The organism is Coleofasciculus sp. A1-SPW-01, assembly GCF_040217205.1.
GTDB lineage: Bacteria > Cyanobacteriota > Cyanobacteriia > Cyanobacteriales > Coleofasciculaceae > Coleofasciculus > Coleofasciculus chthonoplastes_A.
Genome location: NZ_JAVJNP010000012.1, coordinates 1 through 57,671, shown reverse-complemented (window position 1 = coordinate 57,671; position 57,671 = coordinate 1). Strand labels below are relative to the sequence as shown.

Annotated in this window: 46 protein-coding genes and 1 tRNA gene (1 of these 47 running past the window's edge); 22 read left to right on the top strand and 25 right to left on the bottom strand. The window is 46.2% G+C overall.

Features of this window, described 5'->3' with window-relative positions:
* The 4 genes from RH949_RS02330 to RH949_RS02315 all read left to right on the top strand — a co-directional run.
* Positions 1–1,756 carry the 3' portion of a DEAD/DEAH box helicase gene (locus RH949_RS02330; RefSeq protein ID WP_446351793.1) on the top strand. It extends 899 nt beyond the left edge of the window, so the window shows 1,756 of its 2,655 coding nt (coding positions 900–2,655); its start codon lies off the left edge, out of view; the stop codon is at positions 1,754–1,756.
* Between the two features lie 56 nt (positions 1,757–1,812).
* Positions 1,813–4,467 (top strand): glycoside hydrolase family 10 protein, encoded by a 2,655-nt coding sequence (locus RH949_RS02325; protein ID WP_446351792.1) that lies wholly within the window; start codon positions 1,813–1,815, stop codon positions 4,465–4,467.
* 314 nt (positions 4,468–4,781) lie between these two features.
* Positions 4,782–7,457, top strand: coding sequence for a ShlB/FhaC/HecB family hemolysin secretion/activation protein (locus tag RH949_RS02320; protein ID WP_446351791.1), 2,676 nt, complete (start codon positions 4,782–4,784; stop codon positions 7,455–7,457).
* Positions 7,458–7,631: 174 nt separating this feature from the next.
* A complete protein-coding gene (locus tag RH949_RS02315) occupies positions 7,632–7,775 on the top strand; it encodes a hypothetical protein (protein WP_006101924.1) in 144 nt (47 codons plus the stop codon).
* 151 nt (positions 7,776–7,926) lie between these two features.
* Here RH949_RS02315 and RH949_RS02310 read toward each other — a convergent pair whose 3' ends face one another.
* The 9 genes from RH949_RS02310 to RH949_RS02270 form a co-directional block, all read right to left on the bottom strand.
* Positions 7,927–9,498 (bottom strand): NAD(P)H-quinone oxidoreductase subunit N, encoded by a 1,572-nt coding sequence (locus RH949_RS02310; protein ID WP_446351790.1) that lies wholly within the window; start codon positions 9,496–9,498, stop codon positions 7,927–7,929.
* Between the two features lie 144 nt (positions 9,499–9,642).
* The gene (locus tag RH949_RS02305) at positions 9,643–9,816 is read right to left on the bottom strand and encodes a PEP-CTERM sorting domain-containing protein (RefSeq protein WP_446351789.1); all 174 of its coding nucleotides are present in this window, start codon (positions 9,814–9,816) and stop codon (positions 9,643–9,645) included.
* Positions 9,817–9,975: 159 nt separating this feature from the next.
* Positions 9,976–10,413 carry a DUF29 domain-containing protein gene (locus tag RH949_RS02300; protein WP_446351788.1) on the bottom strand — a complete coding sequence of 146 codons (438 nt, stop codon included), beginning with the start codon at positions 10,411–10,413 and terminating at the stop codon, positions 9,976–9,978.
* A gap of 388 nt (positions 10,414–10,801) precedes the next feature.
* Positions 10,802–11,641 (bottom strand): carbohydrate ABC transporter permease, encoded by an 840-nt coding sequence (locus tag RH949_RS02295; protein ID WP_446351787.1) that lies wholly within the window; start codon positions 11,639–11,641, stop codon positions 10,802–10,804.
* Positions 11,642–11,697: 56 nt separating this feature from the next.
* Positions 11,698–12,261: a 5-formyltetrahydrofolate cyclo-ligase gene (locus RH949_RS02290; RefSeq protein WP_446351797.1), complete on the bottom strand. Its 564-nt coding sequence runs from the start codon at positions 12,259–12,261 to the stop codon at positions 11,698–11,700.
* Between the two features lie 24 nt (positions 12,262–12,285).
* The gene (locus tag RH949_RS02285; protein WP_446351786.1) at positions 12,286–13,659 is read right to left on the bottom strand and encodes an AtzE family amidohydrolase; all 1,374 of its coding nucleotides are present in this window, start codon (positions 13,657–13,659) and stop codon (positions 12,286–12,288) included.
* The gene (locus RH949_RS02280) at positions 13,656–13,844 is read right to left on the bottom strand and encodes a DUF4089 domain-containing protein (protein ID WP_446351785.1); all 189 of its coding nucleotides are present in this window, start codon (positions 13,842–13,844) and stop codon (positions 13,656–13,658) included. Before RH949_RS02280 ends, RH949_RS02285 begins: the two co-directional genes overlap by 4 nt.
* A gap of 63 nt (positions 13,845–13,907) precedes the next feature.
* On the bottom strand, positions 13,908–15,485 hold the full coding sequence (locus tag RH949_RS02275) for a metallophosphoesterase family protein (RefSeq protein ID WP_446351784.1): 1,578 nt from the start codon (positions 15,483–15,485) through the stop codon (positions 13,908–13,910).
* A gap of 94 nt (positions 15,486–15,579) precedes the next feature.
* A complete protein-coding gene (locus tag RH949_RS02270) occupies positions 15,580–15,843 on the bottom strand; it encodes a hypothetical protein (RefSeq protein WP_006101951.1) in 264 nt (87 codons plus the stop codon).
* A 235-nt stretch (positions 15,844–16,078) separates the two neighbouring features.
* On the opposite strand from RH949_RS02270, the gene RH949_RS02265 reads away from it, so the two are divergent.
* The 6 genes from RH949_RS02265 (at position 16,079) to iscB (ending at position 20,425) form a co-directional block, all read left to right on the top strand.
* Complete coding sequence (locus RH949_RS02265; protein ID WP_446351783.1) at positions 16,079–16,840, top strand: choice-of-anchor W domain-containing protein; 762 nt, start codon at positions 16,079–16,081, stop codon at positions 16,838–16,840.
* Between the two features lie 270 nt (positions 16,841–17,110).
* A complete protein-coding gene (locus RH949_RS02260; RefSeq protein WP_446351782.1) occupies positions 17,111–18,052 on the top strand; it encodes a TIGR04168 family protein in 942 nt (313 codons plus the stop codon).
* A gap of 30 nt (positions 18,053–18,082) precedes the next feature.
* A tRNA-Ser gene (locus RH949_RS02255) sits at positions 18,083–18,166 on the top strand.
* Entirely contained in the window at positions 18,142–18,321 is a 180-nt protein-coding gene (locus tag RH949_RS02250; RefSeq protein WP_446351781.1) for a hypothetical protein, read from the top strand. Before RH949_RS02255 ends, RH949_RS02250 begins: the two co-directional genes overlap by 25 nt.
* Positions 18,322–18,432: 111 nt before the next feature.
* Entirely contained in the window at positions 18,433–18,912 is a 480-nt protein-coding gene (locus tag RH949_RS02245; protein ID WP_446351780.1) for a DUF3531 family protein, read from the top strand.
* A 229-nt stretch (positions 18,913–19,141) separates the two neighbouring features.
* Positions 19,142–20,425, top strand: coding sequence for an RNA-guided endonuclease IscB (gene iscB / locus RH949_RS02240; protein WP_446351796.1), 1,284 nt, complete (start codon positions 19,142–19,144; stop codon positions 20,423–20,425).
* A 259-nt stretch (positions 20,426–20,684) separates the two neighbouring features.
* Here the strand turns inward: iscB and RH949_RS02235 are convergent, their stop codons facing one another.
* Positions 20,685–21,677, bottom strand: coding sequence for a ribose-phosphate pyrophosphokinase (locus RH949_RS02235; RefSeq protein WP_446351779.1), 993 nt, complete (start codon positions 21,675–21,677; stop codon positions 20,685–20,687).
* 569 nt (positions 21,678–22,246) lie between these two features.
* Between RH949_RS02235 and RH949_RS02230 the strand changes: the two genes are divergently transcribed.
* The 3 genes from RH949_RS02230 to RH949_RS02220 all read left to right on the top strand — a co-directional run bounded on the left by RH949_RS02230 (position 22,247) and on the right by RH949_RS02220 (position 29,196).
* Positions 22,247–24,211 carry a protein kinase domain-containing protein gene (locus RH949_RS02230; protein ID WP_446351778.1) on the top strand — a complete coding sequence of 655 codons (1,965 nt, stop codon included), beginning with the start codon at positions 22,247–22,249 and terminating at the stop codon, positions 24,209–24,211.
* 22 nt (positions 24,212–24,233) lie between these two features.
* On the top strand, positions 24,234–24,911 hold the full coding sequence (bioD, locus tag RH949_RS02225; protein ID WP_446351777.1) for a dethiobiotin synthase: 678 nt from the start codon (positions 24,234–24,236) through the stop codon (positions 24,909–24,911).
* Between the two features lie 274 nt (positions 24,912–25,185).
* Complete coding sequence (locus RH949_RS02220; protein WP_446351776.1) at positions 25,186–29,196, top strand: PAS domain S-box protein; 4,011 nt, start codon at positions 25,186–25,188, stop codon at positions 29,194–29,196.
* Positions 29,197–29,203: 7 nt separating this feature from the next.
* On the opposite strand, the gene RH949_RS02215 is transcribed toward RH949_RS02220, so the two are convergent.
* Complete coding sequence (locus RH949_RS02215; RefSeq protein WP_006102069.1) at positions 29,204–30,121, bottom strand: excalibur calcium-binding domain-containing protein; 918 nt, start codon at positions 30,119–30,121, stop codon at positions 29,204–29,206.
* A 208-nt stretch (positions 30,122–30,329) separates the two neighbouring features.
* Here RH949_RS02215 and RH949_RS02210 point away from each other — a divergent pair, with 208 nt between their 5' ends.
* From RH949_RS02210 to RH949_RS02200, 3 genes are all read left to right on the top strand, one after another.
* A complete protein-coding gene (locus tag RH949_RS02210) occupies positions 30,330–31,541 on the top strand; it encodes a M20 family metallopeptidase (RefSeq protein WP_446351775.1) in 1,212 nt (403 codons plus the stop codon).
* Between the two features lie 225 nt (positions 31,542–31,766).
* Positions 31,767–37,883 carry a CHAT domain-containing protein gene (locus tag RH949_RS02205; protein WP_446351774.1) on the top strand — a complete coding sequence of 2,039 codons (6,117 nt, stop codon included), beginning with the start codon at positions 31,767–31,769 and terminating at the stop codon, positions 37,881–37,883.
* Between the two features lie 89 nt (positions 37,884–37,972).
* Positions 37,973–38,257 (top strand): DUF427 domain-containing protein, encoded by a 285-nt coding sequence (locus tag RH949_RS02200; protein WP_006101873.1) that lies wholly within the window; start codon positions 37,973–37,975, stop codon positions 38,255–38,257.
* 326 nt (positions 38,258–38,583) lie between these two features.
* On the opposite strand, the gene RH949_RS02195 is transcribed toward RH949_RS02200, so the two are convergent.
* Both RH949_RS02195 and RH949_RS02190 read right to left on the bottom strand, forming a co-directional pair.
* A complete protein-coding gene (locus RH949_RS02195) occupies positions 38,584–39,360 on the bottom strand; it encodes a hypothetical protein (RefSeq protein WP_446351773.1) in 777 nt (258 codons plus the stop codon).
* Positions 39,361–39,582: 222 nt separating this feature from the next.
* Positions 39,583–40,278: an RNA polymerase sigma factor gene (locus tag RH949_RS02190; protein WP_006102089.1), complete on the bottom strand. Its 696-nt coding sequence runs from the start codon at positions 40,276–40,278 to the stop codon at positions 39,583–39,585.
* Positions 40,279–41,013: 735 nt separating this feature from the next.
* Between RH949_RS02190 and RH949_RS02185 the strand changes: the two genes are divergently transcribed.
* The gene (locus RH949_RS02185; protein WP_446351772.1) at positions 41,014–41,286 is read left to right on the top strand and encodes a hypothetical protein; all 273 of its coding nucleotides are present in this window, start codon (positions 41,014–41,016) and stop codon (positions 41,284–41,286) included.
* Here RH949_RS02185 and RH949_RS02180 read toward each other — a convergent pair.
* From RH949_RS02180 to lepB, 3 genes are all read right to left on the bottom strand, one after another.
* On the bottom strand, positions 41,270–42,271 hold the full coding sequence (locus RH949_RS02180; protein ID WP_446351771.1) for an aldo/keto reductase: 1,002 nt from the start codon (positions 42,269–42,271) through the stop codon (positions 41,270–41,272). The genes RH949_RS02185 and RH949_RS02180 overlap by 17 nt on opposite strands.
* Positions 42,272–42,401: 130 nt before the next feature.
* On the bottom strand, positions 42,402–44,726 hold the full coding sequence (locus tag RH949_RS02175; RefSeq protein ID WP_446351770.1) for a GAF domain-containing protein: 2,325 nt from the start codon (positions 44,724–44,726) through the stop codon (positions 42,402–42,404).
* A 179-nt stretch (positions 44,727–44,905) separates the two neighbouring features.
* The gene (gene lepB, locus RH949_RS02170; protein ID WP_446351769.1) at positions 44,906–45,949 is read right to left on the bottom strand and encodes a signal peptidase I; all 1,044 of its coding nucleotides are present in this window, start codon (positions 45,947–45,949) and stop codon (positions 44,906–44,908) included.
* A 229-nt stretch (positions 45,950–46,178) separates the two neighbouring features.
* On the opposite strand from lepB, the gene RH949_RS02165 reads away from it, so the two are divergent.
* A complete protein-coding gene (locus RH949_RS02165; RefSeq protein WP_006101918.1) occupies positions 46,179–46,862 on the top strand; it encodes a hypothetical protein in 684 nt (227 codons plus the stop codon).
* Between the two features lie 140 nt (positions 46,863–47,002).
* On the opposite strand, the gene RH949_RS02160 is transcribed toward RH949_RS02165, so the two are convergent.
* The 3 genes from RH949_RS02160 to RH949_RS02150 form a co-directional block, all read right to left on the bottom strand.
* Complete coding sequence (locus tag RH949_RS02160) at positions 47,003–47,200, bottom strand: hypothetical protein (RefSeq protein WP_006102086.1); 198 nt, start codon at positions 47,198–47,200, stop codon at positions 47,003–47,005.
* Between the two features lie 147 nt (positions 47,201–47,347).
* Positions 47,348–47,551: a hypothetical protein gene (locus RH949_RS02155; RefSeq protein ID WP_006101891.1), complete on the bottom strand. Its 204-nt coding sequence runs from the start codon at positions 47,549–47,551 to the stop codon at positions 47,348–47,350.
* Between the two features lie 127 nt (positions 47,552–47,678).
* On the bottom strand, positions 47,679–47,774 hold the full coding sequence (locus RH949_RS02150) for a transposase (RefSeq protein WP_232231727.1): 96 nt from the start codon (positions 47,772–47,774) through the stop codon (positions 47,679–47,681).
* Positions 47,775–48,271: 497 nt separating this feature from the next.
* On the opposite strand from RH949_RS02150, the gene RH949_RS02145 reads away from it, so the two are divergent.
* Entirely contained in the window at positions 48,272–48,886 is a 615-nt protein-coding gene (locus tag RH949_RS02145; RefSeq protein ID WP_446351768.1) for a hypothetical protein, read from the top strand.
* Here the strand turns inward: RH949_RS02145 and RH949_RS02140 are convergent.
* Entirely contained in the window at positions 48,877–49,518 is a 642-nt protein-coding gene (locus RH949_RS02140) for a DUF938 domain-containing protein (protein WP_006101920.1), read from the bottom strand. The genes RH949_RS02145 and RH949_RS02140 overlap by 10 nt on opposite strands.
* A gap of 757 nt (positions 49,519–50,275) precedes the next feature.
* On the opposite strand from RH949_RS02140, the gene RH949_RS02135 reads away from it, so the two are divergent.
* Entirely contained in the window at positions 50,276–50,719 is a 444-nt protein-coding gene (locus RH949_RS02135; RefSeq protein ID WP_446351767.1) for a hypothetical protein, read from the top strand.
* 131 nt (positions 50,720–50,850) lie between these two features.
* Here RH949_RS02135 and RH949_RS02130 read toward each other — a convergent pair whose 3' ends face one another.
* Positions 50,851–52,731 carry a glycoside hydrolase family 10 protein gene (locus tag RH949_RS02130; protein WP_446351766.1) on the bottom strand — a complete coding sequence of 627 codons (1,881 nt, stop codon included), beginning with the start codon at positions 52,729–52,731 and terminating at the stop codon, positions 50,851–50,853.
* Positions 52,732–52,813: 82 nt separating this feature from the next.
* Between RH949_RS02130 and RH949_RS02125 the strand changes: the two genes are divergently transcribed.
* Positions 52,814–52,975 carry a hypothetical protein gene (locus tag RH949_RS02125; RefSeq protein WP_157453209.1) on the top strand — a complete coding sequence of 54 codons (162 nt, stop codon included), beginning with the start codon at positions 52,814–52,816 and terminating at the stop codon, positions 52,973–52,975.
* A 575-nt stretch (positions 52,976–53,550) separates the two neighbouring features.
* Complete coding sequence (locus RH949_RS02120) at positions 53,551–54,063, top strand: hypothetical protein (protein ID WP_446351765.1); 513 nt, start codon at positions 53,551–53,553, stop codon at positions 54,061–54,063.
* Between the two features lie 63 nt (positions 54,064–54,126).
* Here RH949_RS02120 and RH949_RS02115 read toward each other — a convergent pair whose 3' ends face one another.
* The 4 genes from RH949_RS02115 to RH949_RS02100 form a co-directional block, all read right to left on the bottom strand.
* Positions 54,127–54,504, bottom strand: coding sequence for a DUF423 domain-containing protein (locus RH949_RS02115; protein ID WP_044207876.1), 378 nt, complete (start codon positions 54,502–54,504; stop codon positions 54,127–54,129).
* Positions 54,505–55,028: 524 nt separating this feature from the next.
* Complete coding sequence (gene cysC / locus RH949_RS02110; RefSeq protein ID WP_006101892.1) at positions 55,029–55,583, bottom strand: adenylyl-sulfate kinase; 555 nt, start codon at positions 55,581–55,583, stop codon at positions 55,029–55,031.
* Between the two features lie 226 nt (positions 55,584–55,809).
* Positions 55,810–56,850 carry a glucokinase gene (locus tag RH949_RS02105; RefSeq protein WP_446351764.1) on the bottom strand — a complete coding sequence of 347 codons (1,041 nt, stop codon included), beginning with the start codon at positions 56,848–56,850 and terminating at the stop codon, positions 55,810–55,812.
* Between the two features lie 13 nt (positions 56,851–56,863).
* Positions 56,864–57,502, bottom strand: coding sequence for a histidine phosphatase family protein (locus RH949_RS02100; RefSeq protein WP_006101863.1), 639 nt, complete (start codon positions 57,500–57,502; stop codon positions 56,864–56,866).
* Between the last annotated feature and the right edge of the window lie 169 nt (positions 57,503–57,671).

The window sequence follows — 57,671 nt, the reverse complement described above, 5'->3', positions numbered from 1 at the left end:
ACGTCGGAATCCAGAAGCGGGTCGGGCGGGGCAAGTAGCCCCCCTGTATCGCGGCATTGCTGCCCATCATGCGGGGATTTTACCGGCTTGGAAGGGGTTTGTGGAAGAGTTGTTCCAATTAGGGCTGGTTAAGGTGGTGTTTGCCACTGAAACTCTAGCGGCGGGAATTAATATGCCCGCTCGCACCACCGTAATTTCTACCCTCTCAAAACGAACCGATCGCGGACACCGACTGCTGACAGCATCGGAATTTCTGCAAATGGCAGGTCGAGCCGGACGCCGGGGGATGGATGCCACGGGTTATGTGGTCACAGTACAGACGCCGTTTGAAGGAGCAAAGGAAGCGGCGTATCTCGCCACCAGTCAGGCTGACCCCTTAGTCAGCCAGTTTACGCCCAACTACGGGATGGTGCTGAACTTACTCCAAACCCACACCCTTCCGGAAGCCAAGGAGTTGGTGGAACGCAGTTTTGCACAATACCTGGCGACACTGTACCTCCAACCCCAGCAACAAGCGATTACGGAGTTAACCACAGAACTGGCAAAATTAGATATTCAACTAGCACCCGTTGACTTAAACGCCCTAGGGCGATACGAAAAACTCAAGGAACGGCTCAAAGAAGAACGGCGATTACTCAAAACCCTACAACGGCAAGCCCAAGCCGCACAAGTGGCGGAAATTGCCCAAATTATCCCCGAAGCGCCCTTGGGTACGCTACTTTCACTCAAGGGCAAGTATATTCCAGTTCCGGAACCGATTCCGGCGATATTAGTCGCGAAGGAAAAAGGGCGGGGACAATCCCCCTATTTAGTCTGCTTAAGTGCCGATAATCGCTGGTATATAGCCACAACCGCCGATTTGGTTGGGGTGCATGGGTGGTTAGAGATGATTGATTTAACGGTGCTGAACCCACCCGCTGAACTCACACTCAAGCCCGGTCAAACTAGACGGGGTACACCAGACACGGAAGCGATCGCAGCTCAAATTCCCACCGATATAGAACCCATGGTCGCACCTGAAGTTGAGGCGCAGCAGCATCGAATGGATGCGGTAAAAGCCCAACTCGAAGATCATCTGGTGCGACAATGGGGGAATCCGTCTCAATTAATCAAGCGCCATAAACGCCGTTTAGCCCTACAAGAGGAAATCAACAATCGTCAAACCCTTTACCGGGAAAACCAAGCGATGCACTGGCAAGAATTTCTCAACCTGATCGAAATTTTAAGGACATTTGGTTGTCTGGAAGATGTCAAGCCGACATCATTGGGGCAAGCAGCCGCAGCGATTCGCGGGGATAACGAACTGTGGTTGGGGTTAGCGTTGATGTCTAGTGCGTTTGATCAGTTAGATCCGCACCACTTAGCCGCCTGCGCCTGCGCTTTGGTTACGGAAACCCCGCGTCCGGATAGCTGGACAAATTATCCCCCCTCAGAACCTGTACTGGAAGCATTAGATAGTTTAAGACAAAATCGCCGTCAGTTGTTTCAAGTCCAACGTCGTTATCAGGTGGCTCTGCCGATTTGGTTAGAACGGGATTTAATTGGGTTAGTTGAGCAATGGGCATTGGGTGTGGAATGGACACAGCTTTGTGAGGATACCAGTTTAGATGAAGGGGATATTGTGCGATTGTTGCGCCGCACGGTCGATTTTCTATCTCAAATTCCTCATGTACCATTCCTATCGGATGGCTTAAAACGGAATGCTATTCGAGCGATTCAATTATTGGATCGCTTCCCGGTTAATGAATTGGGTTAGTAGGGGTTTGGTTCCCAAACCCCTTCAAGGTTCCCAAACCCCTTCCAAGATAGCTTATGAAAAAATGGGTGATTGGCATTGCGATCGCGACAACAATCAATACCCTGCTAGGATTACCCAGGGCGTTAGCTCAAACGGTCAACTTAGGGGTGGTAAAAAGTCCGGATAATCAAGCCGATTGGTCAGATATTACCGATCGCTTGCAGTCAACGGGTGTGGATTACTGCGTGGTTGACTTGAGCCAGGTTAATCAACGTTCTGATCTAGGCAATACCCAACTCCTATTTTTACCGAATATTGAACGCCTAGAACCCGAACACCTGGCGACTCTACAAGAGTGGATGCGTCAAGGCGGACGGGTCATTGTCAGTGGTTCTGTGGGTATTGCATCCCAACCTGAGGTGCGGAATCGTTTGCGATCGCTCTTAGGTGCCTACTGGGGATTTGGTCTGAGTCAGCCGTCTCGATTGAAACGATTATCGATTTCTTCCCCAAGCTGGATACCCAATGCGGGATTAGTGGGAGAGGTGCAAGGGGGTGTGGTGATTCCCGCCAGTTTGGAGGCTCAAACGGCGGCTGTATGGAATCAACCGGAAAGTCCCCCGGCTGTGGTAACGACAGATCAATCGATTTTTTTCGGCTGGCGCTGGGGAGTGGATGGGGAAGACGCCGCCCAGATGGATGTGGTTTGGCTGCGAGCGGCGCTGAGTCGTTATAATGTTACGCTAACGCCGGGAAGGATGCCGAATTCATCCCCACCCAATTGTGCGGCGACTCCGGTATCCCCAATCAGCCGGGATCAACAACGCCAAGCTAACCTCAGCCCACCTCATCCAACTCCTGTTCCCAGCGAAGGCGATCGCTTGGTGCTTCCTGCTCAAACTCCAGCTAATACTTGGGGGACTCTTACGCCTAATCAGGTGACGGCGATGAGTCGGGAGTTGGAAAACTTAATTGGTCGGGTGGAAAGTACATTATTAAGGGCTGATGCTCATAACAGTGAGGTTGGTTTGCTCACTCAGGAGAGCGTTGAGTCCTTCGCGGGGATGAGTGCCAAGGAATCGGAACATGGAAATCAACGGCATTCCCATCCAAATCGAACCACGGTTTCGGCGTTGGCGCAAGCGAGAATTGGCTTAGAAAATTTTCTGGGTGCGGTTGAGCAACAGGACTATACGGCAGCGCGACAACAGTGGATTAATGCCCGACGGCTACTCTGGGATAATTATCCGATGGAGCGTCAACTTGCCCAACCAGAAATTCGGGCAATTTGGTTAGATCGGGGAACAATTGTCAAGGCAAAGCGTAAACAGGACTTAGTTAAACTCTTCGATAATCTGGCAAAGGCGGGATTTAATACCGTGTTCTTTGAAACCGTGAATGCCAGTTATCCAATTTACCCGAGTCAGGTGGCTCCTGAACAAAACCCTCTGGTTCGCGGCTGGGACCCTTTAGAAGCCGCCGTGGAGTTGGCGCATGAACGGGGGATGGAGTTACATGCTTGGGTGTGGATTTTTGCGGCGGCGAATCAGCGTCACAATGCGCTGTTAAATCAGCCCCTTGATTATCCGGGTCCGGTTTTAGCGGCGCATCCCGATTGGGCGATTTTTGATAAGCAAGGACGCTTGTTTGCTCCGAATACCAGAAAGGCATTTTTTGATCCCGCGAACCCGGAAGTGCGGGAGTATTTAATGGCGCTGCTGGAGGAGATTGCCACCCGCTATGACGTGGATGGGATTCAACTGGATTATATTCGCTATCCGTTTCAAGATCCGCGAGTGAATCAAACCTATGGGTATGGGGTGGCGGCGCGTCAGCAATTTAAGGAACGAACCGGGGTTGATCCGATTGAGGTGTATCCTCGCGATCGCACATTATGGCAGCAATGGACAGAGTTTCGTATCCGCCAAGTGGACAGCTTTGTCGCCTCGGTATCAGCGCGTCTGTTGTCGCAACGTCCTGATTTGATTCTATCCGCTGCCGTATTTCCCCTTCCCCCAGCGGAACGTCAGCAACGGTTGCAGCAAAACTGGGAAGAATGGGCAAAGCAGGGATATATTGATCTGGTTGTACCAATGACTTATGCGTTGGATACCGAAGGGTTGCACAGTCTCACTCAACCGTTACTCACGGAATCGACACTCAACCAAGCGTTGCTGATTCCAGGGATTCGTTTGTTGAATTTACCCGATGTTGTGGCAGTTGACCAAATCCAACTGCTGCGGGATTTACCTGCCAACGGGTATGCTGTGTTTGCGGTTGAGAATCTTAACGAGAATTTACATCGTATTTTCCAACAGACTCAAGGTCAACCGGAATCTACCTCAACCGAGCCAATTCCTTACCGTAAGCCATTCCAAGTCGCCATGGATCGATTTGTGGCGCTGCAACGGGAATGGAACTTTTTGGTCACGAATGAGCAACTCACCATTGATCAAGACGCCTTTACTGAATGGGTGGCTCAAACAGAAAAGCTAAATCAGGTGCTCAAGCAACTGGCTATGGAACCCTCACCACAGCTTATTCAAACCGCCCAAGCCGCCCTCGCCGCGTTCCGATCTCAATTCCCCCAATGGATGCAACAGCAAGGGATGCGCCACCCTTATCAAGTTCAGGTGTGGGAGAATCGGCTGGCAACCATTGAACGGCTATTGAACTATGGTGAACGAACCACTTTACCGGAAAATTCGCCAGATGCGATTAAACGTTAATAACTGAAACTAATTGCCGACATTTGACTTGAGAGCATGGTAGTTTGTGTAAGGTAAACTATTTTGGGCAGCTAAGGCGCTCCCCATGGGTCTAGCAAGAATTAGCATTCAGAATAGTTGTCTACCCTATCAGTCTCAACTGGCGACACAGATTTGATTGTTACCCGACATCAAATCTTGGTAAGATTCCCGATCAAGTTGTTTGCCCAAAGGACATCTTAGTTGAGATAACGGTAAGGGGTTAGGGGATACTCCCAACAATAGGTTGATGGTTCACGCAGTACTTGCTCGTTTACAGTCGAGTTTTTACCTTGATGAAGTGCTATTTACAGCTTAATGTTTTTGTGGGTTTGCTTTCAGTTCTGACGGGAATTGGTATGGCAACCATTGCTTTTGGTGAAACACCGTCGAAGTTGACTGACCCAACCTCAAAGGGGGTCATGGGTGGTCAAGTCCTGAGTCAAGAAACCTCCGAGATGGGCAGGGTTAAGGGTAAATCGGTCAAGTCTCCCGCTTCACGCCTAAAACCGACTCCCTCTGCGGCGACTAAGCCTCAGTCGTTGAAGGTTAAACCAACACCGTCTACATCAACATCCCGAAAGCCCACGAATCTCAAACCCCAAGCGGTCAAACCCCAACCGCTCCAACCTGCCCGTTTGCCGATCGCAACGCTTCATGATTCTGGCATACATAGGTCTCCCCGTTTAGAACACTCAAGTATTGTTTTACATGCAGATAGGCTACGGGCGATTCTCTTTGATCCCATTGTTGTACCCGGAGATATCCTCAATCCTACCCAGCCTGATCCCACTGTCTTTCAAACGGTTAATGGTTCTCCGTTCCGTCACCAGTTGGCTCATTTTCAGGGTGGGATGGCAAATGTAACTTACCATAGCCATCCCCAAAGACTGGTGATTAAGCCTGTCTCCAGTAATCGGGACAACCATCAAGTATCTAGTCTTTTGGATAATTCTCTCACTCCCGATTCCCCAGAGGTAGAGTCAAAACCTGGGAATGTCGAGGAAACCAGGATACAGGTTCTGGATACGAGTAACTTAGAGAGTCACTCTTCACGTCATTCTGAATCAACGCCAGATGACCGCCCTGTTCGGGAAACTCAAATCCATCCCAGTCGCTTAACAGCGGCAAATCGACAGGCGGCAAGTTTAGCCCCGTCTCAGATTCACCCTGCCCGTCTCCAACCGGAAAATCGGCAAGCCGGGAGTCTGCGGGTTTCCCCAATTCAGTCTGTAATCGGGAAGGTGGAACAATTGCCAGCAACTCCACCAGAAACGGTTAACCCTCGGCAACGCCCACAACACTCATCCATTAAAGTAGAGGAACCTAACTCCACTCCCAGGATTAACGTCGTTGAGCAATCTTTATCCTCCCCAAACCAGAATCAGTCGCCAATCGTTGCCAGTAGCCATGACATTCGTTTGATTGCGGCGAACACCAAACAGAATGATGACACCTCGCCGGAAGAGAGGCAGATTCAAGTCCAACAGATTAATGTCACCGGGAGTACGATTTTTGGGGAGGCTGAATTTAATCCGATTATTGAACCCATTGAAGGAAATACTGTCACTCTGGAAGAACTTAGAAGTGTAGCGGATACGATTTCTCAACTGTATCTGGAACAAGGCTACATTACCTCTAGGGCAGTTTTGGTCGAAGAAACTCTGGATACCGATGTGGTGGAAATTCGGGTGATTGAAGGGAGTCTGGAAGCCATCCAGGTGGAAGGAACCAGACGGCTGAACCCCAGTTACGTGCGATCGCGTGTTCGATTGGGGGCGGATACACCCCTGAATACAGGTGCGTTAGAAGACCAATTGCGCTTGTTACGAGTTAATCCGTTATTTGAAAATGTGGAAGCCTCTTTGAGGGCGGGAACTGGACTAGGGCAAAGTATTCTCGTGGTGCGGATTACTGAAGCCGATCCTTTTGAAGGAAGTGTCGGTATTGATAACTATTCCCCTCCCAGTGTGGGGGCTGAACGTTTCAAGACGAATGCCAGTTATCTCAATCTAACCGGGATTGGGGATGAAATTTCGGCACAATACAACCGGACAACGGCTGGTGGTGCCTATACCTGGGATTTTAATTATCGTGCGCCAATCAATGCGATGAATGGTACGGTGCAACTGCGAGCATCGTTTAATGAAAATGAAGTGATTCAAGATGAATTGCGAGAGTTCGGGATTCAAGGTGAGTCTGATCTGTATGAAATTAACTATCGCCAACCCTTAATCCGCACACCGCGTCGAGAATTGGCGTTATCTTTAGGATTTACCCATCAAGATGGTCAAACATTTACCGTGTTTGGACCAACACCCTTTGGAATTGGACCCGATGAAGAGGGTATCAGTCGCACCAGTGTCATTAAGTTTGGGCAAGAGTACACCCTACGTCAAACCTCTGGGGCGTGGGCATTCCGTTCCCTATTTAGTTTTGGAACAGGTTTATTTGATGCGACAGAAAATTCAGACGTTAATGAAGATCATCCCGATGGTCAGTTTGTTAGTTGGTTAGCTCAAATCCAACGGGTACAAATTATCAATCCGGATAACTTTTTAATTATTCAAGCGGATCTCCAGTTAGCCTTTGATAGTTTATTACCCGCCCAACAATTTGTCATTGGTGGCGGTCAATCGGTACGAGGATATCGGCAAAATATCCGGGCGGGAGACAATGGATTTCGCATTTCTGTAGAAGATCGGATGACCTTAGAACGGGATGAATCGGGTATTGCAACTTTTGTTTTAGCGCCGTTTTTCGATGTCGGTTATGTTTGGAATCGAGGGACAAATCCGAATGAATTAGTAGACCAGACATTTATTGCTGGGTTGGGTTTAGGGATATTATGGGAACCTTTACCCAATTTAAACCTGCGGCTGGATTATGGGTTACCCTTAGTTGATTTAGATGATCGCGGGGAAAATGCTCAGGATGATGGCTTTTATTTTAGTGTGAATTACAATTTCTAAGTTGGCGGTACAAGAGGGTGCATGTCAACGCAAGTAGTTCCCTGTTCCCTAATCTCAACCGTTAACTTTAATTGTCCCCACCTACTTAGGTTACAGGTGCGATTATCCTGCAATGTGTTCAAAAAATAGAATCGTACTCTTAATCTACGGTTTGAAGCTGAAGACATCACTCGAATGAATGAGCTGGCTGAGAAGAACAATCGCGGGTTGCTTAGCGAAACCGAACGCCAGGACATGGAAAAATATCTACGAGTTGGTAATTTTTTGAATCTCCTCCATGCCAAAGCCCGACAATCGCTACAACCTTCTAGCAATTGATCTATGGATAACAGCCTGCGTGAGTTCGTCAGACAACGTGCCAATTGCCGTTGTGAATACTGTCGAATGCCTCAAGAATACGAGGTATTTATTTTTAAAGGGATAATTCACCAGATCCCCGACGTCTTGAAAAAGTCGGGGATCAGATTGATCAATCTGGCGATAAATTCGCATCAATTGATGCAATCGGTTGGGTGTGAGATTGAACTTGGATCACCGAAGAGTGCAGCATGGACGTATTTGTCACTGAATTATTGGCAAGAGTAAATAGGGGATTCGACAAAATTCCCGCCAGAGAAGTAACGACGACAGAAAGAACTAAACCCACCTGTAAGGGACGCATTCCGGGTAAATTCCAGCGGATTTCCGGATAATTTTTCACCGCGTCGGACATTTCTTGGGGTTCTTTAACCACCATCATTTTGAGGACGCGGATGTAGTAGTAAATGGAAACCACAGTGGCGATTAGACCGAGCAAAACTAAGCCATACAATCCGGCTTGCCAACCTGCCCAAAACAGGTAAATTTTACCGAAGAATCCCGCTAAAGGTGGAATTCCGCCTAAAGACAGTAAACAAATACTTAATCCAAATGTCAGCAGGGGATCTTTCTGATATAATCCCGCATATTCGCTGATTTGATCCGTGCCGGTTCGCAGGGTAAACAGAATCACACAAGCAAAACCACCTAGGTTCATGAACAAATAAACCAGCAGATAGAAAATCATACTGGCGTAGCCTGCATCGGTTCCCGCGATTAAACCAATCATGACAAAGCCAGCTTGGGCAATGGATGAATAGGCAAGTAGGCGTTTCATGCTGGTTTGGGTAAGGGCTACCACATTCCCTAATACCAAACTTAAGATAGCCAGGGCGGTGAAGACAAAGTGCCATTGTTCGCTAACCAGGGGAAACGCGGTTACCAGTAAGCGAATGGCGAGGGCGAAGCCGGCGGCTTTAGAACCGACAGATAAGAAGGCGACAACGGGAGTTGGAGAACCTTCGTATACGTCAGGAGTCCACTGGTGGAAAGGAACCGCAGAAATTTTAAAGGCAATTCCCGCGATCGCAAACACCAAAGCGATTAAAATACCCAAGGATGGGGTCGATTCTAAACTAGCAATCCCGGTGGCGATTCCATTTAAGGTGGTTTCGCCGCCAGACAAGCCGTACAGCAACGACACGCCATAGAGAAAAACCCCAGAACTCGACGCGCCAATCAGCAGGTATTTCAGCGCCGCTTCATTGGAACGGGGATCACGCTTCATGTATCCCGTCAACAGGTACGACGAGATACTCAGCGTTTCTAGGGAAATAAAGATGGTAACCAGTTCATTCGCACCACTGAGACACATCGCCCCCAAGGTAGCGGTAAGTAAAATGCCGATAAACTCAGCTAACGAGGTACCCGACTGCTGCACATAGCGAATCGACAGCAAAATCGTTACCGCCGTCGATAAAGCGATGATACCGCGAAAGGCGATACTCATGGCATCCCCATTAAACCCGCCAAAAAAAGCTAGAGGTTGGGCAACATCCCAGCGATAGTACAGGGCGACTATGGAAACCAGTAGTCCGCCAATGGCGATGTAAGGCAGGGTATTAGCAGAACGTTTACCCGCAATCAGATCAATTCCTAAAACCAGTAACAGGGTAATCACGACGATTCCCTCTGGCAGAATCAGTCCAGCGTTAAGCTGGGCAACAATAGTAGCAAAATCCATTATGGTCTATGCTTAGGGTCGTATCCAGAGAGTAACGTTCTTATCATATCGGTGATTGGCACTGATTGTAGAGACGTTGCATGCAACGTCTCTACCCAACCAAGATTGAACGCCACAGCCAAAGGAATCCGAATCAGATGTCGGTTAATCCTTTTGCTTGGAATTTTTGCGCCCTCTAGAATGCTGTCGCTTCAGCAATCCGCCAATGCCGAGGGCTGTCGCTGAACCCAAAATAGTCAGAGGTTCGGGTACGGGTTCATAAGCAATATTATCAACGGCACCACTGCCAGGGAGAAATACATCTAAGCGCTGAACCAAGGTGTTATTGAAACCAGTTACGCTTTGAGTTTCGTTGTTACCTGCACCCTGAACTGAAAATTGCTGGACTTGCTGAGTTCCCGCCGCATCAGCATAAGTTGTGATCGTAACATTGTTGCTTTCATCGATGTCTAGAAGTCCAAATTCGCTTCGTGCCTACTACGAACCCTGTTCGGGTAAAAATTCGGGGGATAAGATCTCAGCTAGGGTATAAGGACAAGTTTCTGGAAATGAGGATAATCCAGTTTCTTTTTCGGCGCTAAGAGTAGCGAGGGGGTAGATTTTTTCGAGGGCATTATCGAGACTGGATTTGAGACTGGGGTTTTCTTGGAATAGCTTCTCTAAGCGAAGACGTTGCTCTTTAATGGTTAATTGCCAACTACGAGAGCGCAGATTAGGTTGAAATTGCCATTTGAGTAAATGCATAACCAATATTTCTAACCGACTTTCGAGTTGTCGCTTTTCACTACGTCCCATGTCTTCTATTTCTTCAGCAATATTTTGCCAATCTATTTGATGAATTTTTCCAGTTCTTAGTAGGTTTGCTTGTTCTTGCGTCCAAGCATAAAAGTCATTTTCGTAGGATATTGAAGTCATGGCTTATCTTGCCTGATTGATTGCCTGTTAATTTATGATATATTAATCCGCAAAAACATTGCTTGATTCCCTAAACTCTTACCCGTACAGGGGCAGATTTAGTTGAGTTATCAGCGTATGCTAAGCTGTAATGCATTTAAATTGGGTATTAGTAGCGAGCAAGATGCAAAGCCTGCGGCATGGCTTCGCTTAACGCACTACAAGGATTGCGCCATTATTGATATTAAGGTTTAAATGCCGAACAGCTTATAAGTTATAGCGCTTTCCCCGCGTGTGAGGTACACCTAAGTGTAGGGGCAATGTAGGGGCGCAAAGCTTGCGCCCTTAACGATGTATCGCATCAAACCGGAAATTGCTATATCTGTAAAACCCGCCCCGACAAAACAATCTACCCCTTAACACCACTCCCACTATCATTGGGTACGATATACCGTTGCATTAGGATAAAAAATAGTAAAACTGGGGCAATAGAAATCACTGAGCCGGCGGCAATTAAACGCCAATCTAGGGAAAAGGTTCCGGCTAATCTAGCCACGCCTAACGGTAAGGTGTAATATTCTGGTCGATCCAGAACAATTAGGGGCCAGAGAAAGTCACTCCATGAGCCAATAAAGACAAAAATAGCCAACGTAACTAACGCCGGACGAACGGCGGGAATCATGATATGCCACCACAATCCTAACTCCGAACAGCCATCAATACGGGCAGCTTCTTCGAGTTCTTTAGGAACGCCTTGAAAGGCTTGGCGTAATAAGAAAATGCCAAAGGCTGAAGCTAAACTGGGAAAAATAATGCCTAAATAACTATTTCGTAAGCCAAGCTGCACCATCAAAATGTAGAGGGGAATCATCACGATTTGGAAGGGAATCATAATCGTAGAAACGATAATCGCGAAAATGATATCGCGTCCCCGAAAATTTAGTCTGGCTAAGGGATAAGCCGCGAGGGAACAAAAGAGAAGATTGAAGGTAACCGTGAGAATGGCAACAATACAGCTATTCCAAATATATTGACCAAAGGGATTGGTTTGCCAGACTTCGATATAGTTCTCAATTGTCGGTTGACTAGGGAACAGTTGAGGTGGAAAGGACCAAATATTCTCGGTGGATGACTTCAATGATGTGCTAATTAACCAGAAGAGGGGAAACAGCATCACCAACGCGATCGCACTCAATAGGATATACGTCCACAACCTTTGCCAAATCTGCTTTCCCAGCGTTTTACTCATCGTATTTTTCAGTAGGGGGAGGACAATGAATCTTCAAGTTGGTGCGTTACGCTTTGCTAACGCAGCCTACCAAAAATCTTTATTCCCGTTTCTGTGCAAATTCCATTTAAGGGTTGATCCCACTCATCGATAGGGAGTTGAGGCAAGAACGCAAAATCAAAGATAATTCCTATGGTAGGCTTCGATATCCATTCCGCCGAACTCAGCAAGCGATCGTAAAATCCGCCCCCATAGCCTAAACGATAGCCTTGGCGATCGCACGCTACCGCTGGCACTAAGATTAAATCCACGTCATCAGGCTCTAAGGTAGGGGAATTGGCATGGGGTTCAAAAATACCATAAGCCCCGGTTTGTAGGGCTTCTCCGCACTTCCAGCTATGCCAGAGGAGAGATTTGCCGACACACCGAGGGAATCCCCAAGAGTGTTGGGTATCGGTAAACAGGGGATGAAGATCGGGTTCTTGGCGAAAACTAAAATAAGCCAGGATCGTTTTTGCCTGAGTGAATAGGGATGAAGACTGAAGCTGGGTACATACGCGATCGCTCTTTTCTCGCCAGTCTTCCTTTGTCATGGCTTGTCGCTGTTTCAGCAGTCGCCGCCGTAATTCTTTCTTGGTCATTTTTGAGGAAATGTCAGTAGCCAATTATAATTCTTTCCCCTCCAATACAGCAGCGACGCGCAATATCATGGCTTCATGATCAGGAGCGGCAATAATTTGCACACCTAAGGGTAGAGAATTAGACGACTTAACCGGAACCGATAAAACAGGTAATCCAATAAACGATAACGGTTGGGTAAACAGTCCCAAATTCGGGCGCACTAATATCTCTTCTCCCCCAATTACCATTGTGTCTTGATCGATGCGGGGGGCGACACAAGGGGTAGTTGGTGCGAGAATAATATCTACTGTCTGAAAAAGTTCCTGCACCCTTTGGCGATACCATTGGCGAAACCGTTGCGCCTGAATGTACCAGGAGGCGGGAATTAAAGCCCCTGCTAAAAACCGATCGCGCGTGGCGGGGTCAAAATCTTGTGGACGCGATCGCAAGTTGGCAAAATGTAAGTTAGCGCCTTCTGTAGCCGTAATAATATAAGCCGCCGCTCTTGCCCGATGTGCTTCCGGTATCCTAACGGTAGCAGTGACATTCAGCGCTTGGGCGACTTTGGCGACAGCATCTAAGGCTTCTGGGGTAGCGCCTTGAGTAAAATACTCCCCCGCTACCGCAATCCGTAATCCTTCAATTCCCTTTTCTAGTTGCGGTAAACAAGGTTCTGGAGGACGTTGTGTACAGACGGGATCACGTTCATCGCTTCCTTGAAGGATATCAAACGCGGTAGCAATATCCCGGATTGACCGGGCAAACGGACCAATATGGTCTAAACTACTGGAAAATAAAATCGCCCCCGCCCTGGATAAACGCCCGTAAGTGGGTTTTAAGCCAAAAATCCCGCACAATGCAGCCGGAACCCGGATTGAACCATTAGTATCGGAACCCAAAGTAAGGGGAACTAATCCGGTGGCGACTGAAGCGGCGGAACCCCCCGATGATCCACCGGAAACGCGAGTCGGATCATGAGGGTTCGGAGTTGCCCCATAATGGCTATTAACCGTCACAAAGCCATAAGCATATTCATCCATATTTAACGCCCCCACCAGCACCGCCCCCGCTTGCTTAAGTCGGGTAACGGCGGTAGCATCGTGGTTAGCTGGGGGATTTTCGGCATTAATTTTTGATCCGGCTAGGGTGGTTAATCCCGCAACATCAAATAAATTCTTCACCGCAAACGGAACTCCCGCCAAGACACCGGGAAATTCTCCTCGGCTAATCGCCTGATCCACCCGTTCCGCCTCGGCTATTGCTGTATCAGCGGTAACGGCGGTAAAACAATTTAACCTAGGATTACGGGCATCAATTTGCGCCAGACAATCCCGCGCGATCGCACTGGCGGTTACTTCACCCTGATAAACCGCCGTAGCTATTCCCACAGCGTCGGCTTGTCTCCAATTAAAAGTCATGGTTCAAAGACTGGTGCGGCTTCTATATTATCCGGTAACGGAAACTCATTCACCAATTGTGCGATCGCGGCAATTCGAGTAATGTTATCAACGACACCAGGACGGTATTCTGGGTCAATCGGCAAATCAATCAATTCTGCCATGCGATCGACATATTCACCAAAATCAAAGCTTTCTTGATTCATCGCTTAATCTGTTTTGAGTTTCTATTCCCTGTTCCCTGTTCCCTGTTCCCTGTTCCCTGTTTCCTAACCAATAACAAACGCTTCCTTAGAATAATTATTCCACGTTCGGTGACATCGTTCAGCAATAAATGGTTGAACTCGGAACTTAGGCGGATTCCCCTCTAAAACATCAATTCGTAAAAATGAATAGAGTCGCTGCTTTTTAGAACCATGACCATGGCGTCCCGCATAAAAGTGCGATCGCGCCACCAAACGGGAGGGATTATTGTCAATAAACCCAACGGATTCCGTAATCTCTGACCCTTCTTTCCGTTGACGGCGTAAACTATGACCACTCCCACCGCAGATAATCCAGGGAATATCAGAATCTGCATGTCCAGTATCCACCGTTTCTAGATATTCTAAACAGTGGGCATGACCGGTTAGCACCAAATCCACCAAAGGACGCCCCTGGGCTAAATCACCCACCTCCGTCGCCACAGCATCCAAAACTTGGCGCAGGCGGCGACGAACTGCCCATGTTTGTGCCTGTTGCCATTTCGTGGCTTCGGTTACATAAGGAGGATGATGCAGGTAAATCACCCGTCCTCTTACGTCTTGAGTCTGCCAAGACTGGATTAGCCGTTGTCGCAGCCAGTCCAATTGTTCAAAATCAATCGTGGTTTCTTCATCCGATGCCAATTGTTTATTAATATCCAGGCTTACTTCATCAATTTGCTCTAATTTCACATTCAAATCATCAAGCTGTTCCGCCTCTTCCGGGTTATCCGCATCCAGGGTAACCGAGGCTTCTATAAGTTGCATTTTTTCGGCTTCTAATTCATCCCCTCGCTTTTCTAAAAGGCGGCGAAAGGCTTCCCCTTCTCGCGTATCTGGAATCGGTGCGGGGGAATTAAAGGTATTGGAATCAAGGGCAAAAAAGTCAATTCCGCCACTACGGAACGTATAATAACGGTTCGGTAAGCGGGTAAACTTTCCAGGTTGGTAGCGCAAGCAACGTCCTGTATCTGTTTTCGCCGTATAGTGGTGGTCTAAATGATTTTCCAACTGTCCCCAATACTTCAACGGCTTTAGATAGTCCAGGAATGCCTTGGTGTAAGCTTTACCCTTATGTGATCCGTGCCAACCGACATTCAGATCGAGTTTAGTTTTCAACAGGTGGCGCAGGGGCCAAGTTACCTGTGCCATCACACCGTAGATGAAGGGTAAGTCGTAGTAATCGTGATTTCCAGGGATGGTGAGGAAGGGAAGATTAAACACCATTTTGTCATAAGAAATTTTATGGTGAGAGTCGCCATCGACGAGAAACTCGCGGTACGGTTTGATAAAGTTTTTGGGATAATATTCACTCGAACCAACCTGATACACCACGTCGCCGGTATGCAAAACAAAACGGCAGTCATCGCGGTGATTGAGCATCATTTCCACAATTTTGCATTGTGGATCATGTTGTTTATGAGACCCAAAACCTGTATCACCGACGACTAAAAAGGAGAACTCTGGATGATCGGGTTTGTCATCGTCTAATACCAGCCGAGTTTGATCAATATCCCGTTCAAGAATTAATGGATCTTGCCAGCGAACTCGCTGCTTCATCTGCTGGATTTTTTCGGCAATAGGAGGATCGGACACAAATTGCATAATGGTTCACTGCCAAAGGTTTGCGTTTTGAGATTATCGTCCGATATTGAGAATTATCATCTATCCTAATGTGGGGATCTCACCAAATGACCCTCTAGCGAGGAAAACACTTGCGTAGCATGATTTGACCGACCAAACCATTTTCCTTTGGGGACGCGAAATGGACAACCTCAATTACCGTAAAGCAGGGTCCGACATCGTGCAGCATCCCTTCAGCAAACGAAATCAACTCGCCGCAGCAAGGTAGACGAGATAATTCCACCCGTTCCCCGTTTAAGTCTTCCAACTCCGGTGAATAGTCTTTATGGGATGTTCGGGGGGCGTTCTCGAACATCATTTGTACTTTAACCAGTTCCATGGGTAACACACTCCTGATTCAACGCCTATATAGAGTACTGGAGTTTCGACTAAATCCCAAACCCAACCCCACCCCCTCTAAATTTTCCCAAGAATTATCCTCAAGGGGAGGAATTCAGCCATCAAATTAGGCAGGTTAAATGGGAAATAGTCTATACCTGATATTTTTTTCTGCTCAAAGAATTAAACTGGTCACTATAGCAACAAATATTGTCTCGTCTATTTTGGAGATCGTGATGAACGTTATACACAACAAGCTAGTCGCCACAACGTTAGCAGCTGGAGCCTCTGTCCTGGGTTTTGGCATGTTATCTCAACCTGCTGCGGCGATTGATTTAACCTTCGTACACGAGGGTGACACTGTTCCCGAAGGCTGGACTAACTTGAACTGGACGGTGGAAGGGAGAGCAGGAGCTAAAGGCAAAGCTGACTGGGAGTTTTCCACCAAAGAAGATGATATCCATAAAACTGTTGAGCAATTGCAGTGGAATTGGCAGAATGGTCAAGAGGTGCCATGGCTTTTAAATTGGGATGGGAATACCGTTTCCTTTACCCTAGGTGGGCAAACCATTGCGTTCTACCAAGAAAGTCCACCCGCGAAGTCTTTGGATGGGTTTTACCTCTGGACACGAGCGACAACGAAATCGGGTACAGTCGATCCGGGTACGAAAATTTTTCTGGAAGTCAACGAGGTGAATGGAATCGAGGTTGATCCAGTGTCTAGTTTAGCTACTGCACTTGTAGGTGAGGGAAACATGGATAATATCACAAAGAACTATTTTGCCAGTGATACCTCAATTACCTCGCTTTCGGGGATTGCCAATATGAGTTGGCTAGAGGGTTCTCCGAATCCTAACCTAGCGAATGCTCGTTCGCGAGTTGGCTTGAAAATTGAAGGGTTTTCTTATGCTTCAGTACCGGAACCCGGTGCAGTTGCAGGACTAGTCGCTATTGGGATGTTCGGTGTCACTTCTGTACTACGGCGTAAAAAAGCTTAGCATCAATGGCACGGAAAATGTGCCTTTGGGGATCGCCAAAACCTTGATATACCGTAGGGTGGGCATTGCCCACCAGCCTGAACAAGCGTGCCATTAAGTAGGGGCTTGGTAACCAAGCCCTTACAGGTGGTGTTAGCTTGGGGGCAACTTTGAGTAATTCTTATTTCGTCATCGGATCGCCCCGACAAGCCCTCAGATGGTTTTTGGACTTAAGCCAACGAGTGCGGCTTTTTTTATCCTGGAAACAGGAATAATTAAAAAACTATGAATATGACCAGTCATAATCAGCCATCTATTAAAATTGCCGTCGTTGGTGATGTTCACGATCAGTGGGAAGCCCAAGACGCGATCGCACTCCAAAAGTTGGGGGTTGACTTGGTGCTGTTTGTCGGAGATTTTGGCAACGAGTCAGTGGGGGTTGTGGAGCAAGTGGCTGCGGTTGATCTGCCCAAAGCAGTAATTCTGGGAAATCATGACGCTTGGTATAGCGCATCGGCTTGGGGACGGAAAAAATGTCCATACAACCGTCAACAGCAAAATTGGTTACAGGATCAGTTAGAGGCGCTCGGAGATGCCCATGTGGGTTACGGATATCTGGACTTTCCCGAACTTCAACTTTCGGTAGTCGGCGGGCGTCCGTTTAGTTGGGGCGGATCAGCGTGGAAAAATCAAGACTTCTATCGGGATTGGTATGGGGTCAACAGTTTTGAGGAGTCCGTTGAACGAATTGTCGCCGCCGCCCAAGCCACAGACTACAACAGAATTCTTTTTTTAGGTCACAATGGACCAACGGGGTTAGGTGAGGAAGCCGAATCGCCTTGTGGGAGGGACTGGCATCCCTTGGGCGGCGATCATGGAGACCCGGATTTTGAAGCCGCGATCGCGCAAGTTCAGGCACTGGGAAAACAGATTCCTTTGGTCACGTTCGGTCACATGCATCACCGATTACGCCACACAACTAAGCGATTGCGAACGATTGTCACAACCAGTTCAGAGGGAACCGTGTATCTGAATTCAGCCAGTGTACCCCGAATTGTGCAAACGGAAACAGACCGACTGCGGAATTTTTCGCTGGTGTCTCTGGAAACGGGTGGGGTTGCTTCAATTTCTCTCGTTTGGGTGGGAAATGACTATTCTGTCGTATTAGAAGAGTTTCTCTATCGGCGTCCTCAACCCGTTGGCGGACAATTTGTTTCCAGACACTCGCCATGAACGCTCAGGCTTGGTATTATAGATAAGCCTGGAGAGGTGGCAGAGTGGTCGAATGCGCTCGACTTGAAATCGAGTGACCCAAAAGGTCCGTGGGTTCGAATCCCACCCTCTCCGTTCCTGTTGGGGAAGCTGGGGAAGCTGGGGGAGCTGGGGGAGCTGGGGGAGCTGGGGGAGCCAAAATTAAATTAGAATTCTCGGCGATTCGTCTTGATTCCTATCTCCTGTCTCACCTTAACCACGTCAAATTCCTAAAATTCCTACATAACTGATACGGCTACCAACCCAAGCTGGGACAAATTTGTTCCCTGTTCCCTGTTCCCTTTCCTAACCAAAATGTCCCGCTTTAGACCGATAACCCTGATACTGATAACTTATAACCTATGCAGGTAGAGTTTCGCGAGTATAACCCATTCGATTTGTGGATTTGGCTAGAGTTTGCCACTGTTCCTTCCCCCATGGAAAAAGATTATATTGAAGAGTTATTCAATTCCTGGTTTTATCTGGGGAAATTGGGCGGATTTGATGCGGAGAACCTGCAAGTGCAGGAGACGGGTGTGGATATTAGCTACATGGACTATGATGACCGAGAGACAGACAGCACCCTCATGGCGCTGATGCATAATCAAGGAGACTTTGATTATCAGGGAACCTGGGGGCGCTGCTGGTTTGACTTAGGCACATCCGATGCGATCGCACTCGATGTTCTGATCAATGCCCTGAAGCAACTGTCTAAAGAATATGTTCACATCGAACGACTCATAATCGGTGGTGAGAATGAAGATTGGCCCATAAAAAGCAGTCAAGAATCTCTGTTTTACGAGTCTCAGGATAATAATGGACGAGTCAACTACCTACGCTAACCCCTTGGGGGTATAGCGTAGGCTTGCAAGAAATTGTAAGCCGTGTTGACCAGCTTTAGTTCCTATTAGGAACTCCGTTATTTGAGTCATGACACCCTAGAATGCTTGCCAGTTTTAGGCTCTGTTGTCTGAAGTTAAACAGGCTATAGGAAAAACCAGTACTTCAGACTTAAAAAGCTCTTATAACATTAGCGAGGCAACCCTTACCAGTAATGAGAGTCTCAAAGTAATGCGAGTTTTCGTTTTAGACAAAAACCTAAAACCTCTTGACCCCTGCCATCCAGCACGGGCAAGAGAATTATTGAACAAAGGGAGGGCTAAAGTATTCACACGCTATCCGTTCACTATCGTTTTACAAGATAGAACTGTTGGGAATTCTACAGTCCATCCTCATAGAATCAAGATCGACCCCGGTAGCAAAATAACCGGGATTGCTGTTGTCCAGGAAGAGACGGGACGTGTCACAAACGCATTAGAGGTCTCCCATAGGGGACAACAGATTAAAGATTCTCTTGAATCTCGTAGATCTTTGCGGAGAGGTCGCCGTAATCGTAAAACCCGTTACCGTAAGCCCCGTTTTTTAAACAGGACTCGTCGGCAAGGCTGGTTACCACCATCTCTGGAAAGTCGAATTTCCAACATTGAAACCTGGGTAAGACGAATCAGGAAGCTGTGTCCAATTACAGCAATCTCTCAAGAACTTGTAAGGTTCGATTTGCAACAAATTCAGAACCCTGAAATTAGCGGGATAGAGTACCAGAGGGGTGAGCTGTTTGGTTTTGAGGTTAAAGAGTATCTTCTTGCCAAATGGGGTAGAAAATGCGCTTATTGTGGTGTTGAAAATGTCCCATTCGAGATAGAACATATCCTAGCTAAAAGCAAGGGCGGTTCTAACCGAGTCAGTAATCTCTGTATCAGTTGCCATCCTTGTAATCAATCCAAGGGTAACAAGCCCGTTGAGGAATTCCTCAAGAAAAAGCCAGAAGTCAAAGCGCGAGTATTAGCTCAGGCTAAAGCACCTCTTAAGGATGCTGCGGCTGTCAACACTACCCGCTGGGAACTGTATAGACGACTTCAATCCACAGGTTTACCTGTAGAGGTAGGCTCAGGAGGTCGCACCAAATTCAACCGTAAGACCAGAGGGATTGAAAAAACTCATTGGGCTGACGCAGCTTGTGTCGGCGCTTCAACTCCTGAAAAGCTTCTGATGAACGGAATCAAACCACTAAACATCAAAGCTAAGGGGCATGGAAGAAGGCAGCGTTGCGGTACAAACAAATTTGGCTTTCCCATTCGCCATGCGCCAGCTCAGAAGTCCTTCATGGGATACCAGACTGGGGACTTGGTAAAAGCTAATGTCTTAACCGGAAAGTACGCAGGTATTTATGTCGGTCGAATTGCTATTCGATTCAAGTCAAGCTTCAAGTTAACTACAGGAGGGAAAAGTTTTGACGTGCATCCGAAATATTTAAAGACCATTCACAGGGCTGATGGATATGAATATTCATCTTGAATCAAAGGATTTGCTCCGCTCAATTGTTCTTGGCGGACCCTTCCCCAGACGCTAAACCATTGGGGGTACTCACTGCGTTCGATATAACCCCCTCGGTTATAGCGTCCGCCCCCTTGCCGCATTTAAGGTGGGTTAAATAGTGGGTAGGGGCGGGTTTTACCGCTAACGTTTAGCAACAACTGATAACTTGACTAAACCCGCCCTCTTATTCAAACGTTAAACATCAACACATCTTTGTTTCGCTGCACCCCGACTTGTATCACCGAAACATACTGCTTACCGAACTGTCTTCATGAATGCGCCAAATGGTTTCTCCCAACAAGTTAGCGACTGAAAGCACCGTAAGCTGCTCAAAGTTATTGTCTTGAGCAACTGGAATTGTATTGGTGACAATCACTTCTTCAAAGATTCCACTTGAGAGGCGTTCAATCGCAGGTGGCGAAAATACGGCATGAGTGGCACAAGCATACACTTGTCTAGCTCCCTCTTGACGCAAAATCTTGGCACCCGCAGCAATCGTCCCCGCTGTGTCAATCATGTCGTCTACCAAAACAGCCGTTTTGCCCTTGACATCTCCAATCACGTTCATAACCTCTGCCACATTATGCGCTTGCCGTCGCTTGTCAATAATTGCTAAGGGCGCATCATCCAGCTTTTTGGCAAAAGCCCTGGCTCTAGCTACGCCACCCACGTCAGGGGAAACAACCACCAGATCAGGTAATTGCTTGCTCGCCAGATAGTCCAAGGTTACTGGAGAACCGTAGACATGATCGAATGGAATATCGAAATATCCTTGAATTTGGGCAGAGTGTAAATCCATGGCTAATACCCGGTTCGCGCCCGCCTCAGTAATCAAATTCGCCACTAACTTAGCGGTAATTGATTCACGTCCGGCGGTTTTGCGATCGGCTCTGGCATAACCGTAGTATGGAATAACAGCAGTAATCTGCCGTGCGGATGCTCGCCGACAGGCGTCGATCATAATCAGCAATTCCATCAGGTTATCGTTTACCGGATGGCAACTCGGCTGAATTAAGTAAACGTCGCACCCACGAATGGATTCTTGAATTTGGATGTATAACTCGCCATCGGCAAATCGTTTGCGAACCATTGGTCCAATGTCCATGCCCAAATAGCGAGCAACTTCTTGTGCTAGTGGAACATTAGCAGACCCAGAAAACAGTCGGAGACGATTATTATCCGCGATTAGCGGCAGCGTAGGCTGAAGCGTTAACGTTGCAGAACGGCTCACAGCAGACCCTCGAAGCTCATTTCAAGGCAATCTTAACATTTGCTGTTGTCTATGGTTCTAGTATTTCTCATAAATTGACAAATCGGGCTATTGTGATCCTTGCCCACCAGCCCAAATATACCAGGAATTTTAGATGTGATGCTTAGGGATGCTGCCTCAGTTGTTCAGTTTATCCAATTGACCCAATAGTTTTCCCATTGAATTGACTAAAATATCCAATTATTAATCAAACTCGTACAAGCAGAACAAATAATTAACATTTTTTAAGGAAAAGCGAGCCTCAAAGTAATAAATCAGTCAAAAGACAGAGGTTAAACAAACCAACTTAATGTTTTGGGGAGAAGTCAAGAAATGTGAATATGACTGATTTCCTTCAGATTGAGTAGTATCCAAAACCTGTCATAGCTTCTGCTAACATCTAGCTAATTGAGGGACGTCTCAGGAGCCACAGATAAAATAAATGTAATAAATGCCAGGATGTGACCATCTTCTCATAAAATTTAGACTTATAGACGAGGAACTCACTATCCTTCCTGCCTGTTTTCCCCTAAACTCAAATTCACAAGCTCATGGAACAACCGATCGCCTCTGGAACTATTCTGCAAGCCCGTTACCACTTGATCCGAGTTCTGGGTCAAGGGGGATTCGGTCGAACTTACCTGGCGGAAGACCTGAATCGGTTTAAAGAACTGTGTGTGCTCAAAGAATTGATTCCGCCTCAGACTGAAGCCTATACGTTCGAGAAGTCCAAAGAACTGTTCCAACGGGAGGCAACCACCCTCTATCAAATCAAACACCCGCAAGTGCCGGAATTTCGAGCCACGTTTGAGGAGGATGGGCGGTTTTTCTTGGCACAAGACTACGTTGAGGGGAAAACCTATCGCGAGTTACTCAATGAGCGCCTAGAACAGCTAGCTGGCAATCCCACATCCAGCACGGAAGCCGTGGGGATTCCCACACCGCCTCAAAATACACCTCTGGGAAACCCCGTCTTCTCCGAAGCCGAAGTTAAACAGCTACTCCAGCAATTATTGCCCGTATTAGAACATATTCACACTAAGGGGATCATCCACCGCGATATTACTCCCGATAATATTATTCTGCGCCAGGGCGACCAACTCCCGGTATTAATTGATTTTGGTGTGGTCAAAGAACTCGCTACCCGTTTGCAGTCGCCGGATATGGCAACCCCAGCCACAACGGTTGGCAAACTGGGTTATGCTCCCAGCGAACAAATTCAAACCGGAAAATCCTATCCCAGTAGTGACCTCTATTCCCTAGCGGTTACTGCCGTGGTGCTACTGACAGGCAAAGAACCCAGGGAGTTACTGGATAATACCCAGTTAACCTGGAACTGGCAACGATGGGTGACAGTGAGTGACGACCTTACCCGGATTCTGAACCGGATGCTAAGTTACAGACCGGGCGATCGCTATCCATCTGCAACAGATGTATTACAAGCGCTGCAATCTCCACCTCCCCCAGCCGCCTCTACGCCAGAACCAGACGCCAACGTTTCCGGGATGGCAACCGTAGCCGTAGGACGACGTCCGGAACCGCAGACACCACCCGCGAGACCACCCGCGCAATCTGAACCTGTGATTCCTGAACCGAGTAATGACTCGATTTGGGAAAAGCCTGGGATGGTTGTGGCAATTGGTGCAGCACTTGCCGTGATTGCAGGGTTGGGTTCTTGGGCAATTGCGAATCGATTAAAACAGGAACCGACTCCCCCAGAAACCATTGTGGAGTCTCCGTCTCCTTTGCCCACGGAAACTGAATCTCCCTCACCTTCACCTAGTCCTAGTCCCCGCGAATATAGTCAAACTCTGGATTTGTCTCCTGGTAGAGAACTGTCTATTGAACGAAGATTACAGCCCAATGCTATTGTTAACTACCAGATTCAGGCAGAAGAAGGTCAGACGTTGGAGGCGTTTATTCCCACGGAAGGGGTATATATGACCCTCCTCGGACCCGATGATCAACCAGTGAGCGATCGCGCCACACGGGTGCAGCAATGGCGAGGTCAACTTCCCTATACCGGAGAATACACGATTCAATTAAGTTTAATTCCGGAACTTCCAGAAACTGAGTACCAACTCAATTTAGACTTAACCGAAGCCCCCGAACCCACACCTTCGCCAACGGAAAGTCCATCTCCATCTCCATCGCCTTCTCCGTCTCCATCCCCATCCCCATCTCCATCCCCATCCCCATCTCCCTCTCCCACTTACGAAACCGAACGACTGATCATTCCTGAAGGAGAACAGGCAATTCAGTTTCAAGGTCAAACCGCACCGCAACGGGTCAAACGGTATCGCGTCAACGTGGAATCCAATCAGCAACTAGCGGTAGAAGTTATTCAAGGTGATGTCACGTTAAATATCCGCAATCCCAATGGTCAGTTAATCGAAGATGCCTCAAACATCAGCTTTTGGCAGGCACAATTGCCTCAAGGGGGCAACTATATCATTGATGTGATTGCCCAAAGACCAACCACTTTTACATTAGGTGTCAGTCTAACCAACCCTTAGATCCAATTCAAACCAATGACCAATGACCCAAACATTACTAATTACGGGTACAAATACCGATGCGGGTAAAACAGTATTAACCACGGCTCTCGCCGCTTATTGGCAAACCTATTATCCGCAAAAACGGCTGGGAATTTTCAAGCCGATGCAAACGGGAACCGGGGATTGGGAACATTATCACCAGCAATTCAACCTGGATCAAACCCCTCAAGAGATTGCCCCGTTACAATTTAGCCACCCTGTCGCCCCACCAGTCGCGGCGGAACGGGAAGGACGATCGATAGAATTAAAAGGAGTCTGGCAGGCATTGAATCGCCTCCAGCAGCAACGGGATGTTGTTTTAGTAGAAGGACTAGGGGGACTGGGTTCACCTGTAACCCATGAGTTAACCGTGGCGGATATCGCCAGAGATTGGAAATTACCGAGTGTCATTGTGGTGCCAGTGGCACTGGGCGCGATCGCACAAACCGTAGCAACTGTCGCCTTAGCGCGTCAGTCGGGCGTTCACCTCAAAGGAATTGTCCTCAATTGTGTTCAGCCTCGTTCAGCAGAAGAGATTGCTGATTGGACTCCCATTGAGTTAATTCAGTCACTGACACAGGTTCCCATTTTAGGCATCCTGCCCCACTTAGCTGATCCCACTGATCTTAGCAAATTGGCTCAAGTGGCATCTGAGTTAGAACTAGAGCGATTGTTCTAATGTAACGAAAAATCCTGGTGTTGTTTTAAGAATTGAATCAAATCAGTTGAAATAGCTGAATTTCTGTAACAGGTATATCAACATCATGGCGAATATCAAGGAAAATTAGAGAACCACCGCCTATTTTTTTCCAGGTAATCACCCATTCCCCATAATTCAGCGGGTCATCTATGCGACGTATTCCCTTGATCAATCCCCGATCAAGTAGCTTGACATTTAATAATTTAAGGCATCCTAGTCCACACCAGGGCTAATAACTCATAACAAATGAAAAATGATAACCTCAATGTCTGCGATTGACTACCATCCGCTGACGGTTACACCAGACACCTGTCTGATCCATGTCATCGCACTCCTAAATCCAGGAACCCACGCCTGCCCATTCCCCGATGGGACAGGATCTTTTGCTTCAACTTATAGCGAGGGTATAGATGAAAGCTGTGTCTTAGTTATAGAAAACGGGCAGTTAGTCGGAGTGATAACGTTGCGAGATTTGGTTCAAATTGTAGCGGAGAGAAGTCCTCTAGAAAATCTTCCTGTTGCTGAAGTGATGACTCAACCAGTGATTACGCTGAAGCAATCCGAGTTGCGGGATGGTTTCAAAATGCTGAATTTATTCGAGTGCCATGGTATTCGTCACTTACCCATTGTCAATGATGACAATCAAGTGGTAGGAGTTGTCACACCTGAGAGTTTGCACCACGCTATGCCATCAATGGAACTGTTGAAAAGGCGTCGAGTAGCAGACGTCATGACACCTGAAATCATTAACATTACCCCCACGAACTCTGTACTAACAGTAGCGCAACGAATAGCCGAGCATGGAGTTAATTATGTCGTCATTTGTGAACAACAGGAAAATAGCCGTGCAGAGCCAAGCACGTTGTCAAAATCAGGAGATTCAAGACCATTTTTTGTTCCACTTGGTATCATTACTGAACGAGATATTGTCCAATTTCAGGCATTGGAACTCGATTTAAACTTGCCAGCTTATACACTGATGAGTTTTCCCCTATTGTGTGTGAATCCAGAAGAGTCGTTATGGACAGCTCATCAGAAAATGCAGCAGTGGCGAGTGCAGCAATTAGGAGTCTGTAGTCATCAAGGAGAACTGTTGGGTATGGTTACTCAAACCAGTATTCTACAAACTCTTGACTCAGCCCAGTTGTATCACTTTATTCAAGACTTACAGCAGCAACTGCATCAACAGCGTCAAATCATTTCCTCACTCCACGCTGAAAATTGGCATCTGCGACAAAATAGGGATGAGGGAGCTGGGGAAGCTGGGGAAGCTGGGAGAGCTGGGGAAGCTGGGGAAGCTGGGAAAATTTGGGATCAAGTGACCCCCATGGAACTGAGGGAGTGCCAACAAACGCAAGGGATTCTGCAAACTTTAAACCGTATCCTCAAAACCCTCAGTGAATCCCACCGAATATTGATGAGTGCTACCCAGGAATCTGAGTTGTTCCAGAAGATTTGTCGTCTGATTGTAGAGGTAGGGGCGTATCAGGGGGCTTGGGTTGGCTTGACAACTGACGATACGTGCCAAAGAGTACAACCTGTAGCTGGATTTGAAGCGTTAAAGAAGGCAGAAGACAGAAAAGATCAGACGGAAGAGTTTGAACCAAATAATTCTGAAAATAAGCAGTATCTAGAACGATTTGTTATGCCTGAGTTTAACCCATTCTCAGGTGAATCTCCTGTTGATAGCGTTTTGCAAACTGGACAACCGATAGTTTGTCGCCATATTCAGACTGATCCAAAGTTTACACCCTGGCGATCGCACGCCTTACAACAAGGGTATGGGGCGTTGATTGTTCTACCGTTACAGGTTAAAGATCAACCCTTGGGTGTGTTAACTATCTACGCCGTGAACTCCGGATCATTTGCGCCGGAAGAGGTGCAGTTATTGAAAGAATTAGCGAATGATTTAGCCTCTGGTATTGAGGGGTTACGCACTCGCCTTGCCCGTGAGCAAGCCGAAGCTGAATTATGTCAGTTAAATCAAGAACTCGAAAGTCGGGTACAACAGCGCACGGCTCAACTTCAACAGGAAATTCAGGAACGTGAAGGGATAGAAGCGTCATTACAGCAAGAGTTCGATCTATTATCCCGTGTTATGGAAACCAGTCCTGTGGGGATCATTTGGGTGAATCCTCAGGGACAAATTATGCTGATTAACCATCAAGCGGAACAGATTTTAGGTCTAAAGTCGGAAAAGATTTGCCCAGATTATCAAGATAAGCTGACTTGGTACAATCAGGATGAGTCAGGGGATTTAATTAAGTATAAACAGTTACCGTTCTGGCATTTAGTAAAAACCAATCAGGCGGTTAATAACCTACACTATACCATTGAACGAGATGATGGGCGGCGAGTATTATTGTCAATTAACGGAACATCTTTATTTAACCAAGCGGGTCAGTTAAAGGGTGTCGTATTTGCGATCGATAATGTCACCGAGCGAGTAAAGGCAGAGGAGGAACTGCGACAGAGCGAAGAACGATTTCGGACGGTTGCTAACTTTACGTATGACTGGGAATATTGGCTGAACCCGGACGGTCAGTTTCTCTATGTATCTCCTTCCTGTGAACGGATTACCGGGTATTGTGCTGATGATTTTCTCCAGAACGCCAGTTTATTAGAGTCAATTATCTATCCAGAGGATCGAGAAAAATTTGTCCAACATGGGTGTGCCACGGCGGTAACTCAGAGGGTGTCAGGAATTGATTTTCGTATTTTAACTAAAACCGGAGAGTTGCGTTGGATCTCTCATATTTGCCAATCTGTACATAGTGCTGAGGGGCGTTGGTTGGGGATACGAGCCAGTAATCGGGATATTACCGAACGCAAACAAGCTGAGGAAGCGTTGCGAGAGAGTGAGAAACGTTTCCGGAGTATGTTTAATCAAGTGGCTGTCGGCATTGTTCAAGCGACGTTATCGGGTCAGTTTCTGTGGTTTAATCAAAAGTTTACCGACTTAGTGCAGTATAGTGCAGAGGAACTGCAAAAGAAGACGTGCAAAGACATTACTCACCCCGATGATGTTGACCAGGAACTCACTTGTCTGAATCAGTTATTGGCAGGAGAAATTGACACCTTTTCCCGTGAAAAACGCTATATTCGTAAAGATGGATCTGAAGTGTGGGTGAATTTAAGTGGGTCGCTGATCCGCAATAGTCAGGGTGAACCGAAATCTTATATTGCTGTAGTGCAAGATATCAGCGATCGCAAACAGGCACAAGCGACGTTGCAGAGGCTGAATCAGCAACTAACAGGGCGGGTGAATGAACTGGGTAGCCGCAACCGAGAAATGGTGTTACTCGGCGACTTGAGTGACTTTCTCCAAGCCTGTTTAACGGTTGATGAGGCATATCAGGCGATCGCGACATTGGTTGCTCCCTTATTTCCGGGAAGTTCAGGGGGAGTGTTTGTCATTAATCCCTCTGAGAATTGGGTAGAAGCCATGGCGACTTGGGGAACCGCTTTGGCGAGTCAGACGCTGTTTTCGCCGAAATCGTGTTGGGCATTACGTCGGGGACGCCCCCATTTGGTAACCCAGCCTCAATCCGGTTTACGTTGTCCCCATATTCATTCGGATAGTTCTCCTTTAGAATCCTTTTGTGTGCCAATGATGGCACAGGGAAAAGCGTTAGGAATTTTATATATTAGTTCGCCACAACTGGGACAATTGACCGAGGCAAAACAACGGTTAGCTTTAACGGTAGCGGAACATTTAGCTTTGTCGTTAGCGAATTTGAAATTACGAGAAACGTTGTCTCAACAAAGTATTCGAGATGCACTGACTGGGCTATTTAATCGGCGTTATATGGAAGAGTCTCTAGAGCGGGAAATTCATCGAGCGCAGCGTCATCAGCGACCGATGGGGATTATTATGTTGGATATTGATCATTTTAAACATTTTAACGACACCTTTGGTCATGAAGCGGGGGATGCGGTGTTACGAGAATTAGGCATATTTTTACAACGAAGTATTCGGGCGTCGGATATTGCCTGCCGTTATGGGGGTGAGGAATTAATGCTAATTTTGCCCGATGCTTCACTGGCTGATACTAAGCAACGGGCGGAACAAATTCGCCACGATGTTAAGGGTTTGCAGATCGAGTATCACCATAAACTCTTAGATGCGATCGCGATTTCTGTAGGGGTGGCGGCATTTGCTGAACATGGTTCCACGGCACAGGAACTGATTGCGGCGGCGGATCGGGCGCTTTACCAGGCTAAAGCCCAAGGGCGCGATCGCGTGGTTACAGCAAGTAGCTAAAGTTTGCTCACGGTAAGGATTCACACGCTACCCCATTATTATTCTGGTCGAGTCTATGGATATCACCACTAGAGGCAAATTCGTCAAAAACAGCTTGGGCTTCGGCTTGGGTTTTGAAGTCTTCACAGTTGCAATCACTAGTCGCACAGGCGGGTAGGTTGGCTGGTGTAGTTTGGGGAGTGGATACTGGCTGGTTCGCCCGGTTTGACGGGGATAAACCCAGAACTTGACGCTGCTTTTGCCAATCAGAACGGGTAGCTGTATCGGGGTACTTAGAAATGCAAACATTTTCCACCGCTTCCTCTAAGCGAAGCTGGAAATCTAACGCCCCTGTGGGGTCAGTTTTGAACGCTTCTTCTTTCCACACCTCATCAATGGGTGGTATTAATCCAAGTTGAGAGCCTGCACCGTTTATGGAATACTCTTGTTCATTAACCCTCAAATATCCAACATGCCACTGCAATCCTTGAGAATCCGTAATGCGATCGCATCCCAACTCACCACCAGAAACTCTCAGGTACTTCTCAAATTCTAATGGCTGATTGTTTGGTGTTTGGACTAGAGTTTGTGGTGATAGACTTGGTGATGGACTCGGTGATGGACTCGGTGATGGACTCGGTAATGGACTCGGTGATGGACTTGGCTGAGTGGGTGATGGGGTTTGGATTGGGGTTTGCACCTGCTGTACTTGGGCGTCTTCGGGAGGAGTCAGGATTATGAGAAGGGCAAAAGCTATCGCCGTGATGATCCAACGGACGAGAGGGTATGATGGATGATCAATGAACCCGACCATCGGTGGTAATAAAACAATACCAATCAGCAGCGCCATTAAAGCGGCGGGTGGGTGTATGGCAACTAGAATTAGTCCAAACAGAAGAAAAAAGACTGATAAAACCCAAAGCGCTGCTTTTCCAAAAGGTTGCATAGTGGTAGCGTCTTGTATAGTGCCTAAGAAAATTTTACAGCCAAAAGGTAATCGCACCTCCAGCACTATCCCGACAAATCCCCTTTAAAAAGGGGGGCTTTGATCAGTTTATTGTTCCCCCCATAAGCTATTAAAGGAAGATACCTCCAGATTTGCTCCGGAGGCATCTTTCCGTTTGAAGTATAGTATTACGAGTTGTTAAGCAATCATGGTTGTTACCTCTTCTACCCCCCCTACCGTAGACGGATCTGAGATCCGACGTGAGATTCGCGCCTTGCAATCTCAGCTTGTCGAGTGGCGGCGGCGCTTGCACCAGCACCCGGAATTAGGGTTTACTGAACACCTGACGGCTAGATTTGTTGCCCAAAAGTTACAGGAGTGGGGAATTGAGCATCAAACGGGTATTGCCCAAACTGGGATCGTTGCTACAATCGAGGGCGATCGCATGGGTCCGGTGTTAGCGATTCGGGCAGATATGGATGCTTTGCCGATTCAGGAAGAAAACAATGTCCCTTATCGATCGCAACATGATGGAATTATGCACGCTTGCGGTCATGATGGACATACCGCGATCGCATTAGGTACGGCGTTCTATCTTTCCCAACACCGTCAAGACTTTGCGGGAACCGTCAAGTTCATCTTCCAACCCGCTGAAGAAGGACCCGGCGGCGCTAAACCGATGATTGAGGCTGGCGTCTTAAAAAATCCCGATGTGGATGCTATTATTGGGCTACATTTGTGGAACAATTTGCCCCTAGGAACTGTTGGCGTTCGCCATGGTGCTTTAATGGCAGCAAGCGAGCGATTTCAGTGTAAAATTTTAGGCAAGGGGGGACATGGGGCAATGCCACATCAAACCCTAGACGCGATCGTCATTGGCACTCAAGTGGTCAACGCCTTGCAAACCATTGTGGCTCGTAATGTTGACCCAATTGAATCAGCCGTGGTTACGGTGGGAATGTTTCAAGCTGGCACAGCGTTTAATGTCATTGCTGATAGCGCTAAAATGAGCGGCACAGTGCGCTATTTTAATCCGCAATTGGCAGGGTATTTCAGCCAGCGTATCGAGCAAGTGATTGCAGGTATTTGTCAAAGTCACGGGGCGCAGTATGAACTCGACTACCAGCCGCTTTATCCGCCTGTGATCAACAACTCACAGATAGCCGAATTGGTGCGATCCGTAGCTGAAGAAGTCGTCGAAACCCCTACAGGAATCGTACCCGAATGCCAAACCATGGGCGGGGAAGATATGTCATTTTTCCTAGAGGCTGTACCGGGTTGCTATTTCTTTTTGGGATCAGCGAACCCCAGTAAAGATTTAGCCTATCCCCATCACCACCCCCGGTTTGATTTTGATGAAACTGTGTTAGCAATGGGAGTAGAACTATTTGTTCGCTGTGTGGAAAAATTCTGCCAGTAATTCTCGATATTCGGGAAACCTGACAATCTAGGGTGTGCCTGCCAGATCAACCAAACGCGAAACCAGGGTAAGGTAACGAGTCCAAGGCTTTTATAGCTTTGCCTTTCATCCTTTCCCTCGCGTCGATTCGCCAAGGGTTGGTCTATCGATGCCAAACGAGTCCCGCGATCGGCTCTCTCAAACCCTAGAAAATTATAGAGGAATTACCTCCCTCAGGAGAAGTCTATGTCAGCCCCCATCTACCTGAAACTACTGTCAACCCTAACCTTATGCCTAACCACACTGGGGTTCATGTCATCGGGGTTAACCCAACCGATTGTTTCCGATGACAGTACTGATACGACGGTGAATCAACAGAACAACCGCTTCGATATTGAGGGGGGAGAATTATCAGGAGATGGCGCGAATCTCTTCCACAGTTTTAGTGAGTTTGGTTTAGATTCGGGACAAATTGCCAATTTTTTATCCAATCCATCCATACAGAATATTCTCTCACGAATTACTGGCGGTGATGCCTCGGTGATTAATGGGTTAATTCAAATCACTGGCGGGACTTCTAATCTGTTTTTGATGAATCCGGCGGGTATTATCTTTGGCAATGAGGCTCAATTAAATGTCCCCGCCGCCTTTACCGCCACAACCGCTACCGGGATTAGTTTTGGCGATAACCTGTTTAATGCTACCGGGATCAATGATTACACGTCTCTGATGGGAACCCCCAATGGCTTTGTCTTTAATACACCAGAACCCGGTTCTATCGTTAATACAGGCACACTCGAAGTCAATTCTGAACAGAATCTCAGTTTAATTGGCGGTGCGGTTGTGAGTACGGGTGAATTAGTCGCCCCAGACGGTCAAATTACCGTAACCACTGTTCCTGGTAATCAATGGGTGCGGATTAGCCAAGCGGGACAATTGCTGAGTTTAGAGGTTCCTGCGGCGGCGACGGAAGTGCCGTTTACACCTCTTTCCCTACCACAATTGCTAACGGGAGGAAATGTTAGTAACGCCACAGAATTATCGGTAAATGAACAGGGTGAAGTTGCCCTAACAGGTTCAGGGATTGCGATTAACCAGGGTGATGTAGTTGCCAAGACGGTAACGACGGGAACAGCGTTACTTTCAGCAGAGAATAATCTCACGTTGGTTGAGAGTCATTTAACCACAACTGGGGATTTGCAACTCTTGGCGCAGAATACGGTACAGGTCCGGGATACTGTGGCAAATCCATTTATTGCCCAAGCGGGGGATAATTTAACTGTTCAGGGTAATCAAAATGTTGATATCTTTGCCTTGAATCATGGTGCTAGTGGTTTTTACTCTAGTGGGGATATGGTCTTCCGTTCTATTAATACGATAAGCGGAGATGCTCACTACTCAGCAGGCGGCAATTTTCGGATTGAACAATTGGATGGTAGTTTAGGAAATTTGGATAGTCCTAATGATCCAATTATTTTAGCTTCTGGTGATGTCAGATTAGGAAACTATACCGGGGCTTCGCTACATATTTTAGCAGGAGGTCGAGTAAGGGTAAGAAATGTTACCATCACGGGGACAGATTCAGAAGATAATACGATTAATCCGAATAACGCTAATCTGTTTCTTGCGAGTTTAGCCAGTGTCCCGTTGTCCGATGGAACAACATTACAAATTGATGGTAGTACTAACCCAACATTAGATATTAGAGCAGGCATTAATTGGGGAGTTTTAGGCGGAGATCCAGGAAATAAACCGATTGGTACAGGACTGCCAACTCCTATATTTGCAACGGCAAGCAATGCTGATATTGTTGTTGATAATATCACCATTAGTCAGCCAAATAGTAAGGTTTTATTAACGAATCAATACAATCCCAATAATTTAGCTGGAAATGTTCAAGTTGGACAAATCGATGTCAGCAGTGATTTGGGGAATGCGGGATCGGTTACGATTGAGTCTCGCGGAAATATAAGAACCTCTCCGATTAAATCTAGAGCCAATGTGACTGGTGATGGGGGTGATATTCTCCTCAACGCCGAAAACAATATTGAAATTGGCAATGCTGGTGGTAGTGATATCGATTCAAGAGGGGATAATGGTGGCAATATTACCCTTGATGCTGGTGGTACTATCAGGATGACGAATGCTCTTTCCCGAGGTAAAGATACTACGGGTGATGGAGGCGATATTAGGATTACAGCGGGAGGGGATATTAACAGTGGAAATATCCAGACAAGTGGTGCAAATGGCGGAGAAATCACGATCAAGATCAATGGCGATGGTGTAATTGACACCACAGGTCCGCTAGGAAATGAAGGAACAATAGAATCCTGTAGTAATATTACCTGTGATGGTGCGGGTGAAAGTGGCGATATTGCGGTTGAAGCAACCAGTATTATCACTAGGGGGATTCAGTCAAATGGTGACTTAGATGGTAACATTACCCTGACCAGTAATGAAATTCAGCTTAAGCCCGCAGAAGTACCTGCAAATAGACCTGAAGTTCCTTTTATTAGAGGAACTGGAACGCTTCGGCTTCAGCCATTGGATATAGAAACAATAACTGTAAACACAGGAAGCAATGATCTAATCTTAGATAACCCTCTCCAGCTTGGGGGCAATATCAGTTTCAATACGAGTGGTGGTAATGTTACCTTTAATGGCACGGTTGATGGAGAGTATGATTTAAGTTTAAATACGGACACGGGGACAGCACTATTTAATGGTATTGTTGGTAGTCTAAATTCATTAAATATTATCAGCACGGATGCTAACGGAAAAACGATCATCAATCGTGATATAACTGCCAACCAGTTAGAATTTAACAACATGGTAGAAGTGCTGTCGAATTCAACATTAACGTTGATCCAAAGCGGAATGCAGCCTCCTCCAGCAATCGACTTTATGGAAAGTGTTGAATTAAAGGCTGATCTGACGATAAGCACGATTAGAAATAGCCAAATTAACTTTAATAACACGGTTGAGGGAACTTATGATTTGACTGTATTAAATCCTGGAATAACGATCTTTACAGGTGAAGTTGGCAGCATCAGCCCTTTGAATACCCTTAGGACAGATAACGAGGGAACAACCCAAATCAATAACAATATTACCGCTAATCAAATCGACATCCAAGATGCAGTAGAAGTGCTGTCCGACTTATCGTTAACAGCGGATGAAATTGAATTTGGCTCAACGATTACGGGAACCAATCAAAACCTGATTCTTCAATCGTCAAATATTACTGATATCTTTAGCCTAGCCGGATCAGGGAATTCCTCAGATGAAGCTGGCTTCCAAGATGGTTTCGAGAGTCTGACAATTCGCAGTACGAATAGCGGCGGACAAATTGATTTAAGCAATCTCACGTTCAGTGATCCCGTAACGATTCAAATACCTGATGGTGTGATCGCAATTAACGGCAAGATTACGGGTACAGATGATGCTTCAATTACACTCAACAGTGCAACGACTAACCTAAATGCTGATATCACCACGGAAGACGGAGGTATAGCGTTTAATACAGACAGTGTTGAACTCGGTAATGATGTTACTCTCAACAGTGGTAGTAATCCGATTCGTTTTCAAGGTACGGTTGATGGCAATTATAAGTTGACACTATCGAGTTCAGACACAACCACCTTTGGCGGCGCGGTTGGTGATTCTATTCCACTCGATACTCTCACCACTAATCTTGATGGAATCACTCGATTTAATGGAAATGTGACGGCGAATCGCTTGAATTTACAAGATTCGGTAGATGTGCTATCCAATTTATCCCTAACCGCCACAGAAATTGTTCTCAATGGTATGCTGACAGGTACAGATAATGGGGCTATTACCTTAAATGCTGCCACGACAACGCTTAATTCTAATATCACAACCTCAGGTAGTGATATCAGGTTCTTAGGAGATAAGGTTAATTTAGGCGCTGATGTTGACCTGAATACGGCGAGTGGTAATATCAATTTTAGTGGCATCGTAGAGGGCGATCGCACTTTACGTATCTTCAGTACCGGAACCACCACATTCTCTGGTGCTGTGGGTAGTGTCACACCATTAAATAGTCTCACCACTGACGCCGGAGGAATCACCCAATTTGGCGGAGATGTTACCGCGAATCGTGTAAGCATCCAAGATTCCCTGACTGTCTTATCGGATTTATCCCTAACTGCATCAGAGATTACCTTGGGTGCAACGGTAACGGGATCAAATACTAATCTGGTTTTGCAACCGCTTAATCCCACTCAAAAGTTTACTCTCACCGGAGGCGTGTTTGAAGAAGGGTTCCAGAGTCTCAGGATTGGCAGGGAAAATGGTAGTGGCGCGATCGAACTCAATGGCAATCTCACCGTTAGCGATCCGCTATCTATCCTATCACCAACAGGTTCAGGTTCGATCACCGCTACAGGTACGATTACCGGATTTGATAATGCCACAATTAACCTACTGGCGAATCAAGCTATTAATGTAAATGATATTACGGCGAATGCGGGAATTTCTCTCACCAGTAATCAAGAGGCTGTCACTACCGGAAATCTGAATACATCTGGAGTAAATCAAGGCGGAGATATTACAGTACAAGCCAAAACTGAGATTCAAACGGGTGCGATCAATTCCAGTGCAACTCAGGGCGATGGGGGGAATGTCACCTTAGATCCAGAAAACGATATCGAAGTGGATTCGATTAATGCTCAAGGTGGCAGCAATGGCAGAGGTGGTAATGTCGATATTACCACAGAACAATTTTTCCGTGCCACCGAGACATTTAGCGATCGCACGGGTACAACAACCAGTATCTCCACTGCTGGCGGGAATGGTGGTGGATCAGTGATCATCCGCCATCAAGGAGGGAAATTGGATACCCCCTTCACCGTTGGGCAAGACTACAACGATGTTAATGGTACAAGGGGCGCGATCGCAACCGGAAGCGATAATCAAATTACCGAGGGTTCCTATCCTAATCCCTATACTCAGGGAATCGCACCGAGTCAGATTCAACTGATTACACCGGAAACAATTACACCAGAAACAAGCCGTGAATCGAGTGAATCGTCAGCCGAAAATCCGCTGATTCTGCAAAAAGAGTCCCCCTCACAGCCTCAGGTAGAAACCGACGTGCCATCTGTAACAATTGACACCGTATTTGGCACAATTGATGCGGCGTATACCCAAGAATTTGAAGCCTATCTCAGCAAATCAGCTACTCAAATTCTCACCCTAACTGAGGCGCGTCAACTTTTGCAGGATATTGCCCAAGAAACAGGCGTCAAACCTGCGTTAATTTATGTCATGTTTGTTCCCAGTAGTATCTCTTCTGAATCAGCTACTCCCGAAGACAATGATCAACTGGATCTCGTCTTAGTTACCGCCCAAGGAGAACCCATTCATAAATCCATACCCATCACCCGCGCTGAAGTTTTACAAGTGGCGCAACAGTTTCAACGAAGTGTAACCAATGTCCGAGATACTACGGGTTACTTAGCCCCAGGGAAACAACTCTACGACTGGTTAATTACGCCATTAGAAGCTGACTTACAAGCCCAAGGCATTCAAAACTTGGTGTTTGTTATGGACAGAGGATTACGTTCCATTCCCGTCGCCGCCCTACACAATGAAGAACAATTCTTGATCGAGAATTATAGTGTCGGAATTATGCCCAGTTTAAGCCTTACTGATACTCGCTTCCAAAGTGTGCAAGATAGCAAAGTATTGGCAATGGGGGCAGCACAATTTAGTGATCAAAAGCCTTTACCCGCCGTTCCTGTGGAATTAGAAGCGATTACCCAGAAACTATGGCAAGGTCAATTTTTCCTAAATGAAGGCTTTACTCTAGATAATCTGAAAGCCCAACGGAAAAAACAACCCTTTGGCATTATTCACCTCGCCACCCATGCCGATTTTCGTCCCGGTGCGATCAGCAATTCCTATATCCAGTTATGGAATAGTAAGCTACGCCTTGATCAATTACCAGAATTAGGATGGAATAATCCCCCGGTAGAATTACTGGTACTCAGTGCTTGTCGTACTGCATTAGGGGATGAAAACGCCGAATTAGGCTTTGCCGGATTAGCGGTGCAAGCAGGAGTCAAATCAACATTAGCCAGTTTGTGGTATGTCAGTGATGAAGGTACATTGGCACTAATGACCCAATTTTATGATCAGTTAAAAACAGCTCCAATTAAAGCCGAAGCCTTACGACAGGTGCAAATCGATATGCTTAAGGGGAAAATTAAACTGGAAAATGGTCAACTGATTACGTCTGCGGGAACGATTTTGTTACCCTCTGAACTGCCCCAATCACAAGATTTAACCCATCCGTATTATTGGGCATCTTTCACTATGGTGGGGAATCCTTGGTAAAAACTTGCGGAAATTTTTGGCTGAGTCTCCCACTCCCCTGCACCTTTACCTCATAATGAGAATTGGAGAGTTTATGAAGAAACGTAACAATGCCTAAAGCTATCTGGAACGATACGGTTCTCGCCGAGAGCAACAACTGTCAAATTGTCGAAGGAAACTATTATTTCCCTCCAGACTCAATCAACCAGGAGTATTTTAAGGAAAGCAGTACCCATACAAGCTGTCCCTGGAAGGGTCAAGCCAATTACTACACCATCGAAGTTGATGGGCAACAGAATAAAGATGCAGCATGGTACTATCCTCAAGCAAAAGAGAAGGCGAAAATTTTTGAGGGCTATGTTGCCTTTTGGAGAGGAGTAAAAGTTGAAGCATAGCTAGTATGGGTTTAGAATCCTCGCCCAACTTAAATATACAGCGCTTTGCGCTGTAATAAAGTACAGTAGATCAAAGTCCCCCTTCAGATCCCCCTCCCGTCCCCCTATTTGATCCCCCTTCCGTCCCCCTTAAAAAGGGGGAGACCAAAGGATGCTTCGCTTTTTGTTCCATGGGGGAAACCAGAGGATGCTTCGCTTTTATTGCACGGGGATTTAGGGGGATCGGCAATGTACCGCATAGCAAAGCAAACTGCTGTAATGTAGGCTTTTCTTAAGGCGATGACACTCTCTGTAAAATGCTACAGCTAGACCTGAATCCTTTCTACCTACTTTTTAACCGCCCTATCCTCTCCGGAAGTTCGCCAGTTTTCCCGATGGAAATTCGGCTGAGATTGAACCCAGAAGTTTGCACCCGATTCAATTAACTCTTGCTCAATTTGCACAGCATCTTCTACTATCGCTGATGTCAAGTTCATTGTCTTTAGATAGACATTATAAGCCGCGACTGGCACATTTAAAACAGAACTCCAGGCTTCCTCTTGTTGGTGAAATACCTGAATTTCTGGCTTTTGTTCAGGAAGTCCCTTTCCTATCTTTAATCCACATAACTCAATTTCTGACGCCGATGGTGGTTGATCAATTAAACCATGATAGTAATCCCCTACATTCAGCAATACGTCATAAATCTCTCTAGACAACCGTTTGCCAATCGGATGAGACAAATTACAGGTTAGCATTGGCAGTACATGCCAAGTTTGAGCGAGCAAATCTTGTCTAACACCAGACAGAGTAGCGGGAATCAACAGATCAACAGAACTCAGAAAATCCGTGTTCAGAGAAAGAACCATGACGGAAACAACTTGCCACTCCTCTGCGGCGACAGGCGATTCAGGTTCCTTCACAATCATCACATAGCGCGGTGGGGCATTTCCCGCGAGAAACCTTCGTGCGGAATCAGGAAATAGATGCTGTTGCTCCTGTGGAGAAAATTCTAGAGGACTATACACCGAGCGATTAACCTCCCAGATTTCTCCAGGTTGGGGGGGGTGCTGGTTTAATGTTGAACCTTGAGGAAACCTGTATTCACTATAGTTTATACGCATTTGATTCTAGCTCCAGACAATACCGTACTCTGCTCTGATGAGAAAGCAAATCACCTGAAACCTAGCCTACTCTAAATTTCACCAAACGGCGTATAAAAATTGATCAACTTTACCAAAACTTCAAATCGCTAGCCCGGATGGATACACCTCATCGACTTATGATTGTTTAAACTTCCCTCAAACTCTCACCAATGACAAATGACAAATGACAAATTACGCTCCTTACCAACCTTGAGTTGATCGCACTCGCTGAACCTTTTGACTGCTTGTCGCTTTGATTTCAGATTGAATCGTTGCAGGTTGCATCAATCCTAACTCTTCAGCAAGGTATTCTAATAACTCGCGCCAACGTTTTGAGACAGCACCTTGAGTTTTTAAGCCCAAATCAGCAGCCAGTTGGACTTGAGTTTTGCCTTGTACTTTACCATACCAGAGTCTTTGATAACCCCGATTAGGATGACGTTTATCCAGCACTGAAATCGCATCAATGGCGCGGCTAACTAAATCTGCACGTTCTACAGTATCCAACAAATCCAACTCATCCTGTATCGTTTCCAATAAAGGCAAATCCGTGCCTGGAATGGTTTGGTCTAAACTGATACAGTTTTGTCGTTTTTCCTTACGAACCAAGTCAATAATCGCAAAACGTGCCACCATTGCAGCCCAGTGGTAGAAGTCTTGGACATCCCCTTGGCGGAACTTTCCCGCCATTACAGCTTGAAATACTTTAGCATGGGCTGTTTGGGCAGCATCTTCCCAGGAAACAGCTGTACCTCTCGTATTTTTACGGGCAATTCTTTCAATTCTTCGTTGATGTTCCAAGTGGCTCAGAAGTTGCCCACAAACCAGACAATCTCCCTTGAGACAGCGTTTTATTGGGTCTTCAGGAAGAAGAGCGTGATTAAATTGCTGAGTCATATCAAGTCTGGCTAAAGATTATATTATGTGCCTTGTTTCGTCAAACGGGTTGACTGTGTAGGAAATTTCACGGGTACAAGAGACTCCTACACAGATGTGTAGAAGTCATAGATGAGCTGAAAGCATTACATCATAGCAAAAGTGTGGGAAGGTTGATCAAGAAATCATCAAACCTGCGGCTGACTAGGTAGAAAGACTTATGACTCCAGGGGGGTGATTGTTGTTCCAATTTTTGGTCAAGCACCGGGTTCTAATCGCAACGACTCAACTGACAACAAAACTTTTTTCGGGGATTTCGGAATAGTTGGCTCTTAGGATTCGTTACAGATCACTAGGTAAGGGAAGGGCAGCGGATGAGTTCCTTTCCTGCTTGTGCTGGTGAGCCTTCGCGAATAAAAATTAGTGGCGTCCAAAATCCCAGCATTAGCGTATTGATTTTCATGATTTTGTCTGACAAAAACAGATTCTACTCATTACTCGTCAGAAGAGAGTTGATTTTACGCAGAACATTGACTTTGTTTACAAAACGTTACTTTGACTGATTGTTTCGTTTATCCTTGCATAGGAAATCGGTCAAGAAACCCGGTTTTTCGGAATACTTGACTGGTATGATAGACACCTTGCCCTCTACAGTTGGATATAGCACATCAGCTTGGAAACTGCCATATAATTATGCAAAACGTGATTCTGAATTGGTCGATCTCCCTGGTTTTATTAACCTTGACAGTCGCTTGCATGAGTAATCAGTATGTTCCCTATCACCCAGTTATTCGCTCACAAGATGAGTTAATGGTTTCCAATTCGGCTGTTAACTCAGAACACCGAGAAAATATCAAGCGAGTCTTTGATTTTTATAGTGTTTCTTATCGCGAAGAGAATGGACAAATCCTGATCCCGGCTGATGTTTGGCAAGATCGGGAACTGATGTGGAACTATACGACAAAGGCGAATGACCCTGAATGGCTACGTCAACAAGAAGAAGATGGTCATATTAAGTCCACGCCCTAAAAAATGTATTTGTCTGCCAACTCGCCGCCGTGCGCTGTTCAATCGCCGCCAATTCCATCTCATCCAACGGCTGAAAACGGCTGGCGACTTCCACATTTGACTCTAACTGTGGCACATTTTCTGCCGCAATTACCGCACAGTGAACCCCGGATTGAGAGAGAGTATATCCCAGCGCCTGGTGCATTCCGTCTAAAGCACCGGATTTAAACAACCGCCCATACGCCGGGACTTTCATGGCAATCACACCCACCTTTTGCTTTCGCGCAACGGGTAAAACTGTGGGAATAAATGGACGGGGGTGATGTTTATCCGCCGCATTAATACAAACTAGGGTAGTATCAAAGGGATAACGCTGCAATCCAGCCGCAATCACATCGGGTTCGTGATGTCCAGTAATCCCAGAGTATTTAATTAAGTTTTGGGCTTTGGCTTCTTCGATGGCTTGACGCGCCCCGGTTGAACTAAAAATCGTATCGAGTTCTTCATGAAAGGAGACGTGGTGCAATTGCCACAAGTCCAAATAATCGGTATTCAAGCGTTTGAGCGATCGCTCCAACTCCCGCCACGCCCCATCGCGATCGCGGGCGGCGGTTTTACTGGCGAGAAAGACCTGCTGCCGGTAGTTTGGTAAGATTTTACCCAGATAATCTTCACTCGGTCCATAACTCGCCGCCGTATCAAAGTAACGAATCCCCAATTCTAACGCCCGTTGAATAATCGCCAACGCATCCGCTTCCTGGTTCGGTTTGGATAAGGGTGTTTTCCCTGCCCCTCCTAAGCCTAAAATAGGCACAGAAACCCCCGTATGCCCTAACATCCGTTCCGGCATTGTGGTAGTGCTAGAGACTGACATGGCGATGGTTTCCGCTGATTCCTGTTGAGAAGCTGAGGGTTGATTTTGTTTCCACGCCGCACTTCCCACAATTCCACCGGCTACCGCCATACCCGTGAGTAGAAATGTGCGTCGGTTGGTTTTTTCGGACATGCACTGCACCTCCAGCCTTTCTTCCCATTGTGCTGACTTTGCTTAACTTTGCAATACGTAAATTGAGATATAGCAACCGCCATAGCGGTTAGGACACATCATTTATGTAGAGACGCGCCATGGCGCATCTCTACAATGGTGCCTCAACACTTAATGTCCACACCCCATCCCAATCAGGAGGCGGTGGCGAGTCTAGCCAATACAAACAGCGCTGGATATGTAATCTCGCCGCCTTATCAGCGCCATCCATCTCCAAAACCTGGGAAAATTCACCAATTGCCAGGGCAAATTGGTGGTTGAGGTAATAGCGACGCCCCTTTTCATAATGGTCAATAATTTGTTCTTGCTGACTCGAAAGGGATTGGGAACGAAGTCCCATTAGTTCATATATGGCAAGGGATTGGGGTTTACTCTTCACCGGGAGGCGATCCAGTTCCCGTACCCAGACGCGATCGCGACAATGTTTATAAATCGTTTCGCTAATAATAATGTCGCAGCCATAATCGCGACTGACTTGTTCGAGTAATGAGGTAAAGTTGACAATATCCCCAGACAATGGGGGTTGAAAACCATTTTGACTCAGATGGATTCTCCCTGCATGAATACCAATCCCCAGGCGCGGCATTGGCTGATGGGGTGTCAAATGATTACGATTAAACTCGGCTAACTGTTGGCGCATGTCTATCGCTGCTTGTACCGCATACCAGGCGCGATCGCTTACGGCTAAGGAGGTATCAAAGACAGCAATTAATGCATCACCAATATATTGATTTAAAGTGCCTTGATACTTCAAGACAGTCTCCACCATCAGTTCACAATAGTGATTGAGCATGGAAACAACGGTTTCTGCTTCCATGTCGTCCATCAAGCTGGTATAGCCTTGAATATCGGCACATAAAATCGCCACATTGGGGTGGGCAAATAACTGGATATCATATTTTCTCAAAAATTCCTGGGTGAGTTCCTGGCTGACTTGGTGATAGGTAGGGAGTTGAGTGGAACTCGTGGAATTAATTTCTTTGAGAACGACGACGAGTCCATAAAAATGATGAGATCCGTTGTTCTCGGCGATCGACCGAATCGATAAATCAATCGGTTGTTCCTGATCACGGGCAATAACTGTATGAGGAGCGTGATAGTCCTGATGTTCCGTTAAAGCGCCTTGGACTAAATGAGCAAAATCACTCTCTTTAACCTGAATAAAATCACCAATCCAACTCCCTTCCACCCCATCTTTCTCATCGCTTTTGAGAAGCTGATGCGCTTTTTCGTTGACAGTAATAATTCGCCCCGTTGCATCGGTATAAATCACGCCATTATCTAGCGTCTTTAAAATAAGCTGTTGAATCTGTTCCTGTTGTTTAAGCGATGCGAATTGGCGAGAATTTTGTAATGCAATCCCCACTTGCAGCGCAAAGGCTGCCATTAATTGTTGATCGGCTTGACTAAAACTTGCTTTAAATATATCCGGTGGAATGGGCCAACTATCGGGATCATACGCGGGAAAATATCCCCGTTTCTTTTTATTAATTAATTCAAGGACACCTAAGACTTCGTTATCCGGTGTCAAAATAGGCATATAGAGTAAACTACAGGTACGATATCCGGTATGGCAATCGCTTTTTTTGATCCGATCAACACCAGGGTGGATATAGAGGTCAAAGGGAATATTTAAGGCTTTTCCCGACTCAGCTACTTTACCAACAAAGCCAACCCCAATCCCGTGGCGCTTCTCGTAAGGAGAACCTTCCTCTGTTTCCACCTTTGTCCACAGTTCCTGACGTTCCTGATCGATTAGCCATAAGCGACTGCGATCGGCATTCATTAATTCATTGGCTTCTTGAATAATAAGCTGACGGATCGCATCAAAGTTTAGTCCGCCTTGGCTAATCGTATGAATGGCTTTAATAAAGCCAATAAAAACCTCTTGTTTTTTAATTTCTGCATAAAGCGCCTGACATCGCTCAACTGTTGAACGAATCCACGCACTTGCCTGATAAAATCGCTTTTCATCGTCTTGAGTAAATCCATGATTGTCAATCGTCTTTTCTATAGGCTGATCGGGGCTAGCCTCTGGTTTTAATTTGTTAATTAATTGAACGAAGGCAACGATGTTTTTTTGTTTATTAGCTAAAGGTAGAGATAATAAATTATAAACGATATAATCAAAGGATCGCGGTAGCTTTATGCCGTGTTCTTCACGGTAAAACTGACATTCAAAAGGATTTTCTACAAAACTCTGCAAATTGGCAATTCCGCCAATCCCAGTAGAATTGGGAATTCTTAACTCTTTCGGTTGGGAAGAGTTCGGCGTTAAAACGAGACACTGCTCCGGATCATATCGGTCTAATAAAAAAATATTAACCCGATCAACACGGATAATTTTCTTGAAGCATTGAGCTATTTCTATTAACATTTCTGTTAATATACAACTTAAGTCCTGGTGATTTGACATCAGTATAGATCCTCCCTTTTCTTTAACCAGGCAGTTGCCCATTTAAGCCGCTTCTCAAGGTTTATCGGGTAAGATGCTTCTGAAACAGTGCGATTTGGCGCAACTGCTCTACCTACAATCTTGACATGCCTGTGACCTATCGACCATACTACCTGTACTGTAGCCACTTTTATGCCTGATTAGTCAACGATCCCCATTCGTTGGGGAGGGAAAAATCGTTTGGTCACCTTTCCCAGAATATTCTGTCGGGGAAGAAACCCCCAATCCTCACTATCATAGCTGTGGTTCCGGTTATCCCCCAAGACGAAATAAGAATTGGCAGGAACGGTGATGGGAGTAAAGGCATCTTGAGAACCTCCTTGACGATAGTTCTCTTCCAGAGGCTGAGAATTGATATAAACGATTCCCTTTTCCATCTCTACCCGTTCTCCAGGTAAACCAATAATTCGCTGAACAAAGGCGTCTCGAAAATGGTTATCTTGCAAAGCTTCCGGTGGTAAAAATAGGACAACATCTTGCCGTTGGGGGGATCGAAAATAGTAGGTTTGTTTATCCACAATAACGCGATCGCCGCTGTGTAACGTTGGGTTCATCTCGTTCGTAATAATGACGTGACTATCAGCGATATGTGTCGTAATAAAGAACATCTGCATAGAAATTATGATAGAAAATAGAATAGAGACAAGCGCCATACATAAAATTGGCATCTGATTTCGTTCACGACGAACTGTTGAGGCGATATAAACGTGATAGAAAACCAGAGATTTGAGGAGTATCGGCACGAGTTGAACCAGCAACGAGGTAACAAAAAAAGTAAAGAATAGAACACTCAACCACAGACGGTTAATATAGAGGTGACCCACACCAGGAACAAGGCGCGAGAGAAAGACAGCCAGCCATGGATCTTTTCGACTGGTTCTGAGTTTCTCAAAACTCGGTGGATTAGCTTTCTTGGCACAGTCATAGGCATCAAATATTCCCCAAATACTCAAGGCGAATGTGGCGAGTAATAGAATTTCTCCGATGAAAATATTGCCGATTTGACTTAAAATTAACCATCCACTTAAAGTATATAACCCGACTTGAGTGATAATTAAACTATACCCTCTGATCATCTTTCCGGTATAAAGCTGACCAATTCCGGGAAAAAATAGGGATAAGTTAGCCGCTAGCCAAGGTTCTTTTCCTGAACTCGGTGAGGAAGGGTGCTGCAATTGAGACATCAGTTTTGCCTTCGATATAGGTATAGTCCAGTAGATACCCCATGTTAAGATGCTGAATTTAACAAAAGTCTAAGAGAGCGGCTTTACTATAACGAGTAACCGGGCAGAGTGACAAGTTGATTTAACTATCTTTATAGAAACTTATAAAACAAAGCCTATAGTTTAAATAAACGGTGAAGTTAAAATTGTATTTTATCCTTTGTCATTCCTACTTATCAGAGAAATAAAAATGGCATTTAAACTCGAAACCGTTATTCCTTGGGGGCGTTCGCTGGACGAATATGTCAGAATGTTTGACCTGCAACCCGATGAACTCAGATTAACCCTACTCGATTGTGCGGGGGGACCGGCTAGCTTTAATGCGGAGATGACGTGCCAAGGATATAATGTTATATCCTGTGACCCTATCTATCAGTTTTCGGCAACTGATATCAAAAGACGCATTCAAGAGGTATATCCAAGGGTGATTGATGGGGTGAAAGCGAATCGTGATAACTATGTGTGGCAAACAATTGGAACACCCGAAGAACTGGGAGAAATTCGCCTGTCAGCTATGGAAGAATTTATCGACGATTTATCGATTGGAATTGAACAAGGACGCTATATTAAAGCTGAATTGCCTGGTTTACCATTTACAACCCGTCAATTTAGTTTAGCGGTTTGTTCTCACTTCCTGTTTAGCTATTCTGATTTATTGTCTCAAGCGTTTCACCTGCTTTCGATCCAGGAATTGTGTCGTGTGGCAAATGAGGTGAGAATTTTTCCTCTGGTAGATATTTCGGGAGATGTATCTCCCCACCTATCACCTGTAATCAGTGAATTAAATGCACAGGGATATAATGTGGAAATTAAGCAGGTGGCTTATGAATTTCAACAAGGGGGAAATCAAATGTTGCAGATAAGAAAGTTTTGAGTATGTAGGGGCGGGTTTCACAATTATCGTTTCCTTTTATCCAGATGTAACTAAACCAGCCCCGACTCAGGATTCCGGAGGCGCTAAAGCGCTAACTACGAACGAATGGTGCGATCCGGAGCGTTAACCCTGATTGAGCATTAGTACCGCTTGGTTTTCTGCACCCCGTAAATAATCCCTGTGGCAATAGACAGTAAAATTAATAACCACAAAATACCTCCTGGAATAAAGCTGAGGATTCCTACACCTCTAAAAATATAAACCACAATCGTAATAGCGACAGAAATGGAAAAAAGATAAGCATAAATTAGGGTATCAGATGGGGGAGGTGGACTCATAATATAAGTAGTTGAACAAAATTAAAGGTAACGGCGGGGAACTCGCTGCCCTTGAGAAGCAAGTTACGCCTTATGTCATTTGTGAATGTTTCAGGAATAGTGACAGAACGAAAGAGAGTTCGGTTTATTTCCACCAACCTGCTTAATTTACCGTCGGATCGTGAGACCGGTGAGGATACCGATACCAATGGAAAAGAGAACGATCGCCCAGACGACAGCCGATGGAATTTGCTGAATTACACCGAGTCCCGTGAGTAGCAAAACAAATGCTGCGAGTAACAGACCCACACCTAGGGCAATACCAATAATATACAAAAAGGTTTTTGTGCCTTCATTGGGGGATTGATTCACAATCGAATTCCTTTAGATTGAGACAACGACAGAACTACGGGACTTATTCTTGCATAGAATGGAACAATCCGTTACATATAGCCCACAGGCTCTCCCCCACCTGTACGAGTATGGCACTGCTGTGTCCCTACGGTTTGCTGGTTTGCTGCAAATTGAGCGATGCGTTCAAATCTCTGTCGCACTCAAACCCGCAATTGTCGCACCGAAAAACTCTCTTTTCAATACCCCAATGTTTTGGATGCTCCCGAAAGCTAAAGTAAGCTAAAGCTTACTGTATTAAAAGCTAAAACTCATTTAAACGAATTTTAACTTTTAGCCCGTTCGCGTGAAGTGAAACTGACATACCAAATATCGCTATTACGCAATCCTGAGGCGAGGACTGACAGCGATGCTATACTAACGCCAAGGTCAAATTCTATTGGCGATCGCTAAATCTCCTGCTATGTTCCGGTAGTAGAGCATTCACGCAAGGCTGCACCAGCGATGATATATCCTTAAATCCTGGGAATAACTCGAATTCTGCTTTCCACGACTTCCTATATGGGAAAGCGAGAGGATCAATATATGGAATTTCCTGAAGATCTGAGTATTATGGGGTAAATGTAGATGCACCCCACATATATACATTAACCCAACTCATCTAGGATGGGATGAGGGGTAATACCCCCACCCCCTACAGAAAAATTCAGGTTCTAATAAGCTGACAACTACCAGACTGCTATGGCTCGCAAAAAAAACCGCAAAAAAACCAATATCGAATCTTTGACGTCGAATGTTCCTGAAACGTCAGAGACATCTGAATCCACGAAAACAGTTGAGGAATCAACCCAGGACAACACTGAGGTTAATCCTCCTCAAACTGAGGAGTCAACCCAGAGTTCTACTCCCGCCAATCCTCCAGCAACGGCAGAAAAGAAACCCGAAGCGTCAACCCAGAGTTCTACTCTAGCCAATCCTCCAACGGCAGAAAAGAAACCCGAAGCGTCAACCCAGAGTTCTACTCCAGCCAATCCTCCAACGGCAGAAAAGAAACCCTATCTAGCCATTAAACCCAAACCTATCCCTGCCAAATCCGTTGAAAAGAAACCGCCACCCCCTCCAGTGACAGAAGCGACAAATGAAGCTGGTGAACTGTTTCACAAAGGCGACTCGATTACAGTAAAAGCGCCTTGGGGAGGTGAGGCGACAGCAGAAATTGTAGACTTTTATCAAACCCATAGCGGCAAGATTTGGGCGCAATACAATCCCTTAGACTCTCAACCAAACTGGACTTGGTATAGCGGATGTATTCGTACCAATCTTTTGGAGAAAGCAACACAAACCGCTCAAGTATGATGAAAGACGACTGAAAGATTGTTCGCAGGCATCGGGTAGATTTGCTCTAAGACTAGATGCTGATCTTGGGCTATTGCCACAACATCCTCAAGGTCACGCACACCCCAGTCGGGGTTGGACGCCTGCAACGAGGCATCAAAGGCAGCATTACTGGCAGCAGTATGCTGTCCATTGCGCTTGAATGGGCCATATAAATAGAGAACACCCCCTGGAGGAAGCAGACGACTTGCCCCGGCTATCAGTCCCAAGCACGCTGACCAAGGGGCGATGTGAATCAAATTAATGCTGACTATCGCCTTCAACGGTGAGGTTTCCCAATCAACAGGTGACTCCTTCTCTACAGACCAACTCGGTGTCTGCACATCAATATCTAAGGGTGGGTAAAGATTATCAGCAGGTTCGTAAGCAGACCAGTCTGCAATACTGGCACGCATGAGAGGATTGGCATCAGAAGGTAACCATTGACGTGGCTTTAGACGTGGGGCAAAGAAAACAGCATGTTCCCCTGTGCCACTAGCAACTTCTAAAACTGTACCTTTTGCAGGCAGTACGCGACGTAGAATCTCAAGAATCGGTTCGCGGTTGCGTTGAGTCGCAGGTGCATATTGCCGTGCATCGTCCGTTGTACTCATAATTTATGCTTATCGATTAGACTTACCTAATTTCTATTACTTGCCCCGTTCCTCATTTCTTTCATGAGCAGGGGAGGAGTACGCATGAGTAAGGCTGAACAGGGATCATTGTAGGTGAGGTTTGCTGTGATCAGCCAAAGGTTGCCGGAGAAATTGGCTGGGGGTGCATCGCGAATGTAGTCTTTATAACAGTTAGTTTATAAGCATCTGGGTCTTTGGCGGCTAGAAATTTATTGTTTTATCAGTTAAAATAATATATGACTAAGAATAGCTAAGGGTAAACGCAGCAAGAGTCATCTACCAAACGCTGACCGATACAAACGGTACAACGTCAGCTTGAGGGATAAACTTCAAGCCTAGCGAAAAAGAGCTTGTTAATCACTTGCTCAACCATAGAACCCCTTGCTCAAAACACTATACCTGCTCTTCTGTGACCCCTTATACTCTAGCAGCTTACCCTGTTTAAAGTTGTAGGAACGCCAATTTTATGTCAAGCCGAGTGACTAGACTGACAAACTATAAGGATTGAGTTAAGCCAAGAGAACAATGTTTGACTTGATTCTGTAGATGTTGCCATTGGGTAGCGTCCAATCAAACAACATATTTCTTTGTTCCCGTTAAAAATTTTATAGCAATCGATTTTAAAATGCTGCAACCGGAATAAGCGGCTAGATTCCGGACTAACTCGGTATTGGGGTGCTGTGATCTACCGATTGGTACGCTATCCGAACTCAAGCCCCCTTATCTAAGATTTGTGATGAAAACGATTAAACCCACTAACTCGGAAACATCAACCTTTCAAAACAACGCCATCCAACCCCGTCTAATTCTTCAAGCCATTGCCTTTACTCTGATTTTGTCCTTTAGTGCGGGTCATCTATCACCCAAGAATAAAGGGATGACGAATCAGTCTCCTCAGGCGAATCCTCAGCTATCTACGGCAATTGGTCATATTGTTTTGCAACATGCCTCCGAGCATACACGAGTGCCTTCCTCGAAACTCGACCTAGTTGATGTGCAACCCCATACCTGGTCTGATAATTGTCTAGAATTGGCTGAAGCAGAAGCCTCTTGTCAGCAGATACCTGTATCTGGATGGCAAGTGGCTGTTGCCAAGGGGCAACACCGCTGGATCTATCGCACAGATGCTTCTGGTTCCGTGGTTAAATTAGAAAGCAGTAACGTTGATTCTAGTAAGTAGGTTAGCACGATTGTGGGATCGTCAGCGTATACAAAGGATGAATGACGTAGCTTGCTTCTCGCTATCGCGAGTATGACGAATGACGATCCCCACCGTTAACTTTAATTGTCCCCACCTACTTAAAGCCCTTTCTAATCCGAGACGTCCCAATCCGCTGAAATTTCCGGCGATCGCGCAGGTAGGGGAAAGAGTGCCTGAAACGCTGCCTGACGCTGGGGTGAGGATTCGGGCGCGTTGTCCCACAGGGTTTCGTAGAAAAAGAATGACACCCCAGCAAATCCTCGCTGACGCACAGCTTCGACTTGCTTTTGAATTTGTGATAACGAAATGGGCTTATTTTTTAATCCGGCTAAAATCCCGATCCCCACAGGGATATGACGCCGCGCCGCCTGGACTTCCGGCTGTTCGAGTTCTGCAATAAACCGATCAAAGTCATTGCGATAAATCTGGACGATCAACTCTTCAACCAAACCACGACGTTCCCAAGTATACCAATCGGCGAGATAGAATTCATAGGAAAAATCTTGAGGATTGGGAGACAGGGAGATAATCACATCCGACTTTTGCGCTTTAATCGCTCGGAAAAGTTGGGTTAAGTAGTCGGTAATTTTGTTCGCCCGCCATCGTACCCACTCTGGGTTTTTGGGATCACGAGGAGGAGATTGACCTTGATGCTCTTGTTGATAGAGCTTAACGGTCAAGGGATCATAACCAAACTCAAAGGGCAAGCCGAAATGATCGTCGAATTGAATCCCATCAACATCATAGTTGTTGACTAACTCAACCACTAAATCCTGGATAAACTGCTGCACTTCCGGGTTAAAGGGATTCAGCCAAACGCGATCGTGACTTCCTTCTTGCCAAATCTTCCCACCTTGGCGATTTTGCGTCAGCCAATCGGGGTGACGTTGGGCTAACTCCGAGTCAGCCGGTGCCATAAATCCAAATTCAAACCAGGGAATCACCCTCATATCCTTTTGATGGGCTTGTTCGATGATTTCCTTGAGCATATCTCGTCCTTGGGTTCCCTGATTGGGATCAAGGGATTCATCTAAGGGAGTCACTAGCCTTACCGCCCGCCCAATTTCCTGTTCAGCCACTTGACTAGGGTAGAGGGTATAGCCCCAATTCCAAACGGTGGGATAGACGGTGTTGAAGTTGAGTTGATCTAGGCGTTGAATGGCGTCGGTAATGCCTTGCGTGGAAAATAAGACTTGGCTATCAATATTCGTCAGCCACACCCCACGTAACTCAGCTTGAGCCGAATTGGGGACTTGAGTATTGACTTTGGCAATGTACTGGGAGGGGATCAACTCAGCGGTTTGAGTCGCTTGGCACAAAAAAGCGGCAATTTCAGCCCGACTCGCATTTTGGTTCGGGTTAAAGGTTTGCACGCTGGGATAATTAACTACAAGCTGGTTTTCTACAGCGGCTGCGATCGCGCCTTGGGAATAATTGGGAATCGTGTTAGCATCTTCAAATGCTGATGTCAAGGTTTCAGCGGCAGGTTGCTGGGGAACATACTTCAACCCACTGGCTAAAGAAACTAAGGCTTGCACACGGGGGATCGGTTGATTGGGTTGGAATAGTCCACCCGGATAACCCGCTAAAAATCCGGTTTGATAGGCTTGGCGAATCGCTTGACTTGCCCAGTGTCGAGTTGGCACATCAGCAAACTTTCCGCCCGTGCGTATCTCTGGCGCATCTGGAAAGGCTTTACCTAGCATGGCGGCAAATTCAGCCCTAGTTACAGGGGCATTGGGTTGAAAATGACCATCTGGATAACCACGAATAATCTGCTGCTGTGCTAACTGTTCAATGCACGATTGCGCCCAATTTCCTTGGATATCACTCAGCCGCGTTTGAGCGTAAGCTAGGGTTGGCAGCCATAAGGCTAAACACAAACCCAACATAAACAGAAACATTAACCAAGCCTGATGCCCACAAGCACGGCTAAAAGCAACTAGCCCATTGGCAAAGGCTGTAAATAAGGTTTTGACCAACTGTTTCATAAAAGGAGCAAATCTAGAGATATCACTATTGACGGGCTACACACCTTCCTGATCAGGAATGACTCGCTGAGTTAGGCAAAGGTTGCCAAAGCGACTTATCGCCATTGGCTGTCGGATCAAGACTGGGAGAGTCGTTTTGAGTTTTGAGACTCTGACTGATTTGGAACGTTACTCCGAAACGTTTTGTATTTTTGGCTACAAACATTTCTGTATTGTCGGTCAATTACATGGCGAATTGGCATAATATTCGAAGTTTTTCAACATTTTCCGGCTGGGGTACTCCCAAGACTTACCCAAAAATTTCACATTTAAGGTGTATTTTGTGAGTAATACTGTCTTTATGTCAGGAATCTTAGCTGATCTCCCCCATTTCCTCATGATTGCCCCAGCAGGTTTTGGGATAAATAACCTTAAACGGCTGAACTCATCTCCATCGGCTAGGTTAACAAAACTTGGCGTTAAATGAGTGGAAAGGTTCAGGATGACAAGACGGGGAAACAAGAGGGAGCAGGAGGGTTCCAGGTGCGGGAGAACTGGGGAGATTATCTGGTCAGCTATTTAGAGCCATGCTGCACTAGAACCGTCCGCCCTAGCTCAGGAAATCTGAACTGGATAAAAATGTTAAGTTTTATTACAATGGAACGAATTGGGAGACCGACACCTTGTTGTCCTCTATCGGTTCATACTCATTCATCCCCTAATATTTATTAGAAATTAGGAAGTTGGATTAATTTTTTATTTAAAAATACAAATAATTACTAGGGAAAACTTAGATAGAATCCAAGCATTCAAATTAGGAAAAACTGTCAGCATCTTCCTATGACTAATATAGAAGCACAAGCTTTCAACGCCAATAACGAACAATCCCTGAGAAAGCTTGCCAGAGTAATCATTATGTCCCAAGGTCATTTTGCCCTGATTTTGGTGTGCAGCAAGTTTTCACCCCAACCCCTATCCGTATTAAACCAGTTACAAGAATTCTCTGCACTTCCTATCCAGGGTGTGATGCTACCTCCCTCTGTGGATACTCTGTTTACGGCAATACGCGCAGCCGTGGATGAACCACCGCCTCCGGCTGTAGTTGTCTTTGGTCTTGATTCGGTAGTTGCTGTTGATCAAGTTTTGAGTGCGACTAATCTGGTGCGTGAAGAGTTTCGCAAACAGTTTCCTTTTCCACTTGTTTTGTGGATCGATGATACAATCTTGCAAAAGATGATTCGACTAGCCCCTGATTTTAAAAGTTGGGCAGCGAATCCCCTGCGGTTGGAATGTTGTTGTCACCACAGGGCTTTTCAGCAAACTTACAAAATGGCTTGTGTTCATGGAAGATAACAAATAAGCACAGAATGTGATATAGTTATAGGCTGCTTACGATTATTCTGAAAATCTGGTTCGTTATTTAAAATTCCACGCCGCGATCGCTAAACATCCCCATCCCAGGATCAAGGCGACTCCCCCCAGTGGAGTAATAGCACCCAGCCATTTAATACCACTTAAACTCAGGGCGTATAGACTGCCGGAAAAGATAGCGATGCCCACAATAAAAGCGATTCCAGCGGCGATGAGGGGAGGTGAGGGAGTTTCAGCGCGAGAAAGCAGCAATGCCACGATGAGCAAGGCTAGGGAATGATAAATTTGATAACGACTACCCGTTTCAAAAATGTCTAAAGCCCGTTCACTCAGTTTTTCCTTCAACGCATGAGAAGCAAAAGCTCCAGCGGCGACAGATAAACCCCCGAACAGGGCAGCAACACCTAAAAAAATTCGAGTCATCATGAGTTTCATAGGAAAGGGGGAGCAGGGATACGGATGTGCAGGGGGACAAGGAAAAAAGGGGAATTCCAGACTTGACTCTCCCCCGAATAAATTATCCGGAGTTATATTATTCCAAATTACTCGGCATGGGAATTGTGAAAGAGTAACATGCTACTCGGTCGGGGCGGGTTTAGTTAGGGCTTACTGCACAACCCGGAAACCCTGATCCATCAATACTTTGAGGTGTATGGACAGTGGATAAAGTGCCAGGAAATGGGGTAGCATCCTTCCTAAGTATGGCATCACCTTGCTCAGGGAAAATGTACCCTTGCTCCCCCAGCTCCCTCAGCTTCCCCTGCTTCCCCTGCTCCCCCTCACCTCACCACTTATTCAGCAAGCCCTAGTTACATTTGGATGAGGCAAAAAACGATAATCGTCAAACCCGCCCCTACACAAAACCCTCTCTCTTCCTCATGGTTTAACTGTTGACTGTTAACCTCTTGAGAGGACTGACTGGGATTACTGGACTGACGCTCCAGTCTCTAAGCGCCTTCTACGGCAAGTTGCTTGGGCAAATAACCCAATTCTTCCAATTTTTGTAGCACTTTGGTGACACTCTCTGATAACTCTTCCTGATCAGTGCGGCATTCCACTTCGGGGTTGAGTGGTGGTTCGTAAGGATCATCAATTCCGGTAAACCCAAGAATTTCTCCAGCGCGGGCGCGTTTATATAATCCCTTGACATCTCGTTCTTCACAGGTTGCCAGGGGAGCATTAACATAAACTTCTAGAAAATCACCAACTTTTTGGCGTACCTCTTCTCGAATTGCCCGGTAGGGCGAGATAGCCGATACCAAAACGATCACACCATTGCGGGTCAGTAGGTGAGACACAAAACCAATGCGACGGATATTTTCGTCGCGGTCTTCTTTGCTAAAGCCCAAGCCTTTGGTGAGATTCTGACGAACAATGTCGCCGTCTAAGACTTCTAGCTTACACTCCTTCTCTTGCAAGGTTTTGGCTAATGCTTGGGTAATGGTGGTTTTACCTGCACCACTTAGACCCGTGAACCATATCGTTACACCGCGCTGATTCATGATTATTTCTGTCGCTATCCTAAAGCCTACTGTAAGTACAATTTATCCTGTTTTCTCAGGTGAAACACTCATCGTCAAACGTCTGTTTTCTGGAATAACAGCTTGTTTGATGATCAGACCTAGATTTTAACCTGAGTCAAGGAATTGACAATAGTTTAACTCTATTGTTCCAAGAACCCAACCTAAAAAGGTGACATGCTCCCCAACCGAAAACGTTTTGAGCAACTTACAATCGAGAGGCGCATATTGCTGCACCAATTAGCCCAACCTGGGGATTCATCACAATATGAACTGGAACGTTTTCCAGCAGGGGACTGACCCGACCTTTTTCCGTAAAGGTTCGCAAGAAACTACCATCCTGCATCAAGGGCAAAATCTTAGCCGCAATCCCGCCAGCAATATATAACCCCCCGTAGGGTAAGAGTTTGAGCGCCAGATTCCCCGCTTCTGCACCGTAAGCTTCCACAAACATTTTCAAGGTCTGTTCACTGAGATGGTCACTTTTTTGCAACGCTGCTTGAGAAATCTCCGCCGCCGGATCAACACTTTTCTCACTGCGTCCCATTTCCCGTTCCCAGGTTTTAACGACTTGGGCAATTTCTGGGGATTCGTGGGCAAATTGCCGATCGCGCAAAAACTGGTAAACGGCGACAATTCCTTGACCGGAAACGACTCGTTCGGCGGAAATGCGCTGAATATCGTACTTCTCGCGTAAATATTGTAAAAGTTGGAACTCCAGTTCAGTGCGGGGGGCAAAATCCCCATGTCCGCCTTCGGACGCGAAAACCTGATACCTATCCTGGTTCTGAATCAAAAATCCTTGTCCTAAACCTGTACCCGCACCAATGACGGCAATTGGCGCATCAGATTGGGGCGTAACCTGTTGTAGCGTACATAAATCATCCGCCTCTAAACCAAGAATCCCGTAGCCAACCGCCGCAAAATCATTGAGCAGAGTGATTTTCGCGATCGCGAGTTCTTCCTCTAACCGTCTAGCGTCCAACACCCACGCTAAATTGGTCAAGTTAGAGGTATCGTTGACCACAGGACCTGCGATCGCAAAACAGGCTTTGTCAATGCTCAGTTTCCGTTGTAGCTTTTGTCCCGCTTCCGATACAAATGTCTGGACAATCGGTACTAAATCTGGGAAATCCCGGCTAGGATAACGGGCTTCATGGAGAACCGATAACGATTCCGAGTCTGAATCCTCCACCAGTCGCAAAATCGTTTTAGTCCCGCCGATATCTCCTGCCAGTATTAATGTCATAGAATCTTATACTTTAATGAAATCGAATCACGTCTTCAGTTTGACTGAGGTGGGAAGTATCCCCGTTGAGTTCCATCACCCATTTTTCCTCATGACGCACGAGTTTAACTAAACAGCATAAAGCGGCGTTCACTTCGGGTTGACCCGGAATTAATCCCCAGGTCGCACCGACGACTGAAGCACCATGACCTACTAATAATATATCGTCTCCGAATTCTGTGGTCAGCAGGCGAGCTGTTTGAGCGGTGCGTTCTAGCACTTTCTCATTTGTTTCTGGATACTGAGAGATGACGCGGGAGGTATACCCCGAATCAATACAGGGGAAACGCTGTTGTAATTCCTCAACCGACAGTCGTTCTGGCTCTGTTCTCATCCATTCCGGATTCAGCCATTCACTCAAACCCGCCTCCATCTTAATGGGTAAGTCCAAAATCTGAGCAATTTGGTTCGCTGTTTGTACCGTTCGCAAAAACGGTGAGGCGAAAATATGCTTAATCGTCTCCCCCTTTAACCGTTCACCTAACTCCCGCGCTTGACCAACGCCATCGTCCGATAACGGGGGATCATAAGGACGTTCTGCTGTGTTAAACCAGTCAGGGTTAACAAAGTCGAGGCGATTTCCGTGTCGGGCAATCCAGAGGGTTTGAGTCATTCGTCTTATGTCCTTCGTCTTATGTCATTCGTCAGGCAATAGGCAATAGGCAATAGGCAATAGGCAATAGGCAATAGGCAATAGGCAATAGGCAATAGGCAATAGGCAATAGGCAATAGGCAATAGGCAATAGGCAATAGGCAATAGGCAATAGGCAATAGGCAATAGG

Bases quoted from the DNA above. Each gene is read 5' to 3' on its own strand.
- RH949_RS02325 (WP_446351792.1), top strand. From the start codon at position 1,813: ATGAAAAAATGGGTGATTGGCATTGCGATCGCGACAACAATCAATACC.
- RH949_RS02320 (WP_446351791.1), top strand. From the start codon at position 4,782: ATGAAGTGCTATTTACAGCTTAATGTTTTTGTGGGTTTGCTTTCAGTT.
- RH949_RS02315 (WP_006101924.1), top strand. From the start codon at position 7,632: ATGAATGAGCTGGCTGAGAAGAACAATCGCGGGTTGCTTAGCGAAACC.
- RH949_RS02310 (WP_446351790.1), bottom strand. From the start codon at position 9,498: ATGGATTTTGCTACTATTGTTGCCCAGCTTAACGCTGGACTGATTCTG.
- RH949_RS02300 (WP_446351788.1), bottom strand. From the start codon at position 10,413: ATGACTTCAATATCCTACGAAAATGACTTTTATGCTTGGACGCAAGAA.
- RH949_RS02295 (WP_446351787.1), bottom strand. From the start codon at position 11,641: ATGAGTAAAACGCTGGGAAAGCAGATTTGGCAAAGGTTGTGGACGTAT.
- RH949_RS02290 (WP_446351797.1), bottom strand. From the start codon at position 12,261: ATGACCAAGAAAGAATTACGGCGGCGACTGCTGAAACAGCGACAAGCC.
- RH949_RS02285 (WP_446351786.1), bottom strand. From the start codon at position 13,659: ATGACTTTTAATTGGAGACAAGCCGACGCTGTGGGAATAGCTACGGCG.
- RH949_RS02280 (WP_446351785.1), bottom strand. From the start codon at position 13,844: ATGAATCAAGAAAGCTTTGATTTTGGTGAATATGTCGATCGCATGGCA.
- RH949_RS02275 (WP_446351784.1), bottom strand. From the start codon at position 15,485: ATGCAATTTGTGTCCGATCCTCCTATTGCCGAAAAAATCCAGCAGATG.
- RH949_RS02270 (WP_006101951.1), bottom strand. From the start codon at position 15,843: ATGGAACTGGTTAAAGTACAAATGATGTTCGAGAACGCCCCCCGAACA.
- RH949_RS02265 (WP_446351783.1), top strand. From the start codon at position 16,079: ATGAACGTTATACACAACAAGCTAGTCGCCACAACGTTAGCAGCTGGA.
- RH949_RS02260 (WP_446351782.1), top strand. From the start codon at position 17,111: ATGACCAGTCATAATCAGCCATCTATTAAAATTGCCGTCGTTGGTGAT.
- RH949_RS02245 (WP_446351780.1), top strand. From the start codon at position 18,433: ATGCAGGTAGAGTTTCGCGAGTATAACCCATTCGATTTGTGGATTTGG.
- iscB (WP_446351796.1), top strand. From the start codon at position 19,142: ATGCGAGTTTTCGTTTTAGACAAAAACCTAAAACCTCTTGACCCCTGC.
- RH949_RS02230 (WP_446351778.1), top strand. From the start codon at position 22,247: ATGGAACAACCGATCGCCTCTGGAACTATTCTGCAAGCCCGTTACCAC.
- bioD (WP_446351777.1), top strand. From the start codon at position 24,234: ATGACCCAAACATTACTAATTACGGGTACAAATACCGATGCGGGTAAA.
- RH949_RS02220 (WP_446351776.1), top strand. From the start codon at position 25,186: ATGATAACCTCAATGTCTGCGATTGACTACCATCCGCTGACGGTTACA.
- RH949_RS02215 (WP_006102069.1), bottom strand. From the start codon at position 30,121: ATGCAACCTTTTGGAAAAGCAGCGCTTTGGGTTTTATCAGTCTTTTTT.
- RH949_RS02210 (WP_446351775.1), top strand. From the start codon at position 30,330: ATGGTTGTTACCTCTTCTACCCCCCCTACCGTAGACGGATCTGAGATC.
- RH949_RS02205 (WP_446351774.1), top strand. From the start codon at position 31,767: ATGTCAGCCCCCATCTACCTGAAACTACTGTCAACCCTAACCTTATGC.
- RH949_RS02200 (WP_006101873.1), top strand. From the start codon at position 37,973: ATGCCTAAAGCTATCTGGAACGATACGGTTCTCGCCGAGAGCAACAAC.
- RH949_RS02195 (WP_446351773.1), bottom strand. From the start codon at position 39,360: ATGCGTATAAACTATAGTGAATACAGGTTTCCTCAAGGTTCAACATTA.
- RH949_RS02190 (WP_006102089.1), bottom strand. From the start codon at position 40,278: ATGACTCAGCAATTTAATCACGCTCTTCTTCCTGAAGACCCAATAAAA.
- RH949_RS02185 (WP_446351772.1), top strand. From the start codon at position 41,014: ATGAGTAATCAGTATGTTCCCTATCACCCAGTTATTCGCTCACAAGAT.
- RH949_RS02180 (WP_446351771.1), bottom strand. From the start codon at position 42,271: ATGTCCGAAAAAACCAACCGACGCACATTTCTACTCACGGGTATGGCG.
- RH949_RS02175 (WP_446351770.1), bottom strand. From the start codon at position 44,726: ATGTCAAATCACCAGGACTTAAGTTGTATATTAACAGAAATGTTAATA.
- lepB (WP_446351769.1), bottom strand. From the start codon at position 45,949: ATGTCTCAATTGCAGCACCCTTCCTCACCGAGTTCAGGAAAAGAACCT.
- RH949_RS02165 (WP_006101918.1), top strand. From the start codon at position 46,179: ATGGCATTTAAACTCGAAACCGTTATTCCTTGGGGGCGTTCGCTGGAC.
- RH949_RS02160 (WP_006102086.1), bottom strand. From the start codon at position 47,200: ATGAGTCCACCTCCCCCATCTGATACCCTAATTTATGCTTATCTTTTT.
- RH949_RS02145 (WP_446351768.1), top strand. From the start codon at position 48,272: ATGGCTCGCAAAAAAAACCGCAAAAAAACCAATATCGAATCTTTGACG.
- RH949_RS02140 (WP_006101920.1), bottom strand. From the start codon at position 49,518: ATGAGTACAACGGACGATGCACGGCAATATGCACCTGCGACTCAACGC.
- RH949_RS02135 (WP_446351767.1), top strand. From the start codon at position 50,276: ATGAAAACGATTAAACCCACTAACTCGGAAACATCAACCTTTCAAAAC.
- RH949_RS02130 (WP_446351766.1), bottom strand. From the start codon at position 52,731: ATGAAACAGTTGGTCAAAACCTTATTTACAGCCTTTGCCAATGGGCTA.
- RH949_RS02120 (WP_446351765.1), top strand. From the start codon at position 53,551: ATGACTAATATAGAAGCACAAGCTTTCAACGCCAATAACGAACAATCC.
- RH949_RS02115 (WP_044207876.1), bottom strand. From the start codon at position 54,504: ATGACTCGAATTTTTTTAGGTGTTGCTGCCCTGTTCGGGGGTTTATCT.
- cysC (WP_006101892.1), bottom strand. From the start codon at position 55,583: ATGAATCAGCGCGGTGTAACGATATGGTTCACGGGTCTAAGTGGTGCA.
- RH949_RS02105 (WP_446351764.1), bottom strand. From the start codon at position 56,850: ATGACATTAATACTGGCAGGAGATATCGGCGGGACTAAAACGATTTTG.
- RH949_RS02100 (WP_006101863.1), bottom strand. From the start codon at position 57,502: ATGACTCAAACCCTCTGGATTGCCCGACACGGAAATCGCCTCGACTTT.